The sequence below is a fragment of the Pseudonocardia sp. Ae505_Ps2 genome, assembly GCF_001932425.1.
Lineage (GTDB): Bacteria > Actinomycetota > Actinomycetes > Mycobacteriales > Pseudonocardiaceae > Pseudonocardia.
Window position 1 is genome coordinate 1,573,687 of the sequence record NZ_MCIP01000001.1, and the last position, 55,711, is coordinate 1,629,397.

Consider the following 55,711-nt stretch of genomic DNA (forward strand, 5'->3'; position numbering starts at 1 on the left):
TCGTGACCGGTGAGGACACCGCACCCGAGGCGGTCGTGGTCGTGCACGGCGAACCCGGCATCGACGCCGGGCTGGAGGCCGACATCCGCACGCTCGCCGCCGGCGGGCGCCTGGTCGTCGTGCCGTACCTGTACTTCCGTGACGGCGGCCCGGACTACCCGCAGTACGACCTCGCCGAGGCGGCGTTCGCCCGGCTCGACCCGACGGACGTCGACGCCGACGTCGACGGCGCCGTCGACCACCTCACCGGCCGGCTCGGTTTCGACCGGTCCGCGCTCCGGCTCGCCGCCACCGGCGGTGGACGCCCGGGTGCGGCCCGCGCGGCCCACCGGCTCGGCCTGCCCGACCCCCTCCCGCTCGACCGTCCCCACCACGCGGATCAGACAAGGACACTCCGATGACCTCTGCAAGGCACTCGATCGGAGCCGAGCCCACAGCGACGACGCTGATGGCCCGGTTGGAGCGGATCCCGCACTCCCGCTGGCACGTCAAGGTCCGCCTGATCATCGGGGTGGTGACCTTCTTCGAGGCGTTCGACCAGCTGCTGGTGGCCTACACTCTGCCGTCGATCCGCCAGGAATGGGCGCTCGGCACCGGGCAGATGACCCTGGCGGTGACCGCCGGATCGGTCGGCATGCTCGTCGGCGCACTGGTGTCGGGCTGGTCGGCCGACACACTCGGCCGGGTCCGCACGATCCGGATCGCGCTGCTGCTGACCGTGGTGGCCAGCATCGGGCTCTTCCTGAGCCCGTCGTTCGGCGTGTTCGTGCTGCTGCGCTTCGTGCAGGGTCTCGGCATCGGCGGTGAGGTCCCGGTCGCGGCGGCCTACATCGGCGAACTCGCCCGCGCCCACGGCCGTGGCCGGTTCGTGCTCCTCTACGAGCTGGTCTTCCCGGCCGGGACGCTGTTCGCGGCGCTGCTGGCGACCTGGATGGTCCCCTCGCTGGGCTGGCGCTCGGTCTACCTGGTCGGCGCGATCCCGGTGGTGATGCTGATCCTGATCCGCCGGAACGTCCCGGAGTCGCCGCGCTGGCTCGCCGCCCGCGGCCGCTACGCCGAGGCCGACGTCGAGCTGGTCCGGATCGAGCAGGCGGTCGAGCGCTCCACCCGGTCGCCGCTGCCCGCGCCGGCCGCGGCGGCGGTCACGGTGAGCGAGGCACCGGCCGGCACCTCCGAGCGGCTCCGGGAGCTGGTCCTGGGCCGCTACCGCGGCCGGCTCGTGCTGGTCTGCGGGCTCTGGTTCACCGCGTTCTTCGTCAACTACGGGCTGACGTCCTGGCTGCCGACGATCTACACCGGTACCTACGGCGTCCCGCTCGGCACGGCCCTGCAACTGTCGCTGCTGGCCACCGCGGCCGGGTTCTGCGGATGCGTGCTCGCCGCGCTGGGCGTCGACCGGATCGGCCGTCGCGCGGTGCTGTTCACGGGGATGCTGCTCGCCTCGGCCGCGCTCGTGCTGCTCGCGGTGCTCGGCGCCACCGACGTCGGTCAGGTGGCCCTGCTCACCACCGTCGCCGCGCTGTTCAGCTTCGCCGCCAACATCACCCTCTACCTGTACTCGCCGGAGCTGTTCCCGACCCGGTCGCGGGCACTGGGGACCAGCATCGGGGCCGCGTTCAACCGGATCGGGGTGATCCTCGGTCCGATCGTCGTGGCGGCCGCGGTCGTCGGCGGAAGCCTCACCACCGCGTTCGCGGTGCTGGGTGGGGTGGCCGCGGTCGGAGCGGTGCTGGCGCTGTTCGGTCCGGAGACCCGCAACCGGCAGCTGGAGGAGGTCTCCCCCTGACCCACGCGACGTCCCGGCCCTCCACAGGGAGGACCGGGACGTCGTTCCACGTGGAACGCCGGCGGTCGGGTCAGTGACGCGGCTCGGAGCGCCCGGCCATCCCGATCTGCCTGCCGTGCCGTCCGTTCGCCAGGGCGTCCTCGTCACCACGCCCGGTGTCCAGCGGCAGCGGGAACCGGACGTCGGAGTGGGTCACCCGGTCCGGCTCCAGCGCGACCACCGTCGCGACCGGGGCGTAGCCGCTGGTCGCGAGGGTGTAGCTGCCCGCGGGCAGGCCCTCGAAGGCGAAGGTCCCGTCCGGGCCGGACAGCCGCGACCCCACGACGGCGCCCTCGGCGTCGATCAGCGTGGCCAGCGCGTGCGCCACCGGGTGCCCGTCGGGCGCCGCGGTGACCCGGCCGGTGAGCCGGGAGCGCTGCGGCAGCCGCAGGTCCTGGACCGCCGTGCCGGAGCTCGGCACCTCGACGCCGACCGCCACCGGGTCGACGCCCTCGCCGGCCGCGGTGAGCGTGTAGCGCCCGGCCGGGACGCCGTCGAGCGCCCAGCGTCCGCCCTCACCGGACCGGCCGGCCGCGGCGACGTCGCCGCCGTGGTCGATCAGCGAGACGGTGACCCCGGGCAGCGGGGTGCCCGCGGCGTCGAGCACGGTGCCGCGGATGCCGCTGCTGACCGACAGCCGCACGTCGTGGCGGACCGGTTCGGTGCCGACCGAGACCGTGGCGGCGTGCGGCGGCAGCGCCGCGGAGGCCGCCACGACCAGGAAGCGCCCGGGCTCGTCGACGACGACGCGGTAGTGGCCATCGCCGTCGGTGGTGGTGCGACCGACCTGGTCGCCGGACAGCCGGGTGACGGTGACGACCGCCCCGGGGACCGGCGCGCCGGTGCTGCCCTGGACCCGTCCGGTGACGGCCGGGCCGTCGCCACCGGTGGAGTGCAGGTGGTCCAGGCCCGCGGCCGCGGCGGCGTCACCGACGGTGCCGTTGTGCGGCCTCGGCCGGGCCTGGGGTGCCGGGTGCGGCGGCTCCTGCCGGGCGACGACGGGCATCGGCGTGGTGGGCGGCGCGACGTCCGCTCCGCGCCCGCCGCCGTCGCCCCGGGTGGCGGGAGCGGGTGCCGGCGCGACCGTCGCGAGTGCCTCGGTCGGGACCGACGCGGCGGCACCACCCTCACCGGCGGCCTCGGCCAGGGCGGCCTGGGCACCGGACATGGTGCGCAGCGGCAGCTCCCTGATGAACAGCACCAGCACGAAGGCCACCGCGATCACGCAGGCCGCGATGAGGAACGCCAGCGTCATCGCGCTGGTGAAGCCCTCCTGGAACGGCGCCGCCAGCCGCGGGTCGATCCGCTGCAGGAACGAGGAGTCGGCGAGCACCGAGCTGGACAGGCCGCCGGCCTGGCCGGACTGGAGCGCCCCGACGACCTGCGCGTTGGCCGGGTCGGCCGCGACGGCGGGGTCGGTCAGCGCGGCCCGGAACGAGCTCGTGCCGAGCGCGGACCGGAGGGCGTCGGCGATCTTGTCGCCGGCGGTGGAGAACACCACCGACAGGAAGATCGCGGTGCCGAGCGTGCCGCCCATCTGCCGGAAGAACGTCACCGACGAGGTCGTGACGCCCATGTCGCGGGCGGGCATCGCGTTCTGCACGGCCAGCACCAGGGTCTGCATGCACAGACCGAGGCCGAGGCCCAGCAGTGCCATGGTCAGGTCGAGCTGCCAGATCGGGATCGACGGCGTGACGGTCTGCCACAGCAGCACCATCGCGATCGTGATGAACGCGGTGCCGATCACCGGGAAGATCTTGTAGCGGCCGGTGCGCGAGGTGAGCTGACCGGAGAGGATCGACGCGACCATGATCCCGCCGACCAGCGGCAGCATCATGAACCCGGCCTCGATCGGCGTCGCGCCGTGCACGATCTGCAGGAACTGCGGCAGCAGTGCGATGCCGCCGAACATCGCCATGCCGATGAGCAGGTTCAGCACCGCGGACAGCGAGAAGATGCCGGTGCGGAACAGGCGCAGCGGGATCAGCGCGGCGTCGCCGTAGGCCCGTTCGGCCAGCAGGAACAGCAGCAGGCCGACGACACCGATGACGTAGCAGACGATCGACGAGGTGGAGTCCCAGCCCCACTCGCGCCCCTGCTCGGCGACGATCAGCACCGGCACCAGGCACAGGGTCAGCGCCAGGGCGCCGGGCCAGTCGATCCGGGCCGGCCGCGGGACGTGCGGGATGTTCAGCACCCGCTGCACGACGACCAGCGCGACGAGTCCGATGGGCACGTTGACCAGGAAGATCCAGCGCCACCCGTCGAGCCCCGCGATCGAGTCCACACCGGACAGCAGGCCGCCGATGACCGGGCCGATCACGCTCGAGGTGCCGAACACGGCGAGGAAGAAGCCCTGGTAGCGGGCCCGCTCACGCGGCGGGACGATGTCGCCCAGGATGGTCAGCGCCAGCGACATCAGACCGCCCGCGCCGAGACCCTGCAGCGCGCGGAACGCGGCCAGGGAGTACATCGACCAGGCGAAGGTGCAGGCGATCGAGCCGATCAGGAAGATCGAGATCGCGGTCATGAACAGCGGCTTGCGGCCGAAGATGTCGGAGAGCTTGCCGTAGAGCGGGGTGGTGATCGTGCTGGTGATGAGGAAGGCCGTCGTCGCCCACGCCTGCAGGTTGAGACCCGACAGGTCGTCGGCGATGGTGCGGATCGCGGTCGAGACGACCGTCTGGTCCAGGGCGGCCAGGAACATGCCCAGCATCAGTCCACCCAGGACGGTCAGGATCTGCCGGTGCGTCAGCTCGCCGTCGCCGGTGGTGGTGGCGGGGCGCTGCGCACTGGCGGCAGCGGTGGACATTCTCAGGACTCCTGTGCTTCGAAGGTCTGGTAGTCGTCGAGGAAACGGCCGAGCAGGACGGTGAGGGCCTGGCGGTCGTCGGGGCTCCACGCGGCCAGGACGGTGGCGATGACCTCGGCGCGACGACGTCGCTCGGTCTCGATCACCCGGATGCCCTCCGGGGTCGCGGCGAGCAGCGAGGCGCGACCGTCGCCGGGGTCGGCACGGCGCTCGACGAGCCCGGACTTGACCAACGACGACACCTGGCGGCTGATCGTGGAGGGATCGGAGTGGAAGGTGGCGGCGACCTCGCCGGCTCGTTGCGGGCCGACGAAGTGCAGGTGGGTCAGCACGTGGTAGCCGGCCATGTCGACGATCATCTCCGGCCGGTGCCGCTCGGCGGACCGCTTCACCTGGCGGACCAGCAGGAACAGCTCCCGGACGATCGAGTCGGCGAGTTCCAGGTCGGCATCGGCGGGTTCGGCGGCGGCAGCCTGTGCGGTGCTCATCGCGGACCCCCTCTCGGTAGTGCGTGTACCACGCAACTAGTTGACTCGCGCAAGCATGCGCCGATGCGTTGCGCAATGCAAAGTAATTGGCCGTGAGCTGCGCCACCTGGTCCGCCACCTGACCACGGAGCGGATCGCGATCACTCCACAGCGGATCCGAGCGGTTCACGCGAAGGGGTGGCGCACTCCTCTGTAGAGGTGCGCTGTCCCACCTCGAACGTCATCGACGGGACGACCCGGCTGCCGCTGACGTGGTGACGTGCCACTACCGTGCGGTGCACTCACGCATCGCGCCCGGAGGGACACCGCCCGTGCCGCTCGCCCGTCACCTCGCCGGACCGGCCCTGCTGGTCGCGGCCGCCGCCCTGCTCGCGGGGTGCGCCCAGCCGGGGCAGCTCGGCCACGGGTCCGACGCCGCCCACTCCGACGACGGGACGAGGGTGGAGATCGTCCCCGTCGACCCGGGACCGCCACCGACCACCGCGGTGGCCGTACCGGGGAACGGCGAGTGGCCGGCGCGTCCGATCACCGGTGCGACCGATCCCCAGGGGCGGATCGAACGGCCCGTGGAGATCTCGACCCCGGGCCCCGCGGACATGCTCGTCCGCGAGGAGAGCCTGCTCCCCGGCGAGTCCACCGGCTGGATCCGCCACCCCGGGACGATGCTGACGGCGGTCCGCGGCGGGACGGTCACGGTCGTGCGGGCGGGCCGGTGCGAGCCCCAGACCTTCGGGACCGGCGAGGCGTTCTTCCTGGGGGACGGCGAGCCGTCGGTGGTCCGCAACGACGGTGGCGTCACCGTCCAGCTCCTGCGCTCGGGCCTGCTCGCCCCCGGCGCCCCCGAACGCGAGCCCGTCCGGCCCGCCTGCTGACTCCCACCATCTCGGAGTGGCGGGCGCGTGAGGGCTCGGATCTGTCGGTGCCCTGTGGGAACATCGTCGGTGGTACGGGGGCAGGGGAGCGGACACCTTGACGACGAAGACGGTCATCGCGGCGGACTACCGTGAATGGCAGGTGAGCCGGCGGATCGAGTGGACCACGCCGGCGGTCGGTGACGAGTTCGAGCACGACGTCGACGCGGGCAACGGCGCGGTCGTGCTGATCCTCGGCACGCTGGCGTTCTTCTGGCTGGTCCTCATCGTCTGGGTGCCCGACGGGGTGGTCTTCCCCTGGTTCTACTGGCTCGTCGTCATCGTCGGACTGGGCTTCTTCCCGTTCCGCTGGCTGCTGCGCAGGCCGTTCACGATCACCGCGAAGACCCAGGGCGGCTACGACCTGCCCCCGGAGAAGTGGACGGGCATGGTGCGCGGGCTCGCCACCGCGCGCGAGGAGACCAAGGTGGTCGTGCGCAGCCTGAAGAACCGCTCGACGCCCGGCCACGCGGACAGCCCGCTGCAGCCGATCAACTAGGAGTCGCGGTGCCCGAACTGCCCGAGGTGGAGGCCCTGGCCCACCACCTGCGTGAGCACGCCGTGTACCGCCCGGTGGCCAGGGTGGACCTGGCCTCGATGAGCGCGCTGAAGACGTTCGACCCGCCGGTGTCGGCGCTGGTGGGCCGGGTGGTGACCGAGGCGTCGCGGTTCGGGAAGTTCCTGTCGCTCGACTTCGCCGACCGGCCCGACGCCGGCCCGTTGCACCTGGTCACGCACCTGTCCCGGGCCGGCTGGCTGCGCTGGCACACCACCGCGGGCGTCACTCCGCCCAGGCCGGGTCGCGGCCCGTTGCAGCTGCGGGTGCACCTCGACCAGGTCGGCGGGCCGGGCTTCGACCTCACCGAGCAGGGCACCCAGAAGCGGCTCGCCGTGTACCTGGTGGGCGACCCGGCGCAGGTCCCTGGCATCGCGAAGCTGGGCCCGGACGCACTGGAGCTGAGCCGGCCGGGCCTCGACGAGCTGCTCGACGGCGACAACCGCAGGCTCAAGACCCTGCTGACCGACCAGTCGACGCTCGCCGGCATCGGCAACGCCTACTCCGACGAGATCCTGCACAGCGCGCGCCTGTCGCCCTACGCCACCGCGTCCCGGCTCGACGCCGCCGCTCGGGACTCCCTGTTCGAGTCGCTGCACGCCGTGCTGTCCGACGCGGTGTCCCGCTCGGTCGGCCAGGGCGCCGCCGAGCTCAAGGGGGAGAAGCGCTCCGGGCTGCGCGTGCACGCCCGCACCGGGCTGCCCTGCCCGGTCTGCGGCGACACCGTGCGCGAGGTGTCGTTCGCGGAGAGATCATTCCAGTACTGTCCGACCTGCCAGACCGGGGGGAAACCGCTCGCCGACCGCCGCCTGTCCCGGTTGGTGCGCTAGTGGCGGGCGCGGGAACGGGGGTACTCGCAGTCGTGGACGGATCCACCACGCTCACCCCCTCCATGGCGCTGCTGCTCGTGGTGGCGGTCGTCGTCGCCGTCGTCGCGGTGTTCTTCTTCCTGTGGCAGCGCAACCGGCGCAACACGATGGTGTCGCCGCTGGCCAAGGCCACGTTCTCCGCGCTGCACACGGTCGCGCTGGCCGCGCCGGTGCTGCGGGAGGGGCTGTCGTCGCGCTCGGCGTCGCAGGCCCTGCCCTACCTGCGCCAGCTGCTGGAGACCACGGCGATGGCCATGACCGACTCGCGCGGCACGGTCCTGGGCTGGGACGGCAGCGCCGACCAGCACCAGCAGGACGTGCAGACGCTCGCGGACACGGTCGTCCGGACCGGCCGCATGGAGCTGATGAGCCACACCGCCATCAAGTGCAACCAGCCGGGCTGCGAGGTGCGCGGGATCGTCGTCGTCCCGCTGGAGAGCGACGGGAACATCATCGGCACGCTGGCCGCGCTCACCCCCTCGACGGCCGGCCCCCCGGTTCTGCGGGCCACCGGCGAGGTCGCGCGCTACGTCTCCAGCCAGCTGGAGCTCGCCGAGCTCGACGACTCCCGCGCCCGGCTCAACCGGGCCGAGGTCCGCGCCCTGCGCGCCCAGATCTCGCCGCACTTCGTCTACAACGCACTGACCACGATCGCCTCGTTCATCCGCACCGATCCGGCCCGGGCCCGCGAGCTGCTCATCGAGTTCGCGGACTTCACCCGCTACTCGTTCCGCTCGGCAGGCGAGTACACGACGCTGCTCGACGAGCTGAACAACATCGAGCGCTACGTGCGGCTGGAGAAGGCCCGCTTCGGCAACCGGCTCAACATCAAGCTCCAGATCGACCAGGAGGTGCAGAACGTCGTCCTGCCCTTCCTCGCGCTGCAGCCCCTGGTGGAGAACGCTGTCCGGCACGGGCTGTCCGGCAAGCCCAACGGCGGCACCGTCACCATCCGCGCGGAGAACGCCGGCTCGGAGTGCGTGATCGTCGTCGAGGACGACGGCGTCGGCATGGACCCGGCCCGGCTCAACGAGGACCTCGACGACGCCCATCTCTCCGGCGCGCACGTCGGCCTCGGCAACGTCGACGACCGCATGCGCTTGGCCTTCGGCGACAACTTCGGCCTCGTCGTCGACACCAACATCGGCGCCGGAATGAAGATCACGCTGCGGGTGCCGAAGTTCCGGGCGGGCATCCGGGCCTGACCCGGGGGCGTCCGTGGGCGCCCTCCGGCGCCCTGCTGGGCCGTACGGGTGAACCAGGCGAGAGCGAGATGTGCCGATCCGGTCACACCACGTCACCCTGTGCGCGCGCGTACGGTGGGACGGCATGGACGTCCTGCGCATTCCCGCGGCGGTGACCTCGCGTCTGCCCGGCAGGCTGGGGGAGTCGGTCGGCCCCCCTGTGGTGTCGGTCGTGCGGCTGCAGGGCGTCATCAGTGCCCAGGCCGCGCCGGTGCCGCGCCAGGTGCTCAGCATCTCCTCGCTGGAGAAGGTGCTGGAGCGGGCCTTCGCGCCCGAGCGGCTCGCCGCCGTCGCGCTGGTGATCAACTCCCCGGGCGGCTCGCCCACCCAGTCCGAGCTGATCGGGAACCGCATCCGCGCACTGGCGGCGGAGAAGGACGTGCCGGTGCTGGCGTTCTGCGAGGACGTCGCCGCGTCCGGCGGCTACTGGCTGGCCTGCGCTGCCGACGAGATCTACGCCTGCTCCACCTCGGTCGTCGGCTCGATCGGCGTGATCAGCGCCGGTTTCGGGCTCGACGGCCTGATCGAGCGGTGGGGCGTGACCCGGCGGCTGCACACCGCGGGCGGGTCGAAGTCGCGGCTGGACCCGTTCCTGCCCGAGCGGCCCGAGGACGTCGCCTGGCTCACCGGCCTGCAGGAACAGCTGCACGAGCGGTTCACCGGATGGGTGCGCGAGCGGCGCGGCGACCGGCTCGCGACCGACACCGAGCTGTTCGACGGCGAGGTGTGGCTGGGCGAGCGGGCCCGCGCGTTGGGCCTGGTGGACGGCATCGGCAGCGCCCACGAGGTCCTGACCGAACGCTTCCCCGACGCCGAGCAGCGCCCGGTGGAGCAGCGCAGGCCGTTGCTCGCCCGCCTCGGTGCGGGCGGATCCGCGGCCCGGGCAGGCCTCGCCGGCGGTGTCGCGGAGGCCGGGCACGAGCTGCTCTCCGCCCTCGAGACACGGGCGGCGTGGGCCCGTTACGGGCTGTGACACCGGTGACCGTGTGTACCACGGCCGAGCTGCACCCCGTGTCCGGACGGTCACCGATCCGGTTCGTGCCCTGGCATCACGCGCGTCGGCACGTCACCATGGTCGCGGCGCCGGGCGATCATCGAGCGGATGGGCTTCCCGGCGCAGGCTGAGGAAGCAGGATGAGGAGATCGTGGACAGCAACGACACCACTCGCGGACTGGTCGTTCTCGCGGTGGACGACGAGCAGCCCGCGCTCGAGGAGATGGCCTTCCTGCTCGACGAGGACCCGCGCGTCGCGACGGTCCTCAAGGCCGGCGAGTCCACCGAGGCACTGCGCATCCTGAACGGCCGCCGGGCCGGGGCGGCCGCGGGTCCCGGTGCGGGGGGCGGCGCGGACGTCGCCGAGCAGACTGACATCGACGCGGTGTTCCTCGACATCCGCATGCCCGGCCTCGACGGCCTGGAGCTGGCCCGGGTGCTGCAGAACATGGCCGTGCAGCCGGCGATCGTCTTCGTCACCGCGCACGACGACCGTGCGGTCGACGCCTACGACGTGGGTGCCATCGACTACCTGCTCAAGCCGCTGCGCACCGAGCGCCTCTCCGCCGCACTCGACCGGATCCTGTCGACCCGTCGCAGCGGACCGGTCGAGACCGTCCGCGAGGAGAGCGGTGGCGACGACGAGGTCATCCCCGTCGAGCTGGCCGGCACCACGAAGCTGGTACCGCGGTCCGCCGTGCGCTACGTCGAGGCCCAGGGCGACTACGCCCGGCTGCACACCACCGAGGGCAGCCACCTCGTCCGGATCCCGCTGTCGGTGCTCGAGGACCGCTGGCGCGACGCCGGCTTCGTGCGCATCCACCGCTCGTTCCTGGTGGCGCTGCCGCTGGTCACCGAGCTGCGGCTGGCCGGGTCCGGCTACGTCGTGCGCATCGGCTCCGGCCCGGAGACCGCGGAGCTGCCGGTCAGCCGTCGGCACACCCGTGAACTGAAGGACCGCCTCGTCCGCGCGACCAAGCAGGCGTGGAGCCAGAGGTGAACAGGTCCACCGGCGGCGTCTCGCCGTCGGTGCGTCCGCAGTCCGACCGGGCCGCGGACGATCGCGACGGGTCCGACCGGCCCGGCACCGGACCCGACGCGACGGTCGCCGGCCCCCGCGCGGACCAGGGCGCCCCCGCCCCCGCGCCCGAGGCCCGGCCGGATCCCGCTCGGTCGCGCCCGTACCCGGACGGCGCCGTCGCCGGTCTCGACGCCTGGAACCCGGCGCTCGAACACCGCAACCGCCGGGTCGCCCTCGCACCGGAGCCGGCCGGGAACGCCATCCCGGCCCAGCCGCGCGGCTCGTACGCGTCCGGTCCGCACCCGCGGCCGGCCGATGGGTACCGGCCCGATGGTGGCCCCGGGCCGCGTCCGGCCTCCCGGCCGACCCCCCGCCCGGAACCGACCGCCACCCCCGGATCCGAGGGGGCCGTTCCGCGTGCCGCCGGTCCCGCTCCGGCCGCGCCCGGGCCCACCGGCGGTCCGACCTCCGGCGGCCCGGTCTCCGGCGCTCCGAGGCCCGGCGCTCCGAGGCCCGGCGCCTCGACGCCCACGGCCTCGACGCCCACGGCCTCGACGCCCACGGCCTCGACGTCCAGCGCCTCGTCATCCAGTGGCGGCGCGCCCCGTGACACCGCTCCCGACGACCGCGTCCCCAGTCACCGGGGCCCGGTCACCCCGGGTCCCGGCAACCCGGGATCCGGCGACCGGACCTCCCGCGACCGGGAGGCGACCGCCGCGACCGGGGGCCGCGCCGCTCGCCGTGCCCGTCGCGCGGCGGAGGAACCCGCCGACGCCGGCGGCGCCGGCTGGCTCCAGGCCGAGATCGCCCGTCGTGTCGCGGACCGGGCCGGGGGGACCGGCCGGCACGCCCGCGTCGACCCGTCCCCGACGCCGCACCGGGACCGTGGGCAGGCCGACCCCGACGACGCGCCGGCGCCCTATCCCGACCACGACGACCCGCCCCGCGGCGCCGCCGCTCGTGGCGTCGCGACCGGGGCCGGGACCGCCACGCCGCCTGCCGTACCCACCGCGCCGCAGCCTGCCCCGACTCCGCCAGCCCCGAGCCCGCGCGGTGCGACCCCGCATGACGCGACGCCGCGCGACGGCGGCTACGCCCCGGACGACGGCGCCCCGGACGACGGCGACCCCGAGGACCGTGACCTCGACGCGCGCGAGACCTACGGCCCGCCGGTCCACCCCACCCGCGCCCGCCCGGCTCGGCCGCGCGCCAACCTCGTGCCGGACCCGTACGCCCCGGAGGGTGTGCGCCCCGGCCCCGGCTGGCCGCCGGCCCCCGCCGCGACCCCGGCACCGGACGTCGCCGACAGCGGTGCGCCGACCCCGGCTCCGGACGTCACCGACAGCGGGAAGCAGTGGCCCCCGACCGGCGGCGGCTCCGGCCTTCCCCAGCGCGTCCCGGGCGCGACGTCGTGGTCGAGCACCTGGTCCCCCGACCGCAGCGCGCTCCTGGCGGGCACCCCCGACACCGCGAGAGCTGCCGACACCGCGAGTGCTGCCGACACGGCGGACGCGACCGGCGCGACAGGCGCGACCGGGGCAACGGACGGCGCGACCGTCGCCGACACGGCCCGGGACACGGACACGGCGGACCCGCGCGGCACGGACGGCACCGGGCTCCCGGCCCGCCCCGGCAGCGCGGACGAGCGCGCAGACGGGACCGAGGACGCGACCGGGGACACGACCGTCGCCGCACCGGCCGACCGGCCGGGTCCCGAGGGATCCACCGAGACCCGCCCGGTCCCCACCCGCTGGTCCGCGGCGGGACGACGCGATCCCGTCGCCCCGACGCCGTTCCGCCCGGACCCCGCCGACCGGTTCGGCCCCGCGGCCGGCCGCACCGACCACGGCGACCACGGCACCGACTACCGCGCCGACTACCGCACCGACGACGAGCTGGACGACGACGACCTCCCGGACGAGGACGAGCTCGACGAGGAGCTCGACGAGCTGCGCGGCGGCCCCCTCGAACGCACCGAGGTCATCTGGCGCGCCCCCGAGGTCGACGTCGCCCCGGCTCCCGAGCCGTCGGTCGAGCCCGGTCCCCAGCCGTTCGCCCCGGTCGCCGCGGCGCCCTACACCGGCGCCCGCCCCCGCCCGTTCTCCGCCGAGCCCACCGACCCGCCGGCGGCCGCCGAGGAGCCCGGCGACGACGAGCTCGGCGCCGGGCGCGTCCGCATCGTGCTCTCCGAGCGCCGCTCGACCGCGCAGTCCTCGCGCGGGCTGTCCGACGTGCAGGACCCGGGCGCCGTCGGCACCCTGCTGCGCAACTCCCTGGTCCGCACCCAGCTGCTGCTCGCGCTGCGGGTCAGCGTCGTCGCGCTGATCGGGCTGGGTGTACTGCCCGCCCTGTTCATCGCGGTCCCGGTCCTCGGCCAGATCGAGGTGCTGGGCATCCGGCTGCCGTGGCTGCTGCTCGGCGTGCTCGTCTACCCGTTCCTGCTGGGCCTGGGCTGGTGGTACGTGAGCTCCGCGGAGGCGGCGGAACAGGACTTCGCCGACGACGTGGCCGATCGATGAGCCTGACCGCGATCCTGTCGCTGGTCGCGATCGTCCTGGTGGCGGTCGCGTCCTCCGTGATCGGCTCCATCGCCCACCGGACCAGGCTGACCTCGGACTTCCTCGTCGCGTCCCGGTCGGTGCCGTCGCGGCTCAACGCCGGCGCGATCTCCGGCGAGTACCTGTCGGCGGCCTCGTTCCTCGGCATCGCGGGGCTGATCCTCGTCCAGGGTGTCGACGCGCTCTGGTACGCCGTCGGCTACACCGCCGGTTACCTGTTCCTGCTCCTGTTCGTCGCCGCGCCGCTACGCCGATCGGGCGCCTACACCGTCCCCGACTTCGCCGATGCCCGGCTCGCCTCGCCGATGCTGCGCAAGGTCTGCGCGGCCGTCGTCATCGTCATCTGCTGGCTCTACCTGCTGCCGCAGCTGCAGGGCGCCGGGCTGACCGTCGGCATCGTCACCGGCCTGCCCGACTGGATCGGCTCCGGCGCGGCCGGGGTGATCGTGGTCGCCACCGTCGCGCTCGGCGGGATGCGCTCGGTGACGTTCGTGCAGGCGTTCCAGTACTGGTTCAAGCTGACCGCGCTCGCCGTGCCGGCCGTGATCGGCCTGGCCGTCTGGCTCGGCGACGGCCACACCTTCGCCCGCGACGAGCCGCCGGAGTTCCGCGAGCCCACGACCGTCTCGGTCGCCACCCCGGTGACGCTCGAGGCGCGGCTGGCCGTCGACGTCGTCGCCCGCGGCACCGTCGACGGGCAGCCGGTCGACGGCCCGCTGCGCTGGGTCGCCGGATCCACCCACGAGGTCACCGCCGGGACCGAGCTGCGGTTCGCCGCGGGCGCCCCGGTGCCGGTCACACGCGGTGCCCCGACCGACGACGAGAGCTGGCTGCGCCCGTTCGCCGGCTCCGATCAGCACCAGCTGCTCGCGACCTACTCGCTGATCCTCGCCACGTTCCTCGGGACCATGGGCCTGCCGCACGTGCTCGGCCGCTTCTACACCAACTCCGACGGCCGGGCGGCGCGTCGCAGCGCCGTGCTCGTCCTGGCGATGCTGGGCGGCTTCTACGTCCTGGTGACGCTGCTCGGCGTGCTGTCGCGGGTCTACACCCCGCAGCTGCTGGTCACCGGCCGCACCGACGCGGCGGTCCTGCTGCTCCCGACCGCGATCCTGGGCAGCGGGCTGCTCGGCGCGCTGGTGGGCGGCCTCGTCGCGGCGGGGGCGTGGGCCGCGTTCCTGTCGACGGCGTCGGGCCTGCTGGTCAGCCTGGCCAGCGTCGTGTCCACCGACGTGCTGCCCCGGCCCGGCCGGATGACCCGGCGCTTCCCGCTGGCGACGGTGCTCGCCGGGGTGCCGCCGACGATCGTCGCACTCGTGCCGACCGGCCTGAACTTCGCCGAGGCCGTCGCGCTGGTGTTCGCCGTCGCCGCGTCCACGTTCTGTCCGCTGCTCGTCCTGGGCATCTGGTGGCGCGGGCTGACCGATGTCGGCGCGATCGCCGGGGTGGTCGTCGGCGGGGTGGTGTCGGCCGGTGCGGTCGTCGCGGCGCTCGCCGGGGTCGACGTCTCCGGGCTTGGTCCGCAGGCCGACTGGATCGGGGTCCTGCTGTACCGGCCGGCGATCGTCAGCGTGCCGCTGGCGTTCGCGACGATGGCGCTGGTGTCCCGGTTCACCCGGGCGCGCCGCCCCGTCGACGCGGGCCAGGTGCTCCTGCGCCTGCACGCACCCGAACGGCTGGGTCTCATGCGGGACCGATTGGACGACAGGGCCTGACGGGTCTCCGCCGAACGGGTCTACACAGCGTCACCGTTCGGACGGGTGGGTTCGTCCGGACCGGGGTTCTCGTCGGTATCGGCACGCAACGACGTTCCCCGACGCGATACCCGGTCGTTGTTCCGGGTGAAGTGTGTCCCCCGGGGACGCGCCGCGGTCCCCCGGCCACGACGCGGCCCGGCTCCCCGCAGCACGACCCGAAAGGAACCGGCGCCATGAGCAGCCCTGCAGAGCGCTCGGCCGGCACGATCTACCAGCAGGTCCAGGCGAGTCCCGAGTTCCGGGCGTACCGCAGCCGCCTCCGGCGCTACGTGTTCCCGATGACCGCGATCTTCCTCGCCTGGTACCTCGCCTACGTCGGTCTCGCCAGCTACGCCCCCGAGTTCATGTCCATCCGGGTCGTCGGCACGATCACGGTCGGGCTGCTCGTCGGCCTCGGCCAGTTCGTCTCCACCTTCCTGATCACGACCCTGTACGTCCGGTTCGCCGAGCGTGAGATCGACGGCCCGAGCGCCGAACTGCGCGCTCGGGTCGAGCAGGCGGAGGTGCGCGCATGACCACGTCCGTACTGGCCCAGGCCGAGTCGGTCGGCTCGGTCACCGCGAACCTCGGGTTCTTCCTGCTGTTCGTGATCGTGACGCTGATGATCGTGCTGCGGGTGAGCCGCACCAACGCCACCCGCGCCGACTACTACACCGGTGGGCACGCCTTCACCGGCCCGCAGAACGGCACCGCGATCGCCGGTGACTTCCTGTCCGCGGCCTCATTCCTCGGCATCGCCGGGGCCATCGCCCTCTACGGCTACGACGGCTTCCTCTACTCCGTCGGCTTCCTCGTCGGCTGGCTGATGGCGCTCCTGCTCGTCGCGGAGCTGCTGCGCAACACCGGCCGCTTCACGATGGGCGACGTCCTGGCGTTCCGGATGCGTCAGCGCCCGGTCCGCGCGGCCGCCGCGACCTCGACGCTGGTCGTCTCGCTCTTCTACCTGATCGCGCAGATGGCCGGGGCCGGCGGGCTGATCTCGCTGCTGCTGCAGATCCCGAAGACCGACAAGCTCTCGCAGGCGCTGGTGATCGTCGTCGTCGGCGGCCTCATGGTCGTCTACGTGCTGTTCGGCGGGATGAAGGGCACCACCTGGGTGCAGATCATCAAGGCCGGCCTGCTGCTCACCGGCGCCGCGGTGCTGACCACCTGGGTGCTCGGCCGCTACGGGTTCAACCTGTCCGCGGTGCTGGAACAGGCCACCCGGAACTCCGAGCGCGGCGAGGCCATCCTCAACCCGGGCCTGCAGTACACGAACAAGATCGACTTCATCTCGCTCGGTCTCGCGCTGGTGCTCGGTACGGCGGGCCTGCCGCACATCCTGATGCGCTTCTACACCGTGCCTTCGGCCAAGGAGGCCCGCCGCTCGGTGGTCTGGGCGATCTGGCTGATCGGCATCTTCTACCTGTTCACGCTGGTGCTCGGCTACGGCGCGACGGCGCTGCTGCCGCCGGGGACGATCACCCGCGCGAACCAGAACGACGCCGCGCCGCTGCTGGCCTACGCGCTCGGCGGCGAGATCATGCTCGGCCTGATCTCCGCGGTGGCGTTCGCGACGATCCTCGCCGTCGTCGCCGGTCTGACGATCACCGCATCGGCCTCGTTCGCCCACGACGTCTACGCCAACGTGCTGCGCCGTGGCACCGCCACGCCGGACGCCGAGGTGAAGGTCGCCCGCACGACCGCGCTGGTCATCGGCCTGGTCGCGATCGGCGGCGGGATCGTCGCCAACGGGCAGAACGTCGCGTTCCTGGTGGCGCTGGCGTTCGCCGTCGCCGCGTCGGCGAACCTGCCGACGATCCTGTTCTCGCTGTTCTGGAAGCGGTTCAACACGACCGGCGCGCTGTGCAGCATCTACGGCGGCGTGATCGTCTGCGTCGGCCTCATCGTGATCTCCCCGGCCGTGTCCGGGTCCCCGACCTCGATGGTGCCGAACGTGGACTTCGCGTTCTTCCCGCTGTCCAACCCCGGCCTGGTGTCGATCCCGGTGTCGTTCGCGCTGGGCATCATCGGCACCTTCCTCGGCGGCCGCGAGCGCTTCAACGCCGCCCGCTTCGCTGAGATGGAGGTCCGCTCGCTCACCGGTGCCGGTGCGGTCCGCGCGACCACCGCGCCGAAGGAGGCGCCGAAGCCGACCGCGGTCCCCGCCGAGGACCTCATCGGGATCCCGCGGCGCGAGACCGAGGGCTCCGGTCGGCACCGCTCGCAGCCGCGTCCGCAGCCCCGGCCGAACCCGGGGCAACGGCCGCAGACCAGCCGCCAGGCCGGCGAGCTGTTCGGCAACACCGGTCTGACCGGTGTCCAGCCCGTGGTCGGCGCCGACGGACGTCCGGACCGGTACGGGACGGGCCGCCCGCCGGGACCGCAGGGCACCGGCGGGTACCGGCCCGCGCAGGCCACCGGCGGGTACCGGGCCGCGCAGCCGCCGCTGGACCCGAACGAGGTGACGATCCCGCACGGGTCGCTCTACCGCGACGACGGCCGCTGAGCCACGCCGCTCACGGCGGGTTGACGGGGTGGCGTGGCAGGATGGCGCCATGTCCGACCCGGTTCCCGCCGTGAGCGTGTCCGCTCTCCCCGCCGACGCCCCGATGCTGGACGTCCGCGAGCTCGACGAGTGGACCGCCGGGCACGCCCCGCACGCCCGTCACCTGCCGATGTCCGAGCTGGCCGCCCGGATGGGCGAGGTCCCCACCGACGACCCGCTCTACGTCGTCTGCCGCTCCGGCGGCCGGTCGGCCCGGGTCGTCGCCTACCTGACCCAGCAGGGCTTCCCGGCGGTGAACGTCGAGGGCGGCATGCAGGACTGGGCCGCCCAGGGCCGCACGATCGTGACCGACGACGGCAGCGCCCCCCGGATCGCCTGACCCGTGTCCGCGCCGGCGCCCCGACGGCCGGGCCCGCCGTGCCCACGCTGCGGCCGGACGGCTCCCCCCGGTGGGGGCGCGTTCTGCCCGTGGTGCGGTCGCTACCTGGCCGCCCTCGACTGGGTCGCGACGACGCCCGGTGGCCCGGCCGCCGAGCCCGCCGCCCGTCGGGACCGCTACACCGGTCCGCCCCGCTACCGCGCCGTCCCGCGCTGGGGCCTCCCGGTGGGGCCCTGGCGGATCGCGCCGGTACCCGGTGAGGGCCCGCTCCGGCCGGTCGACCGGGCCCGCGCGCTGGCCGCGCAGCTGGTACCCGTGCTGTGGGTGGTGGTCGTCGTGTCGGGGATCGCCGCCGTCGCCGAGGTGTGGCGGTACGTGCTGCTGCTGTTCAGCCGGTCCGACGCGTTGTCCCCGGAGGCCGTCGGAGTGTCCGACGCGCTGGTGTGGTTCGGCGGCTGGTCCTCGGTGGTGGCGACGATCGCCGCCGGGGTGTTGATGATCTCGTGGAGCCTGTGGACCTACCGGGCGGCCGCGGACCGTGCGGGGACGCGCGCCTGGCGGAGCCGCCGGTGGGTCGTCGCGGGCTGGGTGGTGCCCGGCTGGAACCTGGTCGCGCCCGGTTCGCTGCTGGCCGAGACCGAGCACGCCGCACTGGACCTGCCACCGGAACGGCGGCCGTCGCCGTCGCGGGAGCTGCTGGTCTGGTGGGCGCTGTGGGCGGCGTGCGTCGTGCTCGGCGCGGTGGTCCTGGTCTGGCGGTTCCGCACCGGCACGCAGGCGCTGGCCGACGGGGTCGTCCTGCACGCCTGGGCCGACGTGCTCGCCGCGGTCACGGCGTGGCGCACGATCCGGGTCGTCCGCATGCTCACCGCTCTGCTGGAGACGCGGCCGCAGGGTCCCCGGCAGCTGCTGGTGTCGGTGCCGGCGGGAACGGCGGGCGCGGCGACGGCGGTCCCGATTGGGACGGCGGCCCCGCAGGCAGCGCCGACGGCGGCATCGGGCCCGACCGGGGCGGCGGACCCGGCGGGCTGAACCCGGGCGGGCCCGGCGGACCGAACCCGGACGGGCCCGGCGGGCCGAACCCCGGCGGACCCGACGCCGGGGCGGCGTCCGGCCGGACCGCAGGAGTGGGCGACGGAACCGGTGCCGGGTGGTCCGGCGCGGGCGCGGAGGTGGTCGGCGTGGCCGCCCAGCCCGCGGATCCGGGGCGGACCGCCGTCGACGGGCCCGCGGTCAGCGCCGCGTCGGAGACCTCCTCCAGCAGCTTGCGCACCCGCCGCACGGCCCGGTCGGGGCCGCGCACGACCACCGACAGGGCCAGCCGCCCGCCGTGCGGGTCGGCGACGGTCCGCAGCACGTGCCGGTCCGGGCCGGCCTCCAGGACGAGCCCGAGCCGCCCGCCCGCGTTGGGGGCGAGGGCCAGCGCGATCCTGACGAGCTCGGCGTGCGCCGCGCCGCGGACCTCGTCGCGGTGGTCGTGAGCCGCGGGGACACCCCGGCCCGTCCGCCCGACGGCGGTGTCGGGCCCGCAGACGTCGAGCACCATTCCGCTGTCCACGTCGAGCAGGGCCGCCGAGCGGATCCGCGGGTCGAAGAACAGCGGACCCAGCACGGCGGCCAGCCCGTCGGTGCGCACGGCGACGGCGTGCCGGTGACGTCCCATGGGAGGCGTGGTCGCGGGGGCCTCAGCGCTGCTGGGCGGGGAAGAACGCCTGGCCCTGCGGCTGCGGCGCCCCGGCCTGCGGCGAGGTCATCGCGAACTGCTGCTCGATGACGCGCAGGTCGCGGCGGGCCATCGCCAGGTTGGCCTGGGCACGGTTGAGCACGAGGTAGAAGAACAGCTGCTCGTCGGTGCCGCGGATGATCCGGATCAGGTGGTACTGGGTGTCGAGGGTGATCAGGATGTCCTCGATGTTCTCGCGCAGACCCAGCTTCTGCATGACCTCGAGCTTCGTGCGGACGACCTCGGAGTTCCCGGGCGCGGCGACGTCGAGGTCGAACTCGGGGCTTCCCCCGCGCGATCCCAGCGTCATCCCGCTCTCGAAGTCGACGATCGCGACCGCGAACGCGCCCTTGATGTTGGCGGCCATGTCGAGGGAACGATCGATGTTGTTCATGTCAGGAGCCTTCCGCGAGGCAATCGCCGCGACGATCTCGGGGGAGTCTGCGCCGCGATCCGTTCCGCATTTCACGAAGAATGATCTCGGATCTTTCCGGCGCCGGGGCCGACAACGATAACGCGCAATTCCGGAGCGTCAACACCCCGACGCCGACGACGGGTCCAGCCGGCGCAGCGCGGCGAGGATCCGGGACATGGTGCCCAGGTCGTCGGCCCACCTGCCGCCCTCGGGGGTGGCTCCGGCGTGCGCGTCGTCACCGTCGGCCGTGTCGGGGGGATCTGCCGCGTCGGAGGTCTCGGCGGGTCCGGGCGCGCGCCGGGGGAGCGGGACGGCCGGAGCCGGGGTGCGCTCGGCGCCCGGCACCGGCGTGGGCGACGGCACCGCGATCGTCGCCGGTGGGGTGTCCACCCGCCCGGGAGGTGACGTGGCGGGGGTGACCGGCCGGACCCGCATCACCGGGCGGGTCGCGACCGGCGCCCCGATGGTGGCTTTGACCTGCTGATCAGTCGATGTCGATGTCGCTGTCGGTGTCGGTTCCGGCGTTCGTGCCGGTGTCGCGCCGGCCGGACGCAGGGCCCGGCGGGCCAGCGCGACCGGGCTGCCGGACCGGTCGAGGTGGGCGTAGGCGAGCAGCGGGGCCGCGCCGTCGCGGGGCAGCGCCCGCAGGAGGTGGTGATCGCCCTCCCGGGTGGTGACCACCGCGTCCTCGAACACCGGTCCCGGTCCGCCGACCTGCGCGGCGCCCCAGTCGAGCACCTCCGCGAGGCCGGGCACGGCCCGCTCGCCCGCGGCCGCGACGAGCTCCCCCGTGGCGGGGTCGGCGACGCAGGCGTAGCCCGTCCCCGGCACGCCGAGAACGGTGCGCAGAAGTTCCGACCACGATTCCATTGCCGACGATTCCACCACGTCCGCGGGTGGCCGTCGACGGCGGTGCGCGTCTTTTCCGATGCACCTTCCCGTCCGTGATTGCGCGGCGCCGTCGACAACGATCCGACGGCTTCCAGGAATGGACCGTTCGGCTCTGGAATTGTTACGGCATTCGGTTCACCGGGTGCTGCCCGGGGTCAGCCGCAGCTCCGCCCAGCCGCGCATGACGAACCGCGGGCGCCGGACCGGCTCGCCGTCGACGGCGGCGTCGGGCAGGCGTTCCAGCAGCGCGCGCAGCACCTCGGCGATCTCCAGCCGGGCCAGCGGGGCGCCCAGGCAGTAGTGCACCCCGGCCCCGAAGCCCAGGTGGGGGTTGGGGGAACGGCCGACGTCGAGGCGGTCGGCGTCGTCGCCGAAGACCGACGGGTCGCGCCCGGCCGCGCCGAGCAGCGTCGCGATCCGGGTGCCCGCGGGGACCACGTGGCCGGCGATCGTGGTGTCGACGACGGCGGTCCGCTCGAACAGCTGCAGCGGGGCGTCGAAGCGGATCAGCTCCTCGACGGCCGTTCCGACCAGTCCTGGGTCGTCGAGCAGCCGTCGCCACTGGTCCGGGTGCCGGAGCAGGGCGTGCACGCCGTTCCCGACGACGTTGACCGTCGCCTCGTGGCCGGCCATCAGGAGCAGCACCGCGGTGCCGACCAGTTCGTCCTCGTCGAGCCGGGTCCGCTCGCCGGTCTCGTCGTCGCGCACCGCCAGCAGGTCGGCGAGCAGGTCGCGGCGACCGGCCGGGTCGGTGGCGATCCGCCCGGAGCGGCGCTCCTCGACCAGCTCCCGCAGCAGGGCCGTGAAGTCGGCCGCCGCCTGCTCGGCCGCGCGCCGGCCGTCGTCGCCGGGGTCGGGCTCGTACATCCGCACGATCGCGTCGGACCAGTCCCGCAGCGGCGCCCGGCGGTCCTCCGGTACACCGAGCAGGTCGGCGATCACGGCCACCGGCAGCGGGGCGGCGACGAGCTCGACCAGGTCGGCGGGGGCGCCGTCCCGGACGCGGGCCACCAGATCGTCGACCAGGGCGCCGGCCCGCGCCCGCACCAGCGGGGCCAACCGCTCGGTGTGGCCGCGGGCGAACGCCGAGGCCACCAGGCGCCGCAGCCGGGTGTGCGGCTCGCCCTCCCGCTCCAGCAGCGAGTTGCGGTGCAGCAGGTTGAACGCGGCCAGCTCGGCCGCGGGCTCGGCGTCGGACCAGATCCGGCCCAGCCCGCGGTCGCGCAGCACGGCCGAACAGGCCGCGTGCGTCACCGCGACCGGAACGCCCAGACCGGGGTGGTCGTGGACCGGTCCGGCGGCGCGCAGGGCCGCGTAGGTGGGGTAGGGGTCGGCGAGGAAACCGGGGTCGGCCGGATCGAAGGCATGCACGACCCGCTACCTTGCCCGGCGATGGGTAAGAAGACGCGCAACCGTGCCAGCACCGCCGACGCGGGGGACAACCCCCGCCGGCCGTGCCCCTGCGGCTCCGGCAAGCGGTACAAGGCCTGCCACGGCGCCGGTGACGACGTGATCGTCATCCGGCCGTTCGAGGGCCTCGCGGCAGAGCCCGACCTCGTCGCCATGCGGGAGTTCCTCCCGTCGGCGACGGCGCCCCTCCCGGTCCGTACCGGCGGGCCGGTCACGCTGGCCTCGGTGCTGCCGGGCGCGTCCGCCGCGATCGTGCGCGACAACGGCGAGGTCCTGCTCGGCATGCAGGTCCAGACCCGCTCCGGTGACCTCTCGGCCGACCTGGCCGGGGCGCTCGCCTGGGCGCGCTCGGCCGAGCCGGGATCGTCGCTGCCGGTCGTCGGCGCCGGGCGCCACACCGGTGAGCGGCTGCAGGACGTGCTGGAGCCCGGCACGCCGCTGGAGCCGACGGTGCACGCCGACTTCGCGTGGTGGCTGCCGTCGGAGAGCCCTGACCCCGAGGCGCAGGCGATGCTGGAGCGCGCCAACTCGGTGATCATGCCGACCGAGGCGGTGACCGCAGACGGCGTGCGTGGGGCGTACTGGGTCGACACCGGCTCGAAGGCGCACGTGCGCTGGGTACGGACCGAGGACGAGACGACCCTGATGGCGGCGCTGGCGCGGCTGTCCGGCGAGGGCGGCCTGGAGCTGGGCGAGGGTTCCCGCTACGCCGGGTCGTTCCGGGCGCACGGGCTGCTCGTCCCGGTCTGGGACGTCGACCGGGAGATGCACTCCTCGGAGTGGGCGGGTCCCGCCGCGGAGTTCGCGAAGCGACTCGACGAGGCGGTGGCCGGGCTGGACGCCACGCCGCTCACCGAGTCCGAGCACCGGGCGCGCGACGTGCTCGCGGGCAAGCAGATCACCCTGCGGTAGTCGTGCGGACGCTCCGGCGCCCCCCTGCTCGGGGGCGCCGGAGCGGCGCTGCGGACCGACGGACGGGCGCTTACAGGGCGCCGCCGGCGACCGGCGGGGTGGCCGGGTCGCCGCCCCCGCCGTTCGTCATCTCGCGGGCGACGAAGTCCTCCACGTGGAAGAGGTCGTCCCCGGCGCGGCGGACGATGGTGAGCAGCGTCGTCATCGAGGCGACCTCCTCGACCTGCTCCTTGAGGAACCACTGCAGGAACTGCTCGCCGAGGTAGTCGCCCTCGTCGCGGGCGGTACGGGCCAGCGTGGTGATCTGCTCGGTGACCTGCTTCTCCTGGGTCAGCGCGAGCGAGACGAGCTCCTCGACGGAGGAGAACTCGTTCTGCACCTCACCGACCGGTGGGATGGTCGGGGTGAGGTCGTTGTCCATCTGGTACTGGACCATCATCAGCGCGTGGTTGCGCTCCTCGAGCGACTGCGCGTAGAAGTGCGCGGCGAGCTGCGGGAGGTCGGCGTCGTCGAGCCAGACGGCGATGGCCAGGTACTGCTGGCTCGCGGTGAACTCGCTGCGGACCTGGTCGCGCAGCAGGGCGTGGAACTTCGATTCGTCGGTCATGACATCCAGGTTACCGACCGTCGGCGTTTCCTGGAACGGCTCCAGAAAGGGCGTCCGTCTCAGTTGGACAGGGTCACCTTTCCCCTGGTGAGGGCCGCTTTCCTGAGTCAGAACGGGAGGACGCCACCCAGCAGCGCGTACCCCACGAACGCCACGACGTCGATCAGCAGATGGGCGCCGACGAGCGGCCACAGCCGGTTCGTCCGCTGCCAGTAGCGGGCGAACACCAGGCCCATGACCAGGTTGCCGACGAACGCGCCGATCCCCTGGTACAGGTGGTAGCACCCGCGCAGGACGGCGGCCGCGAACGCCGAGCGGTTCTCCGACCAGCCGAGCCGCCGCAGCCGGGTGAGCAGGTAGCCGATCATGACGACCTCCTCCGCCCAGGAGTTCGCCGTCGCGGACAGCGCCAGCACCGGGATCCGCCACCACTGGTCGGTCAGCGTGCTGGGCGCGACGTCCGGGGTGATCCCGGCGAGCCGTCCGACCAGGTAGAGCCCCAGCCCGGGGATGCCGATCAGCGCGGCGAGGCCCGCGGAGTGCGCCGCGTCGCGCCACGGCCGCCGCCCGTCGAGCCCGACCCGGCCCAGCGCGATGCCCGCCCGCAGCAGCAGGTACGCGGCCAGCGCGCCCCATCCGGCCAGCTGCAGCGCGCGGACCAGCTGGAACGCGAGGTCGATCCACGCGTCGGTGGACGCCGGCGCGTTCAGGGTGACCTGCTGGTCGGCGAGCGGGGCGGGGTTCAGGAGGGCCTCGAGCAGCGACAGCGCGCTGCGCACCGCGGAAAGGCCCAGCGTCACGGTCAGGACGACGGCGATCTCCAGGCCGATCAGCCGTCGCTCGCGGGGGTCGGTGGCGACGCCCGGGAAGGACGGGGGCGCCGGGCTGAGCCAGTCCCGCAGGGACCCACGCGGTCGTGCCGGGGCCGGTCCGCTCGTCATGGGCCGATCATCGCACCGGGTGCCGGACGGCTCCGGGGGCCGAGCCGTCGGGCGGCGGTCGGTGCGTGCCGCAGCCCGGCGACGCACGGTGCGCGCGGTGATCGATGGCCCGTGATCCACTCCGCGCGCGGTGATCCGTTGTTCGCGCGTGTCCGGACGCGCGCGGGCCGCGAATCAGCGCGCGCCCTGCGGATCACTGCGCGGGCTGCGGATCACTGCGCGCCCTGCGGATCAGCGCGCGCCCCGCGGATCACCGCGGGCTGCGGATCACTGCGCGGCCGGGGACCGCGGGCGGGTGGCGGGCGGCGTGACCGGGCGCTCGTCGGGGCCCGGCCGTGGCCATGCCGGGGTGCGTACCCTGGTCCGCGTGATGCGGCTGCTGCTGTCCCCGAGGTGGATGGTCTGGCACGTCCTCACACTCGGCGCGATGGTCACCTGCACCTGGCTGGCCATCTGGCAGTGGGGACGAGCGGGTTCGGCGATGGGCTCGGCCCTCAACGTGGGCTACGGCCTGCAGTGGCCGCTGTTCGCCGTCTTCTTCGGCGTCATGTGGTGGCGCTTCCTGAGCATGGAGATCGCCGACCTGCGCGCGGCCTCCGGCGGCTCCGCGGGGGCGGCGGACACGGATCCGGCGCAGCAGGCCGCAGGCGCGGCCCCGTCGCCGGTCGCCGGGACCACCCCCTCCGCGCTCACGACGACGGCCAGGACGACGGCCAGGACGACGGCCAGGACGACGCCCGCTGCGCCGACGGCTACGACACCGGCCGCGACGACAGCCACCACACCGGCCAGCACGCCCGCCGCGCCGACGGCTACGACCCCCGACGGGACGACCCCCGACGGGACGACGGCCGCCGCCGAACCGGCCGGGACGACGGCCGCCCCGGCCGGGCCGTCGCCGTTCACGTCCCGCCCGGCGAACGCCGTCCCGCCCCGCAGCACCGACCCGCAGCTGCGGGCCTACAACGAGGAGCTGGCCCGCCTGGCGGCCCGGCACCGGGAGGAGTCCACCCCGTGACCGTCGCGACCGCCCTGAAGGCCTACCGGATCTCCGCCTGGGTCACCGGCGTCGGCCTGCTGCTGCTGACCTTCTACGCGATGCCGGCGAAGTACTTGTTCGGCGATCCGCGCCCGGTCGCGCTGATCGGGATGGTGCACGGGTTCCTGTACATGATCTACATCGTGTGCACGCTGATCCTGGCCGAGCGTTGCCGCTGGAAGCCGGTGTTCGCCGTCGTCATCCTGGCCGCGGGCACGATCCCGGTCGCCTCGTTCGTCGCCGAGCGCAAGGTGACCCGGAAGGTGCAGGCCGAGCACCTGGCACCCGCCGGGCCCTGAGTCCGGCTCAGCGGCCCCCGGCCGGGCAGCCCACCAGCTCGGCGAACCGGCGTTGCAGCTCCTCGGGGGTGTCGGCGGGCGCGGAGAACGCCAGCCGCACGTCCTGGGTGCCGGTCGCGGTGGGCACCCGCACGCGGAGCCCGAATCGGTCCACGCCGACCGGACGGATCCGGCCGCCGACGAACCCCAGCCCGTCGGGCAGGTGACGGCGCAGCGCGCACAGCATCTCCGGGTGGGCCCGGTCCAGGTGCTCCAGCCATGCCTGCTCGACCCGGCAGAACGGGTCGGGCTCGGCCGCCGCGAGCTCGGCCGGCGAGACCGGTGCGCAGCCCTCGGCGTCGGAGTACACCGCCGATGACGGGCGCAGCCGCAGCAGGGTCGCGCCGCGCCCGGCGTCGAGGAGGTTGGGGTGCGGAGCCTTCTCGGCGAGCCGCAGGGCCCGCTCCCGGCCGGTCGTCGGGTCCGGCTCGTGCAGCGTCCCGACCAGCCACAGCAGCTCCCGGACCGGCTCGTCGAGCGGAACCGGCGTGCTGCCGGTCAGCTCGAGCATCACCGGGAGCCCGCCCGCGGTGAGCCGGGTGCGCTCGCGGAGCACGTGGTCGTCGGGCAGCAGCAGGTCGGTCGTGCCGTCCGGCCAGGTGTAGTGCATCAGCGGCGCACACGGTTCCGGCTCACCGGTGCCGACGAGTGCCGCGCGGCCACCACGGGTGACGAGGCTGCGGGCTCGCTCGGCGACGGCGGGCGTCGGGGGGCGGCGCACTCGGGTCGTTCCCACTCTCACCTCCGATTAGGTAACCCTTACCTAAGCAGGAGGAAGTGTCGCCTGTCCAGTGCCGCGTGACACAGGGGGACAACCCCCTCTGCGTGCGCTCCGTGACCCGACCGTTAGCGTCTGTCGACGTGATGACCGTGCCCTCGGGTTCCTCAGCCGACCCGTGGCCGATCCGTCCGCTGCTCGCCGCGCTGGTCGACGACACCAGCCTGCTGCAGCCGAGGACCGTCGCACCGGGCGTCGACGCCGTCGTGTCGCGCTATCTCGCCGCCCGCGACGGCCACTACGGAGGCCTCGTCGGACGGCTGGTCTGCCCCGCGTCGCAGCTGCCCGCCGTCGTCACCGAGCTCGCCCGTTCCGCGCCGAGCCGGCCCGCGGAGATGGCCCTCGTCGTCGACACCGGGCTGGGCGCGGTGCCGAAGGCACTGTCGACGGTGTTCTCGCGCTCCAGCCTGCTCACCCCGAGCACCGTCGAGTGCGTCGCGCCGCCGGACGTCGACGGGGTCTGGCTCGAGCGCGTGTCGGAGTTCGTGCCGGACGAGGTGACCCCGGTCGTCGAGCCGCGCCGCCCCGTCGAGGGCGACGCCGACGGCACGCTCGCCTGGCTCGCCGCCGTCCGCAAGGTCGCCGAGCACGGCTGCACCCCGAAGATCCGCCTCGGCGGGCCGCGCGCCTCCGACGTGCCGGAGATCGTCGACGTGCACAAGTTCCTGCTGGCGGGCCTGGAGAGCGGCACCGGCGGGATCTCCGCGCAGGGCATCGACCGGATCGTCCGCGAGGACCCGTCCGCCTCGACGCCCCGCGGCCGCCACGGCCTGCTGAACCTGATCGCCGCCGTCGCGCGGATGACCGGGGTCAGCGCCTCGCCCGACCCGGCCGAGGACGCCCTGTCCTGCACCGACGGCGAGAAGCTCGCCCGGGAGCTCGACGAGCTGCCCGAGGCCGCCGTCGAGCAGGTCCGCACCGTCCTGCCGCGCTGCGGGGTCGACCCCGATCCGGTCCCGATCGCCGACCTCGTCGCCCTCGGGCTGCTGGACTGATCAGGACGCATCGGATGCGGATCGGATTCCTGGGGCCGCACGCCACGTTCACCGAGCAGGCCCTGCTGACGCTGCCCGAGTCCCGTGGCGCCGAGCTGGTGCCGCTGCCCGGCGCCCCCGCGGTGCTGGCGGCCGTCCGCGACGGCTCCGTCGACGCCGGCTGCGTGCCGATCGAGAACACCGTCGAGGGCGCCGTCCCGCCGGTGCTCGACGGGCTCGTGGCCGACCCGCCGCTGGTGCTCGCCCGCGAGGCCCGGATCGCGGTCCGGTTCTGCCTGATGGGCCGCACGGGCACCACGCGGGACGCGATCCGCTCGGTCGCCTCCCACGGCCACGGCATCGCCCAGACCCGCGGCTGGCTCGCCGAGCACCTGCCCGGCGCCGAGGTCCGGGTCAGCTCCTCCACGGCGGAGGCCGCGGCCCAGGCCGCCCGGGGCGAGGTCGACGCCGCCGTCGCCGCCCCGCTCGCCGCCACCCAGCACGGGCTGGAGGTGCTGGCCGACGACATCGCCGACAACGCGGGCGCCGTCACCCGGTTCGTGCTGCTCACCCGCCCCGGCCCGCCGCCGCCGCCGACCGGCTGGGACCGCACCACCATCGCCGCGACGACCACGAACCGGCCCGGAACCCTGCTCGGCCTGCTCACCGAGATCGCGGTCCGCGGGATCGACCTGACCCGGATCGAGTCCCGCCCGGTGAAGGACCGCCACGCCGAGTACTGGTTCCACCTCGACTGTTCGGGCCACGTCGCCGACCCGGCGATGGGGGAGGCCCTGGCCGCGCTGCACCGTCGCTGCGACCGGCTCATCTACCTCGGGTCGTTCCCGCGATCCGATCCCGCACCGGCCGCCCCCGCGGCCGGGGTGGGGAGCCCCGTGGCGGCGCTCGGCGTCGCCACCACCGACGACTACGCCGCGTCCGAGCGCTGGCTCGCCGCGGTCCGACGGGGAGCCGACACGTGAGCCACCCGACCGACGACGAGCACGACGGCGCCGCCTCCTTCGCCGCCGTCGGCACCGGCAGCCGGACCGCACAGGTCCCGCCGGACGACGGCACGCTGCGCCTGGTGCTGGTCCGGCACGGCCGCACCCCGTCCAACGTGCGGCACCGCCTCGACACCGCGCTGCCCGGCCCCTCGCTCGACGAGCTGGGCCGCGCCCAGGCCGAGGAGGTCGCCGGCCTGCTCGCCGGCTGGCCCGTCCGGGGCCTGTACGCGTCACGGGCGACCCGCGCGCAGGAGACCGCCGCCCCGATCGGGCGCGCGCTCGGCCGCGGGGTCACCCTGCTGAAGGGCCTGCACGAGGTGTCGGTCGGAGACCTCGAGGGCCGGGAGGACGACGACGCCCGCGCCGCGTTCGACGAGGTCTTCGAGGCCTGGTGGGACGGCGACGTCGACCGCGCCATGCCCGGCGGCGAGTCCGCCCGCGACGTGTGGGACCGGGCGCTGCCCGACCTCGCCGCGGTGACCTCCGGCGTGTCGGAGGGCGCGGTCGTCGTCGTCAGCCACGGGGCGGCGATCCGGGTCCTGTCGCTGGCGCTGCTCGGCGGGCACGACGGCTCCGGGCCCGGCCACTCCGACGTCACCTACGGCCGCGAGCGCCCCGTCCCCAACACCGGCCGGGTCGTGCTGCGTCGCGACCCCGACGGCTGGGTCCCGGAGCTGTGGGACGCGATGCCCGGCGGGCGGCGCGCCACCCACCGGTAGCGGCCGGGCGGCTCAGCCCCAGCCGAGCTCGTGCAGCTTCTCCTCGGAGATGCCGAAGTGGTGCGCGATCTCGTGGACGACGGTGATCGCGACCTCGTCGACGACCTGCTCCTCGTCGTCGCAGAAGTCGAGGACGGCGTCGCGGTAGACGGTGATCCGGTCCGGGAGCTCGCCGGCGTAGTCCGCCGTGCGCTCGGTCAGCGCGACGCCCTCGTAGAGCCCGAGCAGGTCCGGCTCGTCGGGGTGGCGCGGCTCCACCAGCACCACGACGTTGTCCATCGCCGCGGCGAGCTCGGCGGGCACGAGGTCCAGCGCCTCGCCGACCAGTTCGTCGAACCGGTCGGCGGGCATCACCACCGGCACGTCAGTTGTCCGACAGCCCGGGCAGGCCGGGTGGGATGTCGAGGTCGGGCCGCCCGGCACCGCTGTCGGGCGCGGCGGGCTGTTCGGCGTCGGGCTGCTGGACCGGGGCCTGCGAGCCGGGGGCCGGAGTGGCCGCACCGTCGGTGGGTGCGCCCCCCCGGGGTGCCGGGCGTGGACGGCGCCGGGCCGGCGGGCTGCCCGGACACGACCAGGTTGCCCTTCACCGAGCCGGTGATCGAGGCGAAGCCGCTCTTGTCCGGCAGCAGGGTGCCGATGTTGCAGTTGACCTTGCGGCTGCCCGCCTTCCAGGACTCCTCGGAGAGGTTGCCCCAGTAGACGATGAGCCCCTTGGCGTCGATCACGGTGTCGTTTCCGGCGAAGGTGTTGGCGGCGGTGGTGCAGGCGGGCTGGAGGAACTTGTCCTGGTCCTCGACGGTGGGCCAGGCGTCCGGGAACTGGGTGCCCAGGTCGACCAGCCCGACGGCCTCGGCGGCGTGCGGACCGGCGCAGTCGGTCGGGTCCCCGACGGTGCGGCCGTCGATGGCCAGGCAGGTGCCCACCGGCTGGACCGCGGACTGGTCCTGCGCGGCGACCTTCCCGGTGATCGGGAACATCTCCCCGCTGCGCGAGGCCATCTGCAGGCCGCAGCGCATGCCCTTGTCGCCGCCGTCCCAGCGCTGCTGCGACGGCTTGAGCGCGCCCACCCGGAACTTCCCGTCCGGGTCGAACTTGCCGTTCAGGTACTTCGTGACCACCGGGGTGCAGCGGTCGGCGACGAGCTTCTGCCAGGCCCCGTCGGCCGGGAACGTCGGCTGGTCGGTCAGCACGACCCGCCCCGCCTGCTCGAACAGGTGCGGCCGGGCACAGTCGACGGCGGCGGTGTCGGTCGCGTCGGACCGGGTCCAGTTGAGGCAGGTGCCCGGGGTGTCCGGTGGGGGCGGCAGCGGCGGCGGCTCCTCCACCTTCGGGACCCCGGAGGACGCGAACGACCCCAGGACCGGCACCTCGGCGCCGAGCAGCGAGTCGACCGACGCGACGGTCAGCATCAGCAGCGCGCCGACGAGGATCCCGATCCCGACCCGGCGGGCCCCGAGGAACCCGCTCCGCCCGGTGCCCGCCCCTCCGGAGGCGTCCGACGACCGTCGCCGACGGGTCGGGACCACCGGGGTGGCCGACGGCCGGGACAGCACCGAGGTCGTGCCCTGCCCGCCGTGGACGGCGGTGCGGCCGGTCGCGTCGGGCCGGTCGGAGCCGGCGGGGGAGCGGGAATCCATGACGTCCCCATCATGCAGCCGGGGTCGGTCCGGCTTCACCCGGCCGGTGCCCCGGCGCGGCGGTCGGTCGGCCGGATGCTGTGAACGAGCAGGTCCGTCCGGTGCGACGGGGTGGCGCGACCACTCGTCCGGGTGGTCGTGGGCGAACCGCCGCCGAATCGTCATCCGGGAACGACCGGTGGTCGTCGGTCGGTCCCGGTACGGTGCGCGCGGGGGGACAGGAGTGACGATGGGGGACCAGCGATGACCGACGGACCGCGCACCGCCGGCGGCCCGGACGACAGCACGCCGCCCGCCGGTACGCCGAGTGCGACACCGGGCGGCGCGCAGCCGTCGGGCTCGCAGCCGGCGCCGGCACCGCAGACCGACGGATCGGCGCCGGCGCCGTGGGCGAACCCGCCCGCCGAGCAGCCCGCCGAGGCCCCGCGCGGCCGGATCCGGCAGCAGGACGGCAGCACCACGCCCCGCGAGCCCACGCTCGCCGAGAAGCGGGCCCGCGAGCAGAAGCTGCGCGCGGACCGCGAGGCGGTGCGGCTGAAGGAGGCCCGCTCCAAGACCACCAAGCGGGTGCTGATCGGCGCCGGCGCGACCGTCGGTGTCGTCGCCCTGATCGCCGCGGTCTACGCGGGCTCAGGTGGGGCCTCGGAGGATGAGCGGGTCGCCGACGCGCGCTGCGTCGACGACCAGGGCGTCGTCGTGCCGGACGAGAACTGCTCTGGCACCCAGAGCCAGGGGCAGGTGTCCACCGGTGGCGGCGGTTTCGCCTTCGTGCCGATCTTCCTGGGCGGCGGCGGCCGTCAGTACCACTACAACTACGGCGGCGCCGGCGGAGTCGGGCAGGTCGCGACCGGAGGGACCGTCTCCCCGCCGCCCAGTGGCACCACGGTCCGCAGCGGCACGACCGGCTCGACCATCGGCTCGGCGACCCGCAGCGGCACGATCTCCCGGGGCGGTCTCGGCGTGGGCGGCGGATCGTCGTCGTCCTCGGGCGGGTCCGGCTCGTCCAGCGGGAGCTGAGGGCGTGCGACGCGAACGCGGCACCCCCCGCCCGGACTGGCAGCGCACCGTCGCCGAGCAGGGGCTCGCCTTCGGTACCCCCGGCCGGGACGGCTCGGGCAACGAGCGGCCCTACTGGGACGAGTCGGTGCACTACGTCTTCGAGATGGACGAGATCCTGTCCCTCGAGGCCGACGTCGAGGTGCTCCAGTCGATGTGCCTGTCGGCCGTCGACCACGTCGTCACCACCGAGCGGTTCCGGGACTTCGCGCTGCCCGAGTGGTGCTGGGAGCAGGTCGCGCAGTCCTGGCGCCGCTCGGACCCGCACCTCTACGGCCGCTTCGACCTGCGCTACGACGGCTCCGGACCGGCCAAGCTGCTGGAGTACAACGCCGACACCCCCACGTCGCTGCTGGAGGCCTCGATCCTGCAGTGGCACTGGCTGCAGGACGTCCACCCCGGCGACGACCAGTGGAACTCCCTGCACGAGAAGCTCGTCGAACGCTGGGGCGAGCTGAAGGGGCTGCTGCCGTCGTCGGAGGTGCACGTCACCTGGTCCGGCGCCGAGTCCACCGGCGAGGACCACATCACCGTCGGCTACCTCCAGGAGACCGCCGCCGAGGCGGGCCTGGACACCGTCGGACTGTCCATCGAGGACATCGGCTGGGACTCCGCTCTGGACCGCTTCGTCGACCTCGAGGAAGCTCCGATGTCGACGGTCTTCAAGCTCTACCCGTGGGAGTGGATGCTGACCGACGAGTTCGGCAAGCACGTCACCCGCAGCCTCCCCGAGACACTGTGGCTCGAGCCGCTGTGGAAGACCCTGCTGTCGAACAAGGCGCTGCTCGCGGTGCTCTGGGAGATGTACCCCGGGCACCCGAACCTGCTGCCCGCCTCGCTCGGCAACCCCGGGATCCTCACCGAGTACGTCCGCAAGCCCCTGCTGGGGCGCGAGGGCGCCAACATCGCGATCGTCGCCCCCGGCTACGAGACCGCCACCGGCGGCGTCTACGGCGACGAGGGCTTCGTCTACCAGATGTTCGACCCGCTGCCCGAGTTCGACGGGTTCCGGCCCTGCCTGGGCGCCTGGCTGGTCGGTGACACCGCCGCCGGGCTCGGCATCCGAGAGACCGCCGGCCTGATCACCGACGACGGTGCGGCCTTCGTGCCGCACCGCATCCCCGAGTCCTGACCGTTCCGCTCTGCTCCGCTCCCTGCACACCCCCGCTCCCGGAGGTACCTCCCGTGATCCTCGCCCAGGCGTTCGACGCCACGTACTGGGGCTTCCTCGGCCGCGGTGTCGGCGCGATCCTGCTCTACGCCGTGATCGGCACCCTGCTCATGCTGATCGGCTTCTGGGCCATCGACCTCACCACGCCCGGCAAGCTCCCGGCGATGGTGCGCGGCGGCCTGCCGAACGCGGTGACCATCACCTCGGCCGGCATGCTGTCGATGGCGTTCATCATCGTCACCGCGATCTACGGCTCCTACGGCTCGCTGCTGCAGGGTGTCGTGTCGTCACTGGTGTTCGGCCTGATCGGGATCGTCGCCCAGGTCGCCGCGGTGCGGCTGCTGGAGTGGGTGACCGGCATCGACATCGGCGAGGTCATCCAGTCCGACGAGCCGCGGGCGGTCGCGAAGGTCGTCGCGGCCGCGCACGTCGCGCTCGGCCTGATCGTCGCGGTCGCGGTCTTCTAGACGCCCGTCCCGGCCGGGCCCGCGTCCCGGCGCCGCTCAGGCCAGGGCGGTCAGCACTTCGACCCTGGCCTGCGGCGGCGGCATCGCGGCGATCTCCGCGCGCACGTCGCGGGCGGCGGCGGCGAGCTCGCCGTCGTGCAGCAGCCTGCGCAGCGCGTCGGCGGTGAACGGGCCGCCCAGCCCGGCGCCGCGGGCCGCGACCAGCTCCGCGTTGTGCCGTCGGTCGCCCGGACCGGGCAGCGCGAGCTGCGGGACGCCCGCCGCCAGCGCGGCCAGCACGTGCGCGGCGCTGCCGTCGTGCAGCACCGCGGCGCAGGCGGGCAGCAGCTCGTCGAGCGGGACCCGCCCGACCGTGCGCACACCGCGTCGGCCGTGGCGCAGCAGCCGCGCCGGGGGCCGGACGAGCACGAGCTCGCAGTCCGGCCCGTCGTCGCGCAGGTCGTCCAGCGCGCGGACCGCCGAGGCCTGCAGATCGCCCCGCAGCGGCCCGCCGCCGCGCAGCACCAGCACCCGCGGCCGCACCGAGGGGCCGCTCAGCCACGCCGGCAGCGCCGACCGGGCCGAGCCGCGGGCCCGGCCCGGCCGCACGGCCAGCGCGTCGCGCGCGCCGACCAGGCTCGACGGGGCGATGGTCAGGGCGATCGCCGGCGGCGGGACCCCGCGCAGCCCGTGCCGCAGCCGGGCCCGCTGCAGCGGTCGGGAGTCCAGCAGCGTGCGGACCAGCGCGAACCCGTCGAGCAGACCGTTCTCGTGCAGCACCGCGGGGACGTCGTGCCGGGCGGCCGCGAGCGCCCCCGCGACGGCGAGGGGCTCGTAGACCACGACGTCGGGCCGCCACTGCTCGGCGACGGTCACCAGCGCGTCGGTCAGCTCCTCGTTCACCGGGCCGAACAGCGAACGCACCCCGGCGTCGCCGCCGCGCCCGGCCAGCTCGGCCCGCGCGGTCACCGGGTGCGCGACGAGCGAGCGTGCGGCGAGCCTGCCCACCCGCAGGCTGCGGGCGACGTCGATGAACGGCAGCGGGTCCGCCCCGGGGAGCGGGTGCGCGTCGCCGCCGCCGGCGAGCAGCACCTCGTGCCCGGAGTCCCAGAGCGCGTGGGCGAGCGGCAACAGCGGTGTCAGATGCCCCGACAGCGGGGCCGCCACCACCAGAACACGCACCGTCCGAGGGTAACCGCCACGCGGTCGTCCGGGGGCCGTCTCCGGGCGGTTCCGTACGCTCTGGGTGTGATCGTCGAGAACGCGCCCCGGCTCGTCGCCACCGACGTCGACGGGACCCTCCTCGACGACGGCGGCGTGGTCACCCCGCGCACCGTCGCCGTGCTGGAGCGGGCGGTCGCCGCCGGCGCCGGGTTCGTGCTGGTGACCGGCCGCCCGCCGCGCTGGATCCCGCCGGTGCTCGCGCGGCTGCCCGAGGGCCTGGTGCGGCTGTGCGTGTGCGCGAACGGCGCGGTGCTCTACGACGCCGTCGACGACGTCGTGCTCGGCACGCACACCCTGGATCCGGCCGCGATCGGCGAGCTCGCCGCCCTCGCCGCGGAGCTGTTCCCCGGATGCGGGTTCGGCGTCGAGCGCGTCGCGAACGCCGAGGGTGACGACGGCGTTCGGGGCGTCGTCGACCAGTTCCTCACCGACCCCGGCTACGTGCACGCCTGGGGCGAGCACGACGGCGGCTCCACCAGCCGCGAGGACCTGCTCGGGCACCCGGCGACGAAGGTGCTGATCCGCTCCCCGGAGCTGACCAGCGAGCAGATGATGACCGCACTCGCGCCGAAGGCGGGCGGGCTGGCCGACCTGACGTTCTCGCACCCGTCCGGGCTGATCGAGGCCTCCGCGCCCGGGGTCACCAAGGCGACCGGCCTGGCCGAGGTCGCCCGCCGGCTCGGCGTGACCGCGGCGGACACCGTCGCGTTCGGCGACATGCCCAACGACCGGGAGATGCTGCGCTGGGCCGGGCTCGGCGTCGCGATGGGCAACGCCCACCCCGACCTGGCCGGCCTCGCCGACGAGGTGACCGCCTCGCACACCCACGACGGGCTCGCCGAGATCCTGGAACGCTGGTTCTGAGCGCACCCGGCGGCGTTCACCTGCCTGTCGACGAGCGGTCATGCGCGGTCCGCCACCCCGCCCCGGCCCGTCCCACCACCCCGCCCGCGCGTACCATCACCGGCTGTCATCGCCCGCGAGCCGGGTGCCAGCGCCCGCGCCAGGAGGCCCCCACCCGTGGCTGACACGGCAGACACCCTGGACCGGTCCGGTCCGCAACCGCCCGCCGACGTCCCGCCCACCGGCGAGGTCGCCGTGCTGGCGTCCGTGCAGGGCGTTCTTGCGAACGACACCACCGTGCGGGTCGCCCGCGGGATGTCGCTGTTCGGCGAGCACGCCGCCGGCTGGCTGGCGATCGGCGTCCTGGGTGCCGCGCTGGACCGTCCCCGCCGTCGCGAGTGGCTCGGCTCCGCCGCCGCCGTCGCGTTCGCCCACGGCGCCTCGATCGGGATCAAGCGCGTCGTCCGGCGCCGCCGACCCGACCACCCCGCGGTCCGGGTCCTGGTGGGCACCCCGAGCCGGCTGAGCTTCCCGTCCTCGCACGCCACGTCCACCACCGCCGCCGCCGTGCTCTACGGCGGCCTGCTGGGCAGGCGCTCCCGCCCGGTGGCCGCGGCGGGTGTGGGCCTGATGGCGCTGTCGCGCCTGGTCCTCGGCGTGCACTACCCGACCGACGTCGCCACCGGCACCGCGCTCGGCGCGGCCGTTGCCGGTACCGCGCGACGCGTGATCTCACGCAACCCCACCACCGGAGGGTGAGCGCATGACCAGCACCGACCCCACGAAGGTCGACCACGACGACTCCGAGAAGGAGAAGGTCGCCCGGGCCGCCGACCCGCAGACCCCCGTCGTCCCGGACGCCCCCGACGACGCGGGCGCGCCGGAGGGTCACGAGGACGAGGCGGCCCCGACCGCCGTCGCCGCCGAGCACGCCCCGCACGTGCCGATGGACCCGTCCGAGCGGACCACCGCGATGGTCGCCCGCGGCCTGCTGAAGACGATGCGCCCGCGCCAGTGGGTGAAGAACGTCCTGGTCTTCGCCGCACCGTTCGTCAGCGGCCAGCTCTTCGACGTGCCGGTCCTCGTCGACTGCCTGATCGCCTTCGTCGCGTTCTCGCTGGCCGCGTCCGGCGTGTACCTGGTCAACGACGCGCTCGACGTCGAGGCCGACCGCGCGCACCCGACCAAGCGCCGCCGCCCGATCGCGTCCGGCATCGTCCCGGTGCCGCTGGCCTTCGTCGCGGCGGGTGTGCTGTTCGCCGGCTCGATCGCGCTGTCGTTCGCGGTGACCTGGCAGCTGATCATCGTGCTCGCCGTCTACGTGGCGGTGCAGCTGTCGTACTGCCTGTGGCTCAAGCACCAGCCGGTGCTCGACATCTGCATCGTGGCCTCCGGCTTCCTGATGCGGTCCATCGCCGGTGGTGTCGCCACCGGGATCCCGCTGTCGCAGTGGTTCCTGCTGGTCACCGGGTTCGGGTCGCTGTTCATGGTCGCCGGCAAGCGCTACGCCGAGATCAACCTCGCCGAGCGCACCGGCGCGAAGATCCGCAAGTCGCTGGAGAACTACACGGCGTCCTACCTGCGCTACATCTGGTCGCTCTCGGCCACCGTCATGATCGTGATGTACGGGCTGTGGGCGTTCGAGATCCGCGAGGACCACAACTCGGTCTGGTCGGTGCTGTCGATCGTGCCGTTCGTGGTCGCGGTGCTGCGCTACTCCGTGGACGTCGACCGGGGGACCGGCGGCGAGCCGGAGGAGATCGCGCTCGCGGACCGGGCGTTGCAGGTCCTGGCGCTGGCCTGGATCGCGATGCTCACCCTGGCCGTCTACAGCTGACGCCGACGCCTCCCGGGCCCGGTTCCCCGCACGGGGGCCGGGCCCGCGGTGCGTCAGTACGCGGGGTGTCGGCGCCCGGTGTGCCAGGACCAGGTGTGCGCGAGGCCCTCGGCCAGCGGGGTCGGTGCGGGCAGGCCGAGCGCGGCGATCCCGCGCGACGGGTCGAGGCAGCTGCGGCGCAGCTCCCCGGGCCGGGCCGGCAGGAACTCGGGGGCGAACTCCTCCGGCGTGAGGCCGGCGATCGTCCCGATCGTCGCGGCCAGCTCGACGATCGTGGACTCGGTGCCGGTGCCGACGTTGAACACCTCACCGGCCAGCTCCCCGGCCGCGAGCCGGTCGGCCGACGCGAGCGCCGCCCGCGCGACGTCGCCGACGTAGAGGAAGTCGCGGGTCTGACCGCCGTCGCCGAACACGGTCGGCCGGGACCCGGTGCGGGCCCGGTCGCAGAACAGCGAGACCACACCGGCGCCGCCGGCCGGGTGCTGGCGCGGCCCGTAGACGTTCGCGAACCGCAGCACCAGTGCCGGCAGACCGTGCGTCCGGACGAAGAACCGGGTGTAGCGCTCCGCGGCCAGCTTGCTCATGCCGTACGGCGACTCCGGCTCGGCCGGCTCCGCCTCGGTCGTCGGCAGGGGGGCGCCGTCGCCGTAGATGGCTCCGCCGGTGGAGCACACGACGACCGCGCCCGCACCCGCGTCGCGGGCGGCCTGCAGCACGCTCAGGGTGCCGAGGACGTTGACCGAGGCGTCGTGCGCCGGGTCCGCCATCGAGCGGCGCACGTCGATCTGGGCGGCCAGGTGGAACACCGCGTGCGGGCGGTACTGCGCGCCGAGCGCGGTGAGCGCGGCGGTGTCGCGGATGTCGAGCTCGGCCACCGTGACGCCCGGGGCGAGGTTGTCCCGCGTCCCGGCGGAGAGGTCGTCGACGACGAGGACGTCGTCGCCGCGGGCGAGCAGGGACTCGACCAGGGTGGAGCCGATGAAGCCGGCTCCGCCGGTGACGAGCGCGCGCATACCTGCCTTCCTCCGGGGCGGACGGTGTGTGCACCCGGCTGCGGCACACGGTAACCGCGGGTGCCCCGGGCGCCTCAGCCGGTGGAGCGGGCGGGCTCCGTGCCGCAGGCGGTGATCCGGTAGAGCGTGCTGCCGCCGCCGGAGAGGACGGACTCGAACCCGGGTGCACGGTCGATCTCGGACAGCCCGGGATAGGTGTCGGCCCGCGCGTCCCACGGCCACCAGGTGACCGGGCCGTCGATGACGTAGCCGACGCCGGTGGCCCGCACCGCGGGACAGACGACGGGGTCGCGGGCGGCGTCGTGCAGCCGCAGCCGGATCAGCTCCTGGTCGGGCGTCCAGGTCCCGGATAGGTGCGGGAAGAGCACCCCGCGCCCGGTCAGCGGGTAGAGCAGGCCGTTGCCGGTCCACGGGTTCGCCGCGACGATGGCGCCCGGTTCGGTCGCCCGGCCCGCCGCCTCCAGGAACTCCCGCTGGCCGGGCTGCAGCACCCGGCCGGTCTCGTAGCGGTAGGCGTCGGCGATCACGGCGGCGTGCACGCCGATGCGGAACCCGTCGGTGAGCAGGACCAGCGCCGCGGCGAGGACGGCGACGACCGGGACGGCCGTCAGCTGTCGTCGCTCCGGGGTGGTCTCCGCCTGCCGCACCGCGGTCACCGCACGGACCACCAGGCCCGCCGCGCCGAGCACACCCAGCGTCGCCAGCGGCACCCCGGTGATCGGGACCATCGCGGCGAGCCGGTGCGAGTCGTTGTACCAGGCTCCGGTCAGCGCGGTGACCAGGTCGCCCTCCCGGGCGACGGCGAGGGTGTAGAGCAGCGCCGAGGTCAGGTGGGCCGGCACCAGCCACGCGGTGCGGGCCTGCCGCAGCGCCAGGACGGCGCCGACCACGACCAGCACCGACACCACGACCAGCTCGGGCCGCTTGTTCGTCCCGTTCCACAGCACACCGGTCAACGCCTCGCGAGCCCCCATCGAGGCCTGCCAGTCGAACATCCGGACGCTGGCGAGGAAGAGCGACCACGCCAGCAGCCACACCACGGCGGCGACCGCGGCGAGCGCACCCGCCGGGCCGAGGGCCGCCGTGGCGAACCGGCGCTCGCGCACGTGCCGGACCGCGCTGACCCCGGCCGCGACCGCCACCGGGGACAGGCCCAGCACGAGCAGGCTGACCGCGGCGTTCGGATGGGCGAGCGCCAGCGCCGGGACGGTCGTCGCACCGAGCAGCAGCGCCCGGGCCCGGCCGACCACGCTGTCCCGGGTCAGACCCAGCACGGTCACCACGGCGGCCAGCCCGGCGGGCACCAGCGCCAGCCCGAGCAGGTTGGGCCACAGGACGCCCCAGTTCATCAGCAGCCACGGCATCGCGGTGAACGCCGTCGCGAGCACCGGGGTGACCAGCAGGGCACCGGCCCGGCGCCCGACGATCTGGCGGACGAGCAGCGTGCAGGACAGCGGCCACACGACGGCCGCGGCGGCGAACGCGGCGAGATTCGACGCGGCCGGGATCGACGCGCCGGTGCTCGCCACGACGAGCGAGACGACGTCGTGCCAGGCGGCGGGGTAGGCCGACGGCACGCCGGGGCTGTTCAGCTCGCCCAGCGTCAGTGACGACGCGTCGCCGGTCTGCAGGATCCGGGCGACCGCGCTGTAGTGGTAGATCGCGTCGTAGGTCGGGGAGACCGCGTCGACGGGGCCGAACGCGAGCACCACGGTCAGCCAGCCGATCGCGACGGTGACGGCCACGCCGACCGCCAGCGCGATCCCGCCGAGGGGGCCGTCGGGTCCCGTGCGCAGCAGGAACGGCGGACGGCCGGCGGGATCGCCCGCGTCGTCACCCGGTCCGGACCGGGACCGGCCCGCCCGCCGCCGGAGCCCCGCGGTCACCGCGGCGCACAGCAGCGCGAGCACCGCGGTGACACCCAGCACCGGCCACGGTCCCCACGGCACCCCGGCCCGCCCGGCCAGCACGGCGGTGGTCGCGATCAGCGCGACCGACACCAGCGGCCCGGCGCCCCAGCAGACCGCTCCGCGCAGTCCCGCGGCGCGGGCGACGAGCGCCCCGGGCAGGACGCACCAGGCCGCGGTCACCAGGGCCACGGGGACGGCCTGTGCCCACGTCATCCCCGGCTCCGCGCGTCGTCGATCGGCAGCCGCATCCGGCGCACCCTACGAGCGTCGTGCCGCGCGGCGGGACGCGCGGTCGCCGTGTCACCGTCCGCGACCGGATCGTGTCCCGTGCGGATCGCCGCTCAGCTCCTGGTGGAGCGGGCCGTCCCCACCTCGTCGGCGGCGGGCTCGGTGACGGCCGCCCGGTGCCCGTTGGTCCCCGCAGCGCGCTCCTCCAGGGCGGTCAGCCGCTGCTCCAGCTCGCTCTCCCGCCGGGTCAGCTCCGCGTCCCGGACGGCGATCTGGCGGGCCAGGTTCGTCAGGTGCTGGCTGATCTCCCGGTCCCGCAGGTAGGTGTTCAGCATCCCGAACACGAAGGCGACGACGAGCAGGTAGACCAGCAGGTCAGTGCCGCGGCCGATGCCCACCGCCCGGGCCAGGTAGGTCAGGTCGTTCGGGCGCAGGACCGCGTAGATGTTCAGCACGATGAACGCGCCGAAGGCGATCCGCTTGCTCGCCCGCACGCCGACGCTCTGGCCGCTGCGCACGAAGTAGACGAGCGCGCCGACCGCGGCGGCCAGGAGCAGGATCTGCAGGATCACGGTGTTCGCCTCCTGGGTCATCGCTGCCGTACCGACAGGTCGAACAGGATGTTCACCCCGTTGAACAGCGACTGGCCCTTGGATCGTGAGTACTCGGTGTAGCGGATCGTGACCGGGACCTCGCGGATCCGCCACGACGACCGGGCCAGCGACGCGACGATCTCCGACGCGTGCGCCATCCCGTTCATGGTGATCCGCAGGTCCTCCGCGACCGCCCGGTTCATGGCCCGCAGCCCGTTGTGGGCGTCGGTGAGCTTGAGCTTGCGGCTGGCCGGCGACAGCGCCGCGACGGTGCGCAGCACCAGCCGCTTGAGCGGCGGGACCGGCTCGGTCGACTCGAGGAAGCGCGAGCCGAGGACGACGTCGGCCTCGCCGCCGCGCAGGATCGCGGCCATCCGGACGGCGTCGGCGACGTCGTGCTGGCCGTCGGCGTCGAAGGTGACGATCCGCTCCGCCCCGCGGAGCAGGGCGTAGTCGATCCCGGTCTGCAGCGACGCGCCCTGCCCGAGGTTGATCGGGTGCCGCACGAGGTGCGCCTCGGTGCCGGCGATGCGTTCGGCGGAGGAGTCCCGGCTGCCGTCGTCGACACACACGACGTTCGGGAAGGCCGTGCGGATCTCCGCGACGACCTCGGCGATGACGGTGTCCTCGTTGTACACGGGGACCACCACCCAGGTGCCGGTGTCGGCGACCACGTCCCACTCCCTCGTCACTGACCGGCGGCCGTTCACGGCCGCACCGCAGAGGCTATCGGTCCGGGTATCCGAGCCGTGCGACGGTGGGTCACGATCGGGGCGAAGGTGATGTTCCGTACCGTTCGTGACATGGACCCGAGAACCCTGCTCGAGGTGATGCTGGCCGATCTGGACAGCGCGCCGGAGCTGTACCGGCCGACGGACTTCTGGCGGACCGGGCTCGAGAAGGTGGTCGCCGACCTGCGGGAACGCGGGTTCACGGAGTTCCGCAGGCACCCGTCGGCCACGTTCTTCTACGCCCCGCAGTACGCGCCGGTGTCCAGGCCGGCGGCGATGCTGTCGCGAGCGTTCGGGATGCTGGGCGGCCCCGGCACGCTGCTGCGCGGGCGGATCGACCAGGTTCCCGTCGCCCGGGCCCACCACGCCACGGTGACCGCCCTCGACCCCGCCGACCGGTCGCCGTCGCTCGCCGGGTTCAGCGAGTCGACCGCCGGCGCCCCCGCCGAGCAGCTCGAGTTCGACGGCCGCCGGTTCAGCCGGTCGTCGCTGAACTACCTGCGCGGGCTGGTCATGCTCAAGCGGGCCGTGCCCGACCTCGACGTCTCGACGGTCCTGGAGATCGGCGGCGGGTTCGGCACGCTCGGGGAGATCCTGCTGTCGGGCAACCCCGGACTGCGCTACATCGACGTCGACATCCCGCCGGTCGCCGCCGTCGCCACGCACTACCTGCGCGAGGCGCTCGGGCCGGAGAAGGTCGGCGACTACGCGGCCACCCGCGAGCGCGAGAAGATCGTGATCGACGAGCTGGAGCACCCGGCGACCGTGCTGTGCTCCTGGCAGCTGCCCCGGCTCACCGGGACCGTCGACCTGTTCGCCAACTTCATCTCCTTCCAGGAGATGGAGCCCGAGGTGGTGGCGAACTACGCGAACCTGGTCACCGACCTGGGCGCCCGCTGGCTGCTGCTGCGCAACTCCCCGACCGGCAAGCCAGGAGTGCGCGAGCCCATGCTGCGGCGCCACTACCTGGAGATGTTCGACCGGTTCGAGCTCGTCGACTCCGACGCCGGGCTCTACGGCCAGGACTCCGAGGGCACGGTGTCCGAGGTGATGGTGCTCGCGCGGCGCTCGTAGGGTGGCGCGCATGCGCACCCCGGACCCGATCGAGATCGGCGGCCACCTCGTGGGACCCGGCGAACGGCCGTTCGTCATCGCGGAGGTCTCCGGCAACCACAACGGCTCGCTGGACCGGGCGCTGGAGATCGTCGACGCGATCGCCGGGACCGGGGCGCAGGCGGTGAAGCTCCAGACCTACCGGGCCGACACGATCACCATCGACGCCGACGGCCCGGCCTTCCGGATCCGTGACGACCACGGTCTGTGGGGCGGGCGGAACCTCTACCAGCTCTACGAGCAGGCGCACACGCCCTGGGAGTGGCACGAGCCGCTGTTCGCCCGTGCGCGGGAGCACGGCCTGGTGCCGTTCTCCAGCCCGTTCGACCCGACGGCGATCGAGCTGCTGGAGTCCCTCGACGCGCCGGCGTACAAGGTGGCCTCGGCCGAGCTGGTCGACCTGCCGCTGATCCGGGCGATGGCCGCGACCGGCAAGCCGATGGTGATCTCCACCGGGATGGCGACGCTGGCCGAGATCGACGCCGCCGTCGCCGCCGCCCGCGAGGGCGGTGCGACGCAGATCGTGCTGCTGGCCTGCACCGCCTCCTACCCGGCGGACCCGGTCGACGCCAACCTGCAGACGATCCCCGCGTTGCGCGAGGCGTTCGGCGTGCCGATCGGGCTGTCCGACCACACCCCGGGCATCGGGGTGCCGGTCGCCGCCGTCGCGCTCGGCGCGGTCGCGATCGAGAAGCACGTGACGCTGCGGCGTGACGACGGCGGCGTCGACTCCGACTTCTCCCTGGAGCCCGCCGAGCTGGCGTCGCTGGTCACCGAGACCGACATGGCGCGCCGCGCGATGGGCCCGGCCCGGTTCGGCCCCCGCGAGTCCGAGCGCGACACCCTCGCGCTGCGCCGCTCGCTGTGGGTGGTCGCCGACGTCGCCGCGGGCGAGAAGGTGACCGCGGACAACGTCCGGTCGATCCGCCCGGCGGGTGGTCTGCACACCGACACGATCGGCACCGTCCTGGGCCGGACCTTCACCCGCGACGTCGCCCGCGGCACCCCGCTGACCTGGGACCTGATCTGAGCCGACCGCTCAGTGCAGGGTGCCCAGCGCCGCCTTGGTGAAGGGCACCAGCTCGGACTCGCGGCCGTCCAGGACCTTGCTGCCCCACTCGGGGTCGGCGAGCAGCGCCCGGCCGACGGCGACGAGGTCGAACTCGTCGTCCTCCAGCCGGTCGAGGAGCTTCTCGACACCGCTCACGTCGGCGCGGGCGTCGGCGCCGGCGAACATCGCCGGGTCGAAGACCTGGTCCAGGCCGACCGAGCCGACGGTGATCGTCGGCAGCCCGGTGACCTTGCGGGCCCACCCGGCGATGTTGAGCTCGGCGTCGGCGTCGGGGAACTCCGGCTCCCAGTAGCGGCGCCCGGACGCGTGGAACGCGGTCACCCCGGCGTCGGCGAGCGGGGTCAGCACCTCGGTCAGCTCGTCGGGGGTGGCGGCGAGACGCGCGTCGTAGTGGTTGCCCTTCCACTGGGAGAAGCGGAACACGACCGGGTAGTCGGGCGCGACGCGTTCGCGGACCGCGGCGACGATCTCGGCGGCGAAGCGGGCGCGCTCGGCCCGGCCGCCCGCGTAGCCGTCGGCGCGGCGGTTGGTGCGCTCCCAGAGGAACTCGTCGATCAGGTAGCCGTGCGCGCCGTGCAGCTCGACGCCGTCGAAGCCGATCCGCTCGGCCTGCGCCGCGGCCTCGGCGAACGCGCCGACGATTCGGTCGATCCCGGCGAGGTCCAGCGCCTGCCCCGCGCCCTCGGTGCCGTCGAGCGCGACGCCCGACGGGCCGACGGACGGGGCCTCGGGGAACGGCGGCTTCCCGGCCTCGCGGGTGATGCCGACGTGCCAGAGCTGCGGCATGATCCGGCCGCCCGCGCCGTGCACCGCCTCGACGACCGTCGCCCACCCGGCCAGCGACGCCTCGCCGTGGAAACGCGGGACGTCGGCGGAGTCGCCCGCGGACGGGTCGTCGATGTAGGTCCCCTCGGTGATGATCAGGCCGGTCCCGGCGGCAGCCCGGCGGGCGTAGTAGGCCGCGACGTCGTCGCCGGGGACACCACCGGGGGAGAAGTACCGGGTCATCGGGGCCATGACGATGCGGTTGGACAGCTGTGCGGAGCCGAGCGAGTACGGACGGCCGAGCAGCCGTGCGGCGCGGGTGGACACGAGGCACTCCAGGGGGATGAGCCGTCCAGGCACGTCGGCGGGTCCGGGCGGAGGCGTCAAATGGTTCCTGTCAAAGATACAGATGGGCCGGCGAACTGCAACAGTGACCATCGCCTTTTCGTCCGGGCGGGTAGTCTGGGGCTCTGACCGGGGAGGTGACGTCGTGCTGGACATTCGGTTCTCCCGTGCCCTGCAGGCGATGCTCTACCTCGCCGCGGCCGCGGAGGGCGACGGGTCGACGGTCAGCTCCGGGCGGCTCGCCGAGGCCCTCGGGACGAACCCGAGCCTCGTACGCAGGCTGCTCGTACCGCTCGGGGCCGCGGGCCTGGTCGAGTCGACGAGGGGGCGCAGCGGTGGTGCCCGGCTGGCCCGGCCGGCCGGGGAGATCACCCTCGCCGAGATCCACCGCTGCGCGGTCGGGGAGAAGCCGCTCTGGGCGTGCAGCCCGGAGACCGAGCACGTCTGCCCGGTCACGCCGCACGCCGCGGCGTACTTCGCCGGGCTGACCGCCGACGTGGAGCAGGCGGTGCAGGCGGCGCTGGAGGGGCGGACGCTGGCCGACGCGCTGCGCGAGATGCGGGATCTGGAAAGCGTGCCGCGCTAACCGTCCAGAAAGTCCCTGACCAGGGCGTTCACCTCGTCCGGGGACTCCCGGTTCGACCAGTGGCCCCGCCCGGGCAGCAGCACGAACCGGGCGCCGGGCACGGCCTCGGCGGCCGCGCGCGTGGTCGCCACGGGGACGCCGGCGTCCCGGTCGCCCTGCACGAACAGCGCGGGGCAGCGGATCTCCGACAGCCGGGGGCGCAGGTCGACCCGCATCCGGCGGAACCCGATCGAGCCGTTCTGCCAGTCCGAGCTGCCCGCGTTCCCGGACCGGGCCTCGGCGAGGACGGCGTCGACGATCTCGTCCAGGTCGGGCACGCGGCCGGCGTCGCCGAACAGGGCACGGCGGGCGAACGCGGTGACCGCGGCCCGGCTGCGGAAGGCCAGGTTCGGCAGGGTCCGCGACAGCAGGGGCACCCGCGCGGTCAGCCACAGCAGCTGGTGCAGCCCGGGCGGGAAGCTCAGCGTCCCGGCCGGGGCCAGCGCGACGACCCGTTCCACCCGGTCGGGGTGCTCGATCGCGGTCGCCAGCGCGAGGGCGCCGCCCTGGGACAGCCCGACGACGGCGGCGCGCTCGATGCCGAGGTCGTCCAGCACGTCGACGAGCGTGCGCAGCAGCACCTCGTGGGTCGCCCGGCCGTGCCACGGTCGGCTGCGCCCCTGCTTCGGCCAGTCGGGGGCGACGACGCGGTGCTCGCGCGCGAGGTCGGGGATCAGGTGGCGCCAGCTGAGCAGCGCGTTGTCCAGGCCGGCGCCGGAGAGCAGCAGCACCGGCGGGCCGGCGTCGCCGGCGAGGTGGACGTGCAGGTCGCCCTCGGGACGGGGGATCACGTGGTCGCGCAGGTCGGTCATCGGTCGTCATCCTCGTCGCCCCACCCGCGTGCGGCCAGTGCCTCCCCGAGTGCGTCGGCGTGCCGCAGCGTGCGCACCAGGAAGGGCACCGCGAACGCCGTCGGCGACCGCTCCGCCCCACGGGCCCTCGCCGCCTCCCGGACCTGCCCGGCGATGCCGGACAGCGTGGCGATCGACTGGAGCGTCAGTCCGACGAGAAGGCCGAGGCGCTCCGGCGCCACCCCGAACCGGCGCAGCGGCCCGAGCCCGCGTTCCACGGCGCCGACCAGGTCGTCCACCTGGGTGGTGAGGGTGAACAGGGTCGCCGCACCCAGCGCGGCGACCAGACGCAGGACCACCACCAGCGTCCGTTCCGGGCCGATCAGCCACCACTGCACCGCGCCGAGCAGCAGTGCCAGCAGCGCCAGCGTGCGCAGCACCGGCCGGACCCGGTGCCACGGGATGCGGGCGAGCAGGTACCCGGCGGCGACGAGGGCGCACAGCGCGCCGAGCACCCGCGGGTCGCCGGTGAGCACCGTCCCGGCCGCGAGCGCCAGCACCACGAGCAGTGACGGCCCGGCCGGCGCCCGGTGCAGCGGGCTGGTGCCCGGTGAGTAGAGACCGAGCGGGGTCACGAGCCGCAGAGCCTGCGGTAGTACGCCACGGCCGGGCCCGGCTCGTCGTCGGCGACGACCCGGCCCCCGTCGAGGACGACGACGCGGTCGAACCCCGTCAGCAGGTCCAGGTCGTGGGTGGCGAGCAGGACCTGCTGGCGCAGCCCGGCGAGGCGGTCGGCGAAGGCCCGCTGGTTGCGCAGGTCGAGCAGGGTGGTCGGCTCGTCGCAGACCAGTACGTCCGGGTCGAGCACCAGCACCGCGGCCAGCGCGAGCAGCTGCTTCTGGCCGCCGGAGAGCTGGTGGGCGGGGTGCTCGACGTGGTCGCCGAGCCCGAACTCCGCGAGCGTCGCCTCGGCCCGCCGGGCGCGTTCGGCGCGGTCGCGCACGGTACGGCGCAGCGAGAACGCGACGTCCTCGCCCGCGGTCGGCATGACGATCTGGGAGTCCGGGTCGGAGAAGACGAACCCGACCCGGCGGCGGACGGCGGCGCCCTCGCGGGCGGGGTCGCGGCCGTCGACGGTCACGGTGCCCTCGGTCGGGGTGACCAGGCCGTTGACGGTGCGGGCCAGGGTGGACTTGCCGGAGCCGTTCGCGCCGACCAGCCCGATCCGGCGTTCGGGCAGGGCGAGGGTCACCTCCCGCAGCACGGTGCGCTCGCCGTAGCGGTGCCCGACGCCCGAGAACCCGATCACCGGACCACCCGCCAGCTCGTCGCGACGCCGAGGCCGCCGCCCGAGGACAGCGCGGCCAGCCCGGTCTCGCCGCGGCCCTGCACGACGAGCCGGTGGAACAGCCGGACGACCAGCACCGCGCCCGAGGCGCCCCAGGGATGGCCCAGGGCGATCGCGCCCCCGTCCGGGCTCGCCCGGTGCTCGTCGATCCCGGCGGCGTCGAGACAGGCCAGGGCCTGTCCGGCGAAGGCCTCGGTGAACTCGACGGCGTCCGGGGCGGCCGGTCGGTCGCGCAGTGCGGCGAGCGCCGGGACGGCGCCGAGGCCGAGGTCGGCGGGCGGGCAGCCGCGGGTGGCGGCCGAGACCAGCGCGAGCCCGGGCACGCCCAGCTCCCGCCGCCGCCACTCGGGCACCAGGGCGACGGCGGCGGCCCCGTCGTTCACCCCGCAGGAGTTCGCGGCGGTGTGGGCGCCGCCGGGGGTGAACGCGGGCCGGAACCGGGCCATGCGGTCGGCGGTGAAGCGCTCGCGGGGACGCTCGTCGGCGGTGCGGGACGCGACCGGGACGAGCTCGTCGTCGAAGCGGCCCGCCCGCTGCGCGTCGACGGCGCGGGCGTGGCTGCGGGCGGCGAACGCGTCGAGCCGGGCGCGGGACAGACCCGCCCGGGCGGCGACGTCGTCGGCGGCCGGACCCATGTCCGGGTCCGGGTCGCCTGCCGGGGCGAACGGCGCACGGGTGTAGACGGTGCCGTCGGCCCGGGTCCGGGTGGGCGCGGTCGACGGGGACTCGGCACCGCCCGCCAGGTACCCGACACCGTCGCCGGCGCGGACGGCCGCGGCGGCGGCGAGGATCGCGGACAGCCCGCTCGCGCACTGCCGGTCCACGGTCATGCCGGGCACGTCGTCGCCGAGCCCGGCGGCCAGCGCCGCGACCCGGGCCGGGTTGCCGCCGGGGCCGAAGACGTTGCCGAGGAGCACGTCGTCGACGTGGCCGCCGAGGGTCCCGGCCAGCGCCGCGAGGACGGGGGCCGCGAGCGCGTCGACGGTCACCGCCCGCAGCGACCCGCCCGCGGTGCCGATCGGGGTGCGTCGCGCGGCGACGACGACCGGGGTGGCGTCGTCGGGGCCGCTCACTCCGGGTCCCCGAGCGGTACGGCGTCCAGGCTGCCGTCGCGCAGGGCGGCGTCGACGGCGGCGCGGGCGGGCTTGCCCGATCCCAGCCGGGGCAGTGCGCGGGTGACCAGCCAGCGACGCGGGCGCTTCGCGGGGGACAGGGCGGTCCGGGCCGCGGCCCGCAGGGCGCGCCGGTCCGGGACGTCGTCGCGGGCCTCGACCACGGCGGTGACCACCATGCCCAGGGACGCGTGCGGGGTCCCGGCCACGACGACGTCGTCCACCCCCGGGACTCCCCGCAGCACCTGCTCGACCTCCTCGGCGGCGACCAGCGTCCCGCCGGAGGAGATGGTGGTGGCGGCGCGGCCGAGGACGGTCAGACCGCCGTCGGCGGTGAGCTCGGCACGGTCCGCGACGGTCGTCGGTCCGGGGGCGGCCGGTTCGAGCACGCCGCGGGTGAACCGGCCGCGCACCGACTGCGGGCTGTCCACCCACAGCACGCAGTCGTGCACGGCGAGCCGCACGCCCTCGACCGGGCGCAGCGGGCCGTCGTCGCGGCGGGTGGCGATCAGCGAGTGCTCGGCCGAGCCGTAGTACTCCAGCAGCGTGGTGGTGGGCAGCAGCCGCGCGCACCGCTCCCGGACCCCGGGCGCGACGTGCGCGCCGCCGCACACCACGACCCGCGGCACCGGACCGCCCGGACGGCGCTCCCGCTCGTCGAGCAGCGCGCTGAGCTGGGCGGGGACGAGGTGGACCGAACCGCCGTCGGGCAGGTCGGTCGGGTCGAGCCGGCCGCGGGTGACCAGGCCCAGGCCGTGGTGCAGGGCGTGCAGCGCCCCGAACAGGTACAGCGTCGACGACGGTGGCCCCGGCACGAGGACCGGGCCCGGCAGCCCGCCGAGGAGGTCGAACCCGATCCGCCAGGAGCGCCGGTCGCGGCCGAGCACGCTGGGGACACCCGTGCTCCCCGAGGTCGTCGGGAGCAGGAACAGCCCCGGTGTCCGCGGTCCCCCCTCGGCGGTCGCGGCCCGGCCGTCGGTACCGACGACGTGGTGCGGCGCGGCGTCGGCCAGCACCGCGGCGCGTTCCCGGACGGTCCAGCCGGTGTCGGCCAGCAGCGACGCCGCGCCCAGCCGGTCCGCGGCGAGCAGGTGGGGCAGGACCGCCCACCGGGCCCGGGTGGGGGTGTCGAGCACGACGCGTTCCCCGGCCCGCACGCCGAGCCGGGCCAGGCGCTCCCCGGCGACGGCGACGGCGTCGGCCAGCCCCCGGGGCAGCCACGGAGCGGGGACGACGGGCGCGGAGCCGTCGTCGTGGTCGGGGGGGTCGACGCCGGGGGAGTCGATGCCGGTCCCGCTCACCGGACCCGGGGCTCGGACGACGCGGACCGGACCGGCAGCAGGTCCGGCAGGGCCCGGTGCACCAGCGACGCGACCAGCGCGGCCAGCACGATCTTGACCAGGTCACCGGGCACGAAGACCAGGGACTGCACGATCCCGCCGGTGACGTCCCCGATGTAGACGCCCAGCCAGGGCATGCCGATCACGTAGTCGGCGAGCAGCCCGGCCACGCAGGCCAGCAGCAGCACGGGCAGCGACCGCGACCGGAACCGCGTCACGACCAGGCCCGCGACCAGCGCGGACAGCAGCCAGCCGACGAGGAACCCGCCGCTGGGTCCGAAGAACGCGGCGCCGTTGCGGCCGCCCGACAGCAGCGGGAGCCCGACCGCGGTGAGCACCAGGAGCAGCGCGACCGACGCCGTGCCGAGCCGCCACCCGAGGATCACGCCGGCCAGGATCGGGCCGACGTTCTGCAGGACGATCGGCACCCCGGCCACTCCGGCGAAGCCGGGGAACAGCCCGAGGACGGCGATGAACGCGGCGAACACGACCACGCGGGCGAGATCGGCCGCGGGGAGCGCAGGACGGGATCCGGACACGCGCGAAGGGTAGGTCACGTCGGCGTGCCGGAGGTGCGTCGTGCGGGTTGCATCACGGCTCCGACCTGTCAGAGCACGCGGTGGAGTGTCCGGAATCCGTCGGCGTCGGGGGCGCCGGGCTCGCCGTAGCCCGCGCGGGCGAACAGCCGGGCCGAGGCGTCGTTGCCAGTGTGCACGACGGCGGTCACCGCGGTCCCGGCGCCGGTACAGGCCCGCAGCGCGTCCTCCCCGGCCCGCAGCATGGGCAGGGCCAGCCCCTCGCCACGACGCTCCGGGGCGACGGTGATCGAGACCTCCCAGCCGCTCCCGTCCCGGTCCCAGCGGACGGTGCCGACCGGCCCCCTGGCGTCGGCGACGACCAGGAGCAGCCGGTCGTCGCGGTCCAGCGAGCTGGCGAGCCAGCGGCGGTGGGTGGCGAGGTCGACCGCGTCGTGGCTGCGTGACCAGCGACGGGTGTCGGGGTCGTTGCGCCAGGCCAGCAGCAGCTCGGCGTCGCCGGGACGGGCGGGGCGGGCCCGGACCACCCGGGCGAGCACCCGGCCCTCGGCGGCGACGCGTGCCTCCCGGCCGCCGGACGTGCCCACCGCGGTGGCCACGGCGTCGACGACCCGGCCCGCGCCCTCGCCGTCGACGACGGTCGCGGCCCGGTCGGCGAGCGCGGCGCGGTCGCCCGGGCTGGTCAGCAGGGCACGCAGCACGGCCGCGGCGGCGGCCGGGTCGACGAGGTCCGCGGTCCCGCCCAGCCCGGCGGCGGCCCCGGCGTCGACGACGGTCCGGTAGCCCTCGGTCTGGTTGTCCGCGGCCCGGACCAGCGCCATCGGGACACCCACGCAGCACAGCTCCCACACCGTCGTCCCGGCCGCGCTGACGACGAGGTCGGCCTCGGCCATCGCGGCGGGCAGGTCGGGCAGCGGCGGCACCGCCCGGAACGTGGCCGGCCCGTCGGCGGGCAGGTCGAGGGGCCGCCCACCGGGGACGACGACGTCGACCTCGGCGGCGACGTCCGCGGCGGCGAGGGCGGCGACCACCCGGGGCAGCAGCCCGGCGGCGTCGGTCCCGCCCATGACGACCAGCACGCGGGGCGGCCCGGCGCCGGGGGCGTCGGCGGCGCGCAGGGCCCGCCGGGTGCGGGCACGGCGGGCGGTCAGCCGCAGCGGGGCGTAGCCGGGGCCGCGGAGCAGGACGGGGGAGCCGTCGTCGGGGCGGGGGTGGTCCTCGGCTCCCATGTTCGGGTCGACCACCACGTCACCGGGACGCCGGCCGGTCGCGAAGTCCTCCACGGTGGACAGCACGACCCCGGCGTCGTTCAGGGCCGGACGCAGGTCGTCGCCGAGCAGGTAGTGGTCGACGTGCACGGCGTCGATCCGGTGCTCACGGGCCAGCGCCGCGAGCCCGCCGGCGGTGTCGGCCGGGGGCAGGACGGGGCCGGGCTCCCGGACCAGCCCGGACCACAGCCAGCCCAGCCCGTCGAGCCGGCCCGACCAGAACACCTCGTGCCCGGACAGCAGCGCCGCCTCGGCGACCGCGGCACACCGCACCGCGTGCCCCACCCCCGTCGACGGTCCGGCGTCGCAGCGCAGCAGCAGACGCATCCCGCTCACCCCTCGGCGAGGGACTTCTGACGGACGTGCGCGTTGCGCTCCACCAGGTCCGGCCGCGACCGCAGCACATCGACGACCGTCCGCCACCCGGTGCGCCCGTCCAGGGCCTCGACCAGCCCGGTCAGGGCGTGCAGGTCGTCGACGGTGTCCAGGGTGACGCGCAGGTCGTCGGCGGCCGGGGCGACGACGAGCCCGAGGCAGCGGAACCGGTCCGGGTCTCCGTAGAGGCCGGAGGTCACGTGGATCCGGTCGTACCCGGTCGCGGTGCCGGCCAGCGCGCGCAGCGCGTCGACGCGGGCGAGCTCGACGTCCAGGCCGCGCGGCAGGGTGCGCACCAGGGTGGTGGCGACGTAGTCCTGCTCCGGCGCGGACCGCCAGGCCGCGGCGACCAGCGACACCAGCGCCGGGTCGAGCAGCGGGCAGTCCGCCGTCAGGCGCACCACGGCGTCGCAGGGGTGCTCGTCGACGGCCTGCACGAAGCGGGCCAGCACGTCGTCCTCGGAGCCGCGCACCGCCGGGACGCCGATCGTCGCGGCGCGCTCGGCCACGGCGTCGTCGCCCGGGGCGGTCGAGGTCGCGACCACGACCCGGTCGACGCCGGAGGCGGCGCGGGCGGCCGCGACCACCCGGTCGAGCACCGGTGTGCCGCCGAGATCGGTGAGCACCTTGCCCGGGAGCCGCGTCGACCCCGTCCGCGCCTGGATGACCGCGTTGACCCGCACCCGTACCTGCTTCGATTCGTCCGATCGATCGCGTGCCATCATGCCGGGCGGACGAAATTCCGCAGATCTGGAGGCGTGATGTCGGTACTCAAGGGCTCGTCGGTCCTGGTCACGGGCGGGACGGGGTCCTTCGGGAAGGCCTTCGTCCGCACCCTGCTCGACCGTTACGAGCCGCGCCGGCTGGTGATCCTCTCGCGCGACGAGCTCAAGCAGTACGAGTGCCGGTCGCTGTTCGACAACGACCCGCGGCTGCGCTGGTTCCTCGGTGACGTCCGGGACCAGCCGCGCCTGCGCCGCGCGATGCACGGCGTCGACTACGTCGTGCACGCCGCCGCGCTCAAGCAGGTGGACACGGCCGAGTACAACCCGTTCGAGTTCATCCGGACCAACGTCGAGGGCTCGCAGAACGTCGTCGAGGCCGCGATCGACGCCGGGGTGAAGAAGGTCGTCGCGCTGTCCACGGACAAGGCGTCGAGCCCGATCAACCTCTACGGCGCCACCAAGCTGTGCGCGGACCGGCTGTTCGTGAGCGCGAACCACTACGCCGCCGCCTACGAGACCCGGTTCGCCGTGGTCCGCTACGGCAACGTGCTCGGCAGCCGCGGGTCGGTCGTCCCGCTGTTCAAGAAGCTCGCCGCCGACGGCCAGTCGCTGCCGATCACCGACAAGCGGATGACCCGGTTCTGGATCACCCTGCCGGACGCGGTGCAGTTCGTCATCGACTCCTTCGACGCGATGCAGGGCGGCGAGCTGTACGTGCCGCGCATCCCGTCGATGCGGATGACCGACCTCGCCGAGGCCATCGCCCCCGGCGCCGCGACCCACGAGATCGGGATCCGACCGGGCGAGAAGCTGCACGAGGAGATGATCGCCGCGGACGACTCGCGGCGGACCCTCAAGCTGGCCGACCGCTACGTCGTCGAGCCCTACATCGCCGGCTGGGGCTATACCTCCCCGGCCGACGGCGAACCGGTCCCGGACGGGCAGGCGTACCGGTCGGACACCAACGACCTGTGGCTGTCCCCCGAGCAGCTGCGCGCGATGGTCGAGGCGCTCGACTGATGGGCGGCGCCTGATGCTCCCCTACGGCCGGCAGTCGATCTCGTCGGAGGACGTCGAGGCGGTCACGGCGGTCCTCGGGACCGACTGGTTGACCACCGGCCCGGCCGTGACCCGGTTCGAGGACGACCTCGCGGCCGTCTGCGGGAACCCCGCGGTGGCCGTGACCAGCGGGACCGCGGCGCTGCACGTCGCCTACGCCGCGGCCGGGGTCGGCCCGGGCCAGGACGTGGTGGTCGCCCCGCTGACCTTCGTCGCGACGGCGAGCGCCGCGGCCCTGCTCGGCGCGAACGTCGTGTTCGCCGACGTCAGCCCGGACACCGGGAACCTCGACCCGGACGCGGCGAAGGCCGCGCTGACACCGAACACGACCGTCGTGGCCGGGGTCGACTACGCCGGCCACCCGATCGACACGGGACCGCTGCGGTCGCTGGCACACGACGCCGGCGCCCTGCTGCTGGAGGACGCCGCGCACTCCGTGGGCGGCACCTGGCACGGCCGCCCGGTCGGTGACCTGGCCGACCTGACCACGCTGAGCTTCTTCCCGACCAAGAACCTCACCACCGCCGAGGGCGGCGCGGTCGTGTCCCCGCGCGAGGACCTCGTGGCGGGTGCCCGGTCGTTCCGCAACCACGGCCTCGTCCGCGACAAGGACGCGCAGCGCTTCCCCGACGAGGGCCCGTGGCACCAGGAGGTGCACGCGTTCGGGCTGAACTACCGGCTGCCCGACCTGCTCGCCGCGCTCGGATCCTCCCAGCTCACCCGGCTGGCCGCGTTCACCGCGCGGCGCAGGGAGATCCACGCCCGCTACGACGCCGCGCTCGCCGACGTGCCCGAGGTCCGCACCCCGGTCCGTCGCAACGGCGCCGAGCCCGCCTGGCACCTCTACCCGCTGCGCGTGCTCGACGGCCGCCGCCGCGCGCTGTTCGAGTAC

At 74.7% G+C, this 55,711-nt stretch carries 54 protein-coding genes and 1 pseudogene (2 of these 55 running past the window's edge); 31 read left to right on the forward strand and 24 right to left on the reverse strand.

Annotated elements, in window-relative coordinates:
- Together Ae505Ps2_RS07390 and Ae505Ps2_RS07395 are read left to right on the forward strand one after the other, a co-directional pair.
- Positions 1-401 carry the 3' portion of a hypothetical protein gene (locus Ae505Ps2_RS07390; protein ID WP_020627068.1) on the forward strand. The gene continues 85 nt to the left of window position 1, outside the view, so only the last 401 of its 486 coding nucleotides appear in the window; the start codon falls outside the window, past its left edge; it ends in the stop codon at positions 399-401.
- Complete coding sequence (locus tag Ae505Ps2_RS07395; RefSeq protein WP_083695435.1) at positions 398-1,786, forward strand: MFS transporter; 1,389 nt, start codon at positions 398-400, stop codon at positions 1,784-1,786. The genes Ae505Ps2_RS07390 and Ae505Ps2_RS07395 overlap by 4 nt, the downstream gene beginning before the upstream one ends.
- Positions 1,787-1,856: 70 nt before the next feature.
- On the opposite strand, the gene Ae505Ps2_RS07400 is transcribed toward Ae505Ps2_RS07395, so the two are convergent.
- The gene (locus Ae505Ps2_RS07400) at positions 1,857-4,637 is read right to left on the reverse strand and encodes a DHA2 family efflux MFS transporter permease subunit (protein WP_075553518.1); all 2,781 of its coding nucleotides are present in this window, start codon (positions 4,635-4,637) and stop codon (positions 1,857-1,859) included.
- Positions 4,638-4,639: 2 nt separating this feature from the next.
- Positions 4,640-5,125, reverse strand: a complete 486-nt coding sequence (locus Ae505Ps2_RS07405) for a MarR family transcriptional regulator (protein WP_020627065.1) — start codon at positions 5,123-5,125, stop codon at positions 4,640-4,642.
- Between the two features lie 311 nt (positions 5,126-5,436).
- On the opposite strand from Ae505Ps2_RS07405, the gene Ae505Ps2_RS07410 reads away from it, so the two are divergent.
- The 12 genes and pseudogenes from Ae505Ps2_RS07410 to Ae505Ps2_RS07465 all read left to right on the forward strand — a co-directional run bounded on the left by Ae505Ps2_RS07410 (position 5,437) and on the right by Ae505Ps2_RS07465 (position 18,934).
- Positions 5,437-5,997, forward strand: a complete 561-nt coding sequence (locus tag Ae505Ps2_RS07410) for a hypothetical protein (RefSeq protein ID WP_075309207.1) — start codon at positions 5,437-5,439, stop codon at positions 5,995-5,997.
- A gap of 97 nt (positions 5,998-6,094) precedes the next feature.
- On the forward strand, positions 6,095-6,535 hold the full coding sequence (locus Ae505Ps2_RS07415) for a hypothetical protein (protein WP_020627063.1): 441 nt from the start codon (positions 6,095-6,097) through the stop codon (positions 6,533-6,535).
- 8 nt (positions 6,536-6,543) lie between these two features.
- Positions 6,544-7,422, forward strand: a complete 879-nt coding sequence (locus tag Ae505Ps2_RS07420; RefSeq protein WP_075553519.1) for a DNA-formamidopyrimidine glycosylase family protein — start codon at positions 6,544-6,546, stop codon at positions 7,420-7,422.
- A gap of 32 nt (positions 7,423-7,454) precedes the next feature.
- Positions 7,455-8,666: a histidine kinase gene (locus Ae505Ps2_RS07425; RefSeq protein WP_233147693.1), complete on the forward strand. Its 1,212-nt coding sequence runs from the start codon at positions 7,455-7,457 to the stop codon at positions 8,664-8,666.
- A gap of 124 nt (positions 8,667-8,790) precedes the next feature.
- A complete protein-coding gene (locus Ae505Ps2_RS07430) occupies positions 8,791-9,678 on the forward strand; it encodes a S49 family peptidase (RefSeq protein WP_075309201.1) in 888 nt (295 codons plus the stop codon).
- A 172-nt stretch (positions 9,679-9,850) separates the two neighbouring features.
- Positions 9,851-10,699 carry a LytTR family DNA-binding domain-containing protein gene (locus Ae505Ps2_RS07435; RefSeq protein ID WP_020627059.1) on the forward strand — a complete coding sequence of 283 codons (849 nt, stop codon included), beginning with the start codon at positions 9,851-9,853 and terminating at the stop codon, positions 10,697-10,699.
- Positions 10,696-13,239 (forward strand): hypothetical protein, encoded by a 2,544-nt coding sequence (locus Ae505Ps2_RS32525; protein WP_075334048.1) that lies wholly within the window; start codon positions 10,696-10,698, stop codon positions 13,237-13,239. The genes Ae505Ps2_RS07435 and Ae505Ps2_RS32525 overlap by 4 nt, the downstream gene beginning before the upstream one ends.
- Positions 13,236-14,993 (forward strand): cation acetate symporter, encoded by a 1,758-nt coding sequence (locus Ae505Ps2_RS07445; RefSeq protein ID WP_075553520.1) that lies wholly within the window; start codon positions 13,236-13,238, stop codon positions 14,991-14,993. Before Ae505Ps2_RS32525 ends, Ae505Ps2_RS07445 begins: the two co-directional genes overlap by 4 nt.
- Positions 14,994-15,208: 215 nt before the next feature.
- Positions 15,209-15,550: a DUF485 domain-containing protein gene (locus Ae505Ps2_RS07450; protein ID WP_020627290.1), complete on the forward strand. Its 342-nt coding sequence runs from the start codon at positions 15,209-15,211 to the stop codon at positions 15,548-15,550.
- An 86-nt stretch (positions 15,551-15,636) separates the two neighbouring features.
- Positions 15,637-17,139, forward strand: a pseudogene (locus tag Ae505Ps2_RS07455) (cation acetate symporter); the annotation flags it as partial.
- Between the two features lie 433 nt (positions 17,140-17,572).
- Positions 17,573-17,902, forward strand: a complete 330-nt coding sequence (locus Ae505Ps2_RS07460; protein ID WP_020627288.1) for a rhodanese-like domain-containing protein — start codon at positions 17,573-17,575, stop codon at positions 17,900-17,902.
- Positions 17,903-17,905: 3 nt separating this feature from the next.
- A complete protein-coding gene (locus tag Ae505Ps2_RS07465) occupies positions 17,906-18,934 on the forward strand; it encodes a DUF4328 domain-containing protein (protein WP_075309195.1) in 1,029 nt (342 codons plus the stop codon).
- 653 nt (positions 18,935-19,587) lie between these two features.
- Here Ae505Ps2_RS07465 and Ae505Ps2_RS07475 read toward each other — a convergent pair.
- From Ae505Ps2_RS07475 to Ae505Ps2_RS07485, 3 genes are all read right to left on the reverse strand, one after another.
- Entirely contained in the window at positions 19,588-20,019 is a 432-nt protein-coding gene (locus tag Ae505Ps2_RS07475; RefSeq protein WP_020625014.1) for a hypothetical protein, read from the reverse strand.
- A 138-nt stretch (positions 20,020-20,157) separates the two neighbouring features.
- Complete coding sequence (locus tag Ae505Ps2_RS07480; protein ID WP_075334050.1) at positions 20,158-20,871, reverse strand: hypothetical protein; 714 nt, start codon at positions 20,869-20,871, stop codon at positions 20,158-20,160.
- A gap of 195 nt (positions 20,872-21,066) precedes the next feature.
- Positions 21,067-22,302: a cytochrome P450 gene (locus tag Ae505Ps2_RS07485; RefSeq protein ID WP_075553521.1), complete on the reverse strand. Its 1,236-nt coding sequence runs from the start codon at positions 22,300-22,302 to the stop codon at positions 21,067-21,069.
- A 21-nt stretch (positions 22,303-22,323) separates the two neighbouring features.
- Between Ae505Ps2_RS07485 and Ae505Ps2_RS07490 the strand changes: the two genes are divergently transcribed.
- Positions 22,324-23,253 (forward strand): DUF5926 family protein, encoded by a 930-nt coding sequence (locus tag Ae505Ps2_RS07490; protein ID WP_020625016.1) that lies wholly within the window; start codon positions 22,324-22,326, stop codon positions 23,251-23,253.
- A 70-nt stretch (positions 23,254-23,323) separates the two neighbouring features.
- Here Ae505Ps2_RS07490 and Ae505Ps2_RS07495 read toward each other — a convergent pair whose 3' ends face one another.
- Both Ae505Ps2_RS07495 and Ae505Ps2_RS07500 read right to left on the reverse strand, forming a co-directional pair.
- Positions 23,324-23,860: a ferritin gene (locus Ae505Ps2_RS07495; protein ID WP_020625017.1), complete on the reverse strand. Its 537-nt coding sequence runs from the start codon at positions 23,858-23,860 to the stop codon at positions 23,324-23,326.
- A 107-nt stretch (positions 23,861-23,967) separates the two neighbouring features.
- Positions 23,968-24,801 carry a CPBP family intramembrane glutamic endopeptidase gene (locus Ae505Ps2_RS07500; RefSeq protein WP_075553522.1) on the reverse strand — a complete coding sequence of 278 codons (834 nt, stop codon included), beginning with the start codon at positions 24,799-24,801 and terminating at the stop codon, positions 23,968-23,970.
- Between the two features lie 367 nt (positions 24,802-25,168).
- On the opposite strand from Ae505Ps2_RS07500, the gene Ae505Ps2_RS33205 reads away from it, so the two are divergent.
- Both Ae505Ps2_RS33205 and Ae505Ps2_RS07510 read left to right on the forward strand, forming a co-directional pair.
- A complete protein-coding gene (locus tag Ae505Ps2_RS33205) occupies positions 25,169-25,819 on the forward strand; it encodes a hypothetical protein (protein ID WP_249265230.1) in 651 nt (216 codons plus the stop codon).
- Positions 25,816-26,139, forward strand: coding sequence for a DUF3817 domain-containing protein (locus Ae505Ps2_RS07510; protein WP_020625020.1), 324 nt, complete (start codon positions 25,816-25,818; stop codon positions 26,137-26,139). The genes Ae505Ps2_RS33205 and Ae505Ps2_RS07510 overlap by 4 nt, the downstream gene beginning before the upstream one ends.
- Before the next feature lie 7 nt (positions 26,140-26,146).
- Here the strand turns inward: Ae505Ps2_RS07510 and Ae505Ps2_RS07515 are convergent, their stop codons facing one another.
- Positions 26,147-26,914, reverse strand: coding sequence for a DUF2470 domain-containing protein (locus Ae505Ps2_RS07515; RefSeq protein ID WP_060713812.1), 768 nt, complete (start codon positions 26,912-26,914; stop codon positions 26,147-26,149).
- Between the two features lie 128 nt (positions 26,915-27,042).
- Between Ae505Ps2_RS07515 and Ae505Ps2_RS07520 the strand changes: the two genes are divergently transcribed.
- From Ae505Ps2_RS07520 to Ae505Ps2_RS07530, 3 genes are read left to right on the forward strand one after another with little or no spacing between them, the layout of a single operon-like run.
- Positions 27,043-27,951 (forward strand): hypothetical protein, encoded by a 909-nt coding sequence (locus Ae505Ps2_RS07520; RefSeq protein WP_020625022.1) that lies wholly within the window; start codon positions 27,043-27,045, stop codon positions 27,949-27,951.
- 14 nt (positions 27,952-27,965) lie between these two features.
- A complete protein-coding gene (gene pheA, locus Ae505Ps2_RS07525; RefSeq protein WP_075334052.1) occupies positions 27,966-28,913 on the forward strand; it encodes a prephenate dehydratase in 948 nt (315 codons plus the stop codon).
- Positions 28,910-29,656 (forward strand): histidine phosphatase family protein, encoded by a 747-nt coding sequence (locus tag Ae505Ps2_RS07530; RefSeq protein ID WP_249265231.1) that lies wholly within the window; start codon positions 28,910-28,912, stop codon positions 29,654-29,656. Before pheA ends, Ae505Ps2_RS07530 begins: the two co-directional genes overlap by 4 nt.
- 12 nt (positions 29,657-29,668) lie before the next feature.
- Here Ae505Ps2_RS07530 and Ae505Ps2_RS07535 read toward each other — a convergent pair whose 3' ends face one another.
- Entirely contained in the window at positions 29,669-30,019 is a 351-nt protein-coding gene (locus tag Ae505Ps2_RS07535) for a metallopeptidase family protein (protein WP_198932241.1), read from the reverse strand.
- Positions 30,007-31,293 (reverse strand): septum formation family protein, encoded by a 1,287-nt coding sequence (locus tag Ae505Ps2_RS07540; RefSeq protein ID WP_075553524.1) that lies wholly within the window; start codon positions 31,291-31,293, stop codon positions 30,007-30,009. The genes Ae505Ps2_RS07535 and Ae505Ps2_RS07540 overlap by 13 nt, the downstream gene beginning before the upstream one ends.
- 243 nt (positions 31,294-31,536) lie before the next feature.
- Here Ae505Ps2_RS07540 and Ae505Ps2_RS07545 point away from each other — a divergent pair, with 243 nt between their 5' ends.
- Genes Ae505Ps2_RS07545 through Ae505Ps2_RS07555 form a run of 3 tightly spaced genes read left to right on the forward strand, consistent with a single transcriptional unit; the run spans position 31,537 to position 33,987 of the window.
- Positions 31,537-32,310, forward strand: coding sequence for a hypothetical protein (locus tag Ae505Ps2_RS07545; protein WP_020625027.1), 774 nt, complete (start codon positions 31,537-31,539; stop codon positions 32,308-32,310).
- Between the two features lie 4 nt (positions 32,311-32,314).
- The gene (locus tag Ae505Ps2_RS07550; protein ID WP_060713818.1) at positions 32,315-33,481 is read left to right on the forward strand and encodes a glutathionylspermidine synthase family protein; all 1,167 of its coding nucleotides are present in this window, start codon (positions 32,315-32,317) and stop codon (positions 33,479-33,481) included.
- 53 nt (positions 33,482-33,534) lie between these two features.
- Positions 33,535-33,987 (forward strand): DUF350 domain-containing protein, encoded by a 453-nt coding sequence (locus Ae505Ps2_RS07555; RefSeq protein WP_020625029.1) that lies wholly within the window; start codon positions 33,535-33,537, stop codon positions 33,985-33,987.
- 36 nt (positions 33,988-34,023) lie between these two features.
- Here the strand turns inward: Ae505Ps2_RS07555 and Ae505Ps2_RS07560 are convergent, their stop codons facing one another.
- Positions 34,024-35,148, reverse strand: coding sequence for a nucleotide disphospho-sugar-binding domain-containing protein (locus Ae505Ps2_RS07560; protein WP_075309183.1), 1,125 nt, complete (start codon positions 35,146-35,148; stop codon positions 34,024-34,026).
- A 66-nt stretch (positions 35,149-35,214) separates the two neighbouring features.
- Between Ae505Ps2_RS07560 and Ae505Ps2_RS07565 the strand changes: the two genes are divergently transcribed.
- The 3 genes from Ae505Ps2_RS07565 to Ae505Ps2_RS07575 all read left to right on the forward strand — a co-directional run bounded on the left by Ae505Ps2_RS07565 (position 35,215) and on the right by Ae505Ps2_RS07575 (position 37,870).
- The gene (locus Ae505Ps2_RS07565) at positions 35,215-36,054 is read left to right on the forward strand and encodes an HAD family hydrolase (RefSeq protein ID WP_075309181.1); all 840 of its coding nucleotides are present in this window, start codon (positions 35,215-35,217) and stop codon (positions 36,052-36,054) included.
- 156 nt (positions 36,055-36,210) lie between these two features.
- Entirely contained in the window at positions 36,211-36,792 is a 582-nt protein-coding gene (locus Ae505Ps2_RS07570; protein WP_139318874.1) for a phosphatase PAP2 family protein, read from the forward strand.
- A 4-nt stretch (positions 36,793-36,796) separates the two neighbouring features.
- Positions 36,797-37,870: a decaprenyl-phosphate phosphoribosyltransferase gene (locus Ae505Ps2_RS07575; RefSeq protein ID WP_020626827.1), complete on the forward strand. Its 1,074-nt coding sequence runs from the start codon at positions 36,797-36,799 to the stop codon at positions 37,868-37,870.
- Positions 37,871-37,923: 53 nt separating this feature from the next.
- On the opposite strand, the gene Ae505Ps2_RS07580 is transcribed toward Ae505Ps2_RS07575, so the two are convergent.
- From Ae505Ps2_RS07580 to Ae505Ps2_RS07595, 4 genes are all read right to left on the reverse strand, one after another.
- Positions 37,924-38,883 carry an NAD-dependent epimerase/dehydratase family protein gene (locus Ae505Ps2_RS07580; protein WP_075309179.1) on the reverse strand — a complete coding sequence of 320 codons (960 nt, stop codon included), beginning with the start codon at positions 38,881-38,883 and terminating at the stop codon, positions 37,924-37,926.
- A gap of 74 nt (positions 38,884-38,957) precedes the next feature.
- Entirely contained in the window at positions 38,958-41,006 is a 2,049-nt protein-coding gene (locus tag Ae505Ps2_RS07585) for a DUF6541 family protein (RefSeq protein WP_075553525.1), read from the reverse strand.
- A 128-nt stretch (positions 41,007-41,134) separates the two neighbouring features.
- Complete coding sequence (locus Ae505Ps2_RS07590) at positions 41,135-41,593, reverse strand: DUF2304 domain-containing protein (protein WP_226361410.1); 459 nt, start codon at positions 41,591-41,593, stop codon at positions 41,135-41,137.
- Between the two features lie 17 nt (positions 41,594-41,610).
- On the reverse strand, positions 41,611-42,288 hold the full coding sequence (locus Ae505Ps2_RS07595) for a glycosyltransferase family 2 protein (RefSeq protein ID WP_020626830.1): 678 nt from the start codon (positions 42,286-42,288) through the stop codon (positions 41,611-41,613).
- Between the two features lie 129 nt (positions 42,289-42,417).
- Here Ae505Ps2_RS07595 and Ae505Ps2_RS07600 point away from each other — a divergent pair, with 129 nt between their 5' ends.
- Complete coding sequence (locus tag Ae505Ps2_RS07600; RefSeq protein ID WP_075309173.1) at positions 42,418-43,419, forward strand: putative sugar O-methyltransferase; 1,002 nt, start codon at positions 42,418-42,420, stop codon at positions 43,417-43,419.
- A gap of 10 nt (positions 43,420-43,429) precedes the next feature.
- Positions 43,430-44,488 (forward strand): pseudaminic acid synthase, encoded by a 1,059-nt coding sequence (gene pseI / locus Ae505Ps2_RS07605; protein WP_075312573.1) that lies wholly within the window; start codon positions 43,430-43,432, stop codon positions 44,486-44,488.
- Positions 44,489-44,497: 9 nt separating this feature from the next.
- On the opposite strand, the gene Ae505Ps2_RS07610 is transcribed toward pseI, so the two are convergent.
- Entirely contained in the window at positions 44,498-45,622 is a 1,125-nt protein-coding gene (locus Ae505Ps2_RS07610; RefSeq protein WP_075309171.1) for an NADH:flavin oxidoreductase, read from the reverse strand.
- A 163-nt stretch (positions 45,623-45,785) separates the two neighbouring features.
- Here Ae505Ps2_RS07610 and Ae505Ps2_RS07615 point away from each other — a divergent pair, with 163 nt between their 5' ends.
- Positions 45,786-46,226 (forward strand): Rrf2 family transcriptional regulator, encoded by a 441-nt coding sequence (locus Ae505Ps2_RS07615; RefSeq protein WP_075553526.1) that lies wholly within the window; start codon positions 45,786-45,788, stop codon positions 46,224-46,226.
- Here Ae505Ps2_RS07615 and Ae505Ps2_RS07620 read toward each other — a convergent pair.
- The 8 genes from Ae505Ps2_RS07620 to Ae505Ps2_RS07655 form a co-directional block, all read right to left on the reverse strand.
- Positions 46,223-47,077 carry an alpha/beta hydrolase gene (locus Ae505Ps2_RS07620; protein WP_075309169.1) on the reverse strand — a complete coding sequence of 285 codons (855 nt, stop codon included), beginning with the start codon at positions 47,075-47,077 and terminating at the stop codon, positions 46,223-46,225. The two genes, Ae505Ps2_RS07615 and Ae505Ps2_RS07620, sit on opposite strands and share 4 nt — an antisense overlap.
- Positions 47,074-47,691, reverse strand: a complete 618-nt coding sequence (locus tag Ae505Ps2_RS07625; protein WP_075553527.1) for an energy-coupling factor transporter transmembrane component T — start codon at positions 47,689-47,691, stop codon at positions 47,074-47,076. Before Ae505Ps2_RS07625 ends, Ae505Ps2_RS07620 begins: the two co-directional genes overlap by 4 nt.
- Positions 47,688-48,365 (reverse strand): ABC transporter ATP-binding protein, encoded by a 678-nt coding sequence (locus Ae505Ps2_RS07630; protein ID WP_075309165.1) that lies wholly within the window; start codon positions 48,363-48,365, stop codon positions 47,688-47,690. The genes Ae505Ps2_RS07625 and Ae505Ps2_RS07630 overlap by 4 nt, the downstream gene beginning before the upstream one ends.
- Positions 48,362-49,477 (reverse strand): thiolase family protein, encoded by a 1,116-nt coding sequence (locus Ae505Ps2_RS07635; RefSeq protein ID WP_075309163.1) that lies wholly within the window; start codon positions 49,475-49,477, stop codon positions 48,362-48,364. The genes Ae505Ps2_RS07630 and Ae505Ps2_RS07635 overlap by 4 nt, the downstream gene beginning before the upstream one ends.
- The gene (locus tag Ae505Ps2_RS07640; RefSeq protein ID WP_249265232.1) at positions 49,474-50,817 is read right to left on the reverse strand and encodes a hypothetical protein; all 1,344 of its coding nucleotides are present in this window, start codon (positions 50,815-50,817) and stop codon (positions 49,474-49,476) included. The genes Ae505Ps2_RS07635 and Ae505Ps2_RS07640 overlap by 4 nt, the downstream gene beginning before the upstream one ends.
- Complete coding sequence (locus Ae505Ps2_RS07645; RefSeq protein ID WP_075309161.1) at positions 50,814-51,395, reverse strand: biotin transporter BioY; 582 nt, start codon at positions 51,393-51,395, stop codon at positions 50,814-50,816. The genes Ae505Ps2_RS07640 and Ae505Ps2_RS07645 overlap by 4 nt, the downstream gene beginning before the upstream one ends.
- A gap of 68 nt (positions 51,396-51,463) precedes the next feature.
- Entirely contained in the window at positions 51,464-52,987 is a 1,524-nt protein-coding gene (locus Ae505Ps2_RS07650; protein ID WP_075334057.1) for a bifunctional UDP-2,4-diacetamido-2,4,6-trideoxy-beta-L-altropyranose hydrolase/GNAT family N-acetyltransferase, read from the reverse strand.
- Between the two features lie 5 nt (positions 52,988-52,992).
- Positions 52,993-53,718: an NTP transferase domain-containing protein gene (locus Ae505Ps2_RS07655; protein WP_233147696.1), complete on the reverse strand. Its 726-nt coding sequence runs from the start codon at positions 53,716-53,718 to the stop codon at positions 52,993-52,995.
- 78 nt (positions 53,719-53,796) lie between these two features.
- Between Ae505Ps2_RS07655 and pseB the strand changes: the two genes are divergently transcribed.
- A complete protein-coding gene (gene pseB / locus Ae505Ps2_RS07660) occupies positions 53,797-54,780 on the forward strand; it encodes a UDP-N-acetylglucosamine 4,6-dehydratase (inverting) (protein ID WP_075309157.1) in 984 nt (327 codons plus the stop codon).
- Positions 54,781-54,793: 13 nt separating this feature from the next.
- Positions 54,794-55,711: the 5' portion of an aminotransferase class I/II-fold pyridoxal phosphate-dependent enzyme gene (locus tag Ae505Ps2_RS07665; protein ID WP_075309155.1), read on the forward strand. It continues 213 nt past the right edge of the window; the window shows 918 of its 1,131 coding nt (coding positions 1-918); it begins with the start codon at positions 54,794-54,796; its stop codon lies off the right edge, out of view.

What these genes read in the sequence shown, in the direction of transcription:
- Ae505Ps2_RS07395 (WP_083695435.1), top strand. Translation starts at nt 398, where the DNA reads ATGACCTCTGCAAGGCACTCGATCGGAGCCGAGCCCACAGCGACGACG.
- Ae505Ps2_RS07400 (WP_075553518.1), bottom strand. Translation starts at nt 4,637, where the DNA reads ATGTCCACCGCTGCCGCCAGTGCGCAGCGCCCCGCCACCACCACCGGC.
- Ae505Ps2_RS07405 (WP_020627065.1), bottom strand. Translation starts at nt 5,125, where the DNA reads ATGAGCACCGCACAGGCTGCCGCCGCCGAACCCGCCGATGCCGACCTG.
- Ae505Ps2_RS07430 (WP_075309201.1), top strand. Translation starts at nt 8,791, where the DNA reads ATGGACGTCCTGCGCATTCCCGCGGCGGTGACCTCGCGTCTGCCCGGC.
- Ae505Ps2_RS07445 (WP_075553520.1), top strand. Translation starts at nt 13,236, where the DNA reads ATGAGCCTGACCGCGATCCTGTCGCTGGTCGCGATCGTCCTGGTGGCG.
- Ae505Ps2_RS07450 (WP_020627290.1), top strand. Translation starts at nt 15,209, where the DNA reads ATGAGCAGCCCTGCAGAGCGCTCGGCCGGCACGATCTACCAGCAGGTC.
- Ae505Ps2_RS07460 (WP_020627288.1), top strand. Translation starts at nt 17,573, where the DNA reads ATGTCCGACCCGGTTCCCGCCGTGAGCGTGTCCGCTCTCCCCGCCGAC.
- Ae505Ps2_RS07475 (WP_020625014.1), bottom strand. Translation starts at nt 20,019, where the DNA reads ATGAACAACATCGATCGTTCCCTCGACATGGCCGCCAACATCAAGGGC.
- Ae505Ps2_RS07490 (WP_020625016.1), top strand. Translation starts at nt 22,324, where the DNA reads ATGGGTAAGAAGACGCGCAACCGTGCCAGCACCGCCGACGCGGGGGAC.
- Ae505Ps2_RS07495 (WP_020625017.1), bottom strand. Translation starts at nt 23,860, where the DNA reads ATGACCGACGAATCGAAGTTCCACGCCCTGCTGCGCGACCAGGTCCGC.
- Ae505Ps2_RS07500 (WP_075553522.1), bottom strand. Translation starts at nt 24,801, where the DNA reads ATGACGAGCGGACCGGCCCCGGCACGACCGCGTGGGTCCCTGCGGGAC.
- Ae505Ps2_RS07520 (WP_020625022.1), top strand. Translation starts at nt 27,043, where the DNA reads ATGACCGTGCCCTCGGGTTCCTCAGCCGACCCGTGGCCGATCCGTCCG.
- pheA (WP_075334052.1), top strand. Translation starts at nt 27,966, where the DNA reads ATGCGGATCGGATTCCTGGGGCCGCACGCCACGTTCACCGAGCAGGCC.
- Ae505Ps2_RS07540 (WP_075553524.1), bottom strand. Translation starts at nt 31,293, where the DNA reads ATGGATTCCCGCTCCCCCGCCGGCTCCGACCGGCCCGACGCGACCGGC.
- Ae505Ps2_RS07545 (WP_020625027.1), top strand. Translation starts at nt 31,537, where the DNA reads ATGACCGACGGACCGCGCACCGCCGGCGGCCCGGACGACAGCACGCCG.
- Ae505Ps2_RS07575 (WP_020626827.1), top strand. Translation starts at nt 36,797, where the DNA reads ATGACCAGCACCGACCCCACGAAGGTCGACCACGACGACTCCGAGAAG.
- Ae505Ps2_RS07580 (WP_075309179.1), bottom strand. Translation starts at nt 38,883, where the DNA reads ATGCGCGCGCTCGTCACCGGCGGAGCCGGCTTCATCGGCTCCACCCTG.
- Ae505Ps2_RS07585 (WP_075553525.1), bottom strand. Translation starts at nt 41,006, where the DNA reads ATGACGTGGGCACAGGCCGTCCCCGTGGCCCTGGTGACCGCGGCCTGG.
- Ae505Ps2_RS07600 (WP_075309173.1), top strand. Translation starts at nt 42,418, where the DNA reads ATGGACCCGAGAACCCTGCTCGAGGTGATGCTGGCCGATCTGGACAGC.
- pseI (WP_075312573.1), top strand. Translation starts at nt 43,430, where the DNA reads ATGCGCACCCCGGACCCGATCGAGATCGGCGGCCACCTCGTGGGACCC.
- Ae505Ps2_RS07620 (WP_075309169.1), bottom strand. Translation starts at nt 47,077, where the DNA reads ATGACCGACCTGCGCGACCACGTGATCCCCCGTCCCGAGGGCGACCTG.
- Ae505Ps2_RS07650 (WP_075334057.1), bottom strand. Translation starts at nt 52,987, where the DNA reads ATGCGTCTGCTGCTGCGCTGCGACGCCGGACCGTCGACGGGGGTGGGG.
- pseB (WP_075309157.1), top strand. Translation starts at nt 53,797, where the DNA reads ATGTCGGTACTCAAGGGCTCGTCGGTCCTGGTCACGGGCGGGACGGGG.